This is a genomic window from Roseivivax sp. CAU 1761 (genome assembly GCF_054482755.1).
The window spans coordinates 1-55,617 of record NZ_JBTLRM010000013.1; the positions used below are offsets into that span (position 1 = coordinate 1).

Annotated in this window: 52 protein-coding genes; 30 read left to right on the plus strand and 22 right to left on the minus strand. The window is 70.7% G+C overall.

Features of this window, described 5'->3' with window-relative positions; translation table 11 throughout:
• The first annotated feature begins 135 nt into the window (after positions 1 to 135).
• From ACXYMW_RS09815 to ACXYMW_RS09835, 5 genes are all read left to right on the plus strand, one after another.
• Positions 136 to 759, plus strand: a complete 624-nt coding sequence (locus ACXYMW_RS09815; protein ID WP_459035137.1) for a helix-turn-helix domain-containing protein — start codon at positions 136 to 138, stop codon at positions 757 to 759.
• A 146-nt stretch (positions 760 to 905) separates the two neighbouring features.
• Entirely contained in the window at positions 906 to 1,700 is a 795-nt protein-coding gene (locus ACXYMW_RS09820) for a glycosyl transferase (RefSeq protein ID WP_459035138.1), read from the plus strand.
• A 122-nt stretch (positions 1,701 to 1,822) separates the two neighbouring features.
• Positions 1,823 to 3,082 (plus strand): beta-ketoacyl-ACP synthase II, encoded by a 1,260-nt coding sequence (gene fabF / locus ACXYMW_RS09825; RefSeq protein WP_459035139.1) that lies wholly within the window; start codon positions 1,823 to 1,825, stop codon positions 3,080 to 3,082.
• 4 nt (positions 3,083 to 3,086) lie between these two features.
• Positions 3,087 to 4,247 carry an endolytic transglycosylase MltG gene (gene mltG / locus ACXYMW_RS09830; protein WP_459035140.1) on the plus strand — a complete coding sequence of 387 codons (1,161 nt, stop codon included), beginning with the start codon at positions 3,087 to 3,089 and terminating at the stop codon, positions 4,245 to 4,247.
• A gap of 243 nt (positions 4,248 to 4,490) precedes the next feature.
• Positions 4,491 to 4,655 carry a DUF1328 domain-containing protein gene (locus ACXYMW_RS09835; protein ID WP_459035141.1) on the plus strand — a complete coding sequence of 55 codons (165 nt, stop codon included), beginning with the start codon at positions 4,491 to 4,493 and terminating at the stop codon, positions 4,653 to 4,655.
• A 180-nt stretch (positions 4,656 to 4,835) separates the two neighbouring features.
• Here ACXYMW_RS09835 and ACXYMW_RS09840 read toward each other — a convergent pair whose 3' ends face one another.
• Positions 4,836 to 5,633: a response regulator gene (locus tag ACXYMW_RS09840; protein ID WP_459035142.1), complete on the minus strand. Its 798-nt coding sequence runs from the start codon at positions 5,631 to 5,633 to the stop codon at positions 4,836 to 4,838.
• Positions 5,634 to 5,737: 104 nt separating this feature from the next.
• On the opposite strand from ACXYMW_RS09840, the gene ACXYMW_RS09845 reads away from it, so the two are divergent.
• The 10 genes from ACXYMW_RS09845 (at position 5,738) to arsJ (ending at position 15,223) form a co-directional block, all read left to right on the plus strand.
• Positions 5,738 to 5,905, plus strand: a complete 168-nt coding sequence (locus ACXYMW_RS09845; protein ID WP_459035143.1) for a NepR family anti-sigma factor — start codon at positions 5,738 to 5,740, stop codon at positions 5,903 to 5,905.
• Entirely contained in the window at positions 5,902 to 6,459 is a 558-nt protein-coding gene (locus ACXYMW_RS09850) for an RNA polymerase sigma factor (protein WP_459035144.1), read from the plus strand. The genes ACXYMW_RS09845 and ACXYMW_RS09850 overlap by 4 nt, the downstream gene beginning before the upstream one ends.
• A gap of 72 nt (positions 6,460 to 6,531) precedes the next feature.
• Positions 6,532 to 8,190: a sensor histidine kinase gene (locus ACXYMW_RS09855; protein ID WP_459035145.1), complete on the plus strand. Its 1,659-nt coding sequence runs from the start codon at positions 6,532 to 6,534 to the stop codon at positions 8,188 to 8,190.
• Between the two features lie 3 nt (positions 8,191 to 8,193).
• On the plus strand, positions 8,194 to 9,135 hold the full coding sequence (locus tag ACXYMW_RS09860) for an amidoligase family protein (RefSeq protein ID WP_459035146.1): 942 nt from the start codon (positions 8,194 to 8,196) through the stop codon (positions 9,133 to 9,135).
• On the plus strand, positions 9,132 to 9,851 hold the full coding sequence (locus tag ACXYMW_RS09865) for a gamma-glutamyl-gamma-aminobutyrate hydrolase family protein (protein WP_459035147.1): 720 nt from the start codon (positions 9,132 to 9,134) through the stop codon (positions 9,849 to 9,851). The genes ACXYMW_RS09860 and ACXYMW_RS09865 overlap by 4 nt, the downstream gene beginning before the upstream one ends.
• A 262-nt stretch (positions 9,852 to 10,113) precedes the next feature.
• The gene (locus tag ACXYMW_RS09870; protein ID WP_459035148.1) at positions 10,114 to 10,269 is read left to right on the plus strand and encodes a hypothetical protein; all 156 of its coding nucleotides are present in this window, start codon (positions 10,114 to 10,116) and stop codon (positions 10,267 to 10,269) included.
• A 137-nt stretch (positions 10,270 to 10,406) separates the two neighbouring features.
• Complete coding sequence (gene ade, locus ACXYMW_RS09875) at positions 10,407 to 12,101, plus strand: adenine deaminase (protein ID WP_459035149.1); 1,695 nt, start codon at positions 10,407 to 10,409, stop codon at positions 12,099 to 12,101.
• Positions 12,102 to 12,147: 46 nt separating this feature from the next.
• Positions 12,148 to 12,978 carry a metalloregulator ArsR/SmtB family transcription factor gene (locus tag ACXYMW_RS09880; RefSeq protein WP_459035150.1) on the plus strand — a complete coding sequence of 277 codons (831 nt, stop codon included), beginning with the start codon at positions 12,148 to 12,150 and terminating at the stop codon, positions 12,976 to 12,978.
• Positions 12,975 to 13,973 carry an ArsJ-associated glyceraldehyde-3-phosphate dehydrogenase gene (locus tag ACXYMW_RS09885; RefSeq protein WP_459035151.1) on the plus strand — a complete coding sequence of 333 codons (999 nt, stop codon included), beginning with the start codon at positions 12,975 to 12,977 and terminating at the stop codon, positions 13,971 to 13,973. Before ACXYMW_RS09880 ends, ACXYMW_RS09885 begins: the two co-directional genes overlap by 4 nt.
• On the plus strand, positions 13,916 to 15,223 hold the full coding sequence (arsJ, locus tag ACXYMW_RS09890; protein ID WP_459035152.1) for an organoarsenical effux MFS transporter ArsJ: 1,308 nt from the start codon (positions 13,916 to 13,918) through the stop codon (positions 15,221 to 15,223). The genes ACXYMW_RS09885 and arsJ overlap by 58 nt, the downstream gene beginning before the upstream one ends.
• Positions 15,224 to 15,247: 24 nt before the next feature.
• Here the strand turns inward: arsJ and ACXYMW_RS09895 are convergent, their stop codons facing one another.
• The 3 genes from ACXYMW_RS09895 to hpt form a co-directional block, all read right to left on the minus strand.
• Positions 15,248 to 15,499, minus strand: coding sequence for a hypothetical protein (locus ACXYMW_RS09895; protein WP_459035153.1), 252 nt, complete (start codon positions 15,497 to 15,499; stop codon positions 15,248 to 15,250).
• Positions 15,500 to 15,585: 86 nt separating this feature from the next.
• The gene (locus tag ACXYMW_RS09900; protein ID WP_459035154.1) at positions 15,586 to 15,771 is read right to left on the minus strand and encodes a hypothetical protein; all 186 of its coding nucleotides are present in this window, start codon (positions 15,769 to 15,771) and stop codon (positions 15,586 to 15,588) included.
• On the minus strand, positions 15,768 to 16,310 hold the full coding sequence (gene hpt, locus ACXYMW_RS09905; RefSeq protein ID WP_459035155.1) for a hypoxanthine phosphoribosyltransferase: 543 nt from the start codon (positions 16,308 to 16,310) through the stop codon (positions 15,768 to 15,770). The genes ACXYMW_RS09900 and hpt overlap by 4 nt, the downstream gene beginning before the upstream one ends.
• Positions 16,311 to 16,379: 69 nt before the next feature.
• Between hpt and ACXYMW_RS09910 the strand changes: the two genes are divergently transcribed.
• The 3 genes from ACXYMW_RS09910 (at position 16,380) to ACXYMW_RS09920 (ending at position 18,367) form a co-directional block, all read left to right on the plus strand.
• Entirely contained in the window at positions 16,380 to 16,823 is a 444-nt protein-coding gene (locus tag ACXYMW_RS09910; RefSeq protein ID WP_459035156.1) for a type II toxin-antitoxin system RatA family toxin, read from the plus strand.
• A 170-nt stretch (positions 16,824 to 16,993) separates the two neighbouring features.
• Positions 16,994 to 17,494 carry a hypothetical protein gene (locus tag ACXYMW_RS09915; protein ID WP_459035157.1) on the plus strand — a complete coding sequence of 167 codons (501 nt, stop codon included), beginning with the start codon at positions 16,994 to 16,996 and terminating at the stop codon, positions 17,492 to 17,494.
• Between the two features lie 243 nt (positions 17,495 to 17,737).
• The gene (locus tag ACXYMW_RS09920) at positions 17,738 to 18,367 is read left to right on the plus strand and encodes a hypothetical protein (protein WP_459035158.1); all 630 of its coding nucleotides are present in this window, start codon (positions 17,738 to 17,740) and stop codon (positions 18,365 to 18,367) included.
• 31 nt (positions 18,368 to 18,398) lie between these two features.
• Here the strand turns inward: ACXYMW_RS09920 and ACXYMW_RS09925 are convergent, their stop codons facing one another.
• The 4 genes from ACXYMW_RS09925 to ispD are packed head-to-tail and all read right to left on the minus strand — an operon-like array spanning position 18,399 to position 20,500.
• On the minus strand, positions 18,399 to 18,878 hold the full coding sequence (locus ACXYMW_RS09925) for a CinA family protein (protein WP_459035159.1): 480 nt from the start codon (positions 18,876 to 18,878) through the stop codon (positions 18,399 to 18,401).
• The gene (locus ACXYMW_RS09930; protein WP_459035160.1) at positions 18,875 to 19,363 is read right to left on the minus strand and encodes a phosphatidylglycerophosphatase A family protein; all 489 of its coding nucleotides are present in this window, start codon (positions 19,361 to 19,363) and stop codon (positions 18,875 to 18,877) included. Before ACXYMW_RS09930 ends, ACXYMW_RS09925 begins: the two co-directional genes overlap by 4 nt.
• Complete coding sequence (gene ispF / locus ACXYMW_RS09935) at positions 19,360 to 19,842, minus strand: 2-C-methyl-D-erythritol 2,4-cyclodiphosphate synthase (RefSeq protein ID WP_459035161.1); 483 nt, start codon at positions 19,840 to 19,842, stop codon at positions 19,360 to 19,362. Before ispF ends, ACXYMW_RS09930 begins: the two co-directional genes overlap by 4 nt.
• A gap of 1 nt (position 19,843) precedes the next feature.
• The gene (gene ispD / locus ACXYMW_RS09940; protein WP_459035162.1) at positions 19,844 to 20,500 is read right to left on the minus strand and encodes a 2-C-methyl-D-erythritol 4-phosphate cytidylyltransferase; all 657 of its coding nucleotides are present in this window, start codon (positions 20,498 to 20,500) and stop codon (positions 19,844 to 19,846) included.
• A 183-nt stretch (positions 20,501 to 20,683) separates the two neighbouring features.
• On the opposite strand from ispD, the gene dusB reads away from it, so the two are divergent.
• The 9 genes from dusB to hflX all read left to right on the plus strand — a co-directional run bounded on the left by dusB (position 20,684) and on the right by hflX (position 32,594).
• Entirely contained in the window at positions 20,684 to 21,673 is a 990-nt protein-coding gene (gene dusB, locus ACXYMW_RS09945) for a tRNA dihydrouridine synthase DusB (RefSeq protein ID WP_459035163.1), read from the plus strand.
• On the plus strand, positions 21,670 to 22,752 hold the full coding sequence (locus ACXYMW_RS09950) for a two-component system sensor histidine kinase NtrB (RefSeq protein WP_459035164.1): 1,083 nt from the start codon (positions 21,670 to 21,672) through the stop codon (positions 22,750 to 22,752). Before dusB ends, ACXYMW_RS09950 begins: the two co-directional genes overlap by 4 nt.
• On the plus strand, positions 22,752 to 24,122 hold the full coding sequence (locus ACXYMW_RS09955) for a response regulator (RefSeq protein ID WP_459035165.1): 1,371 nt from the start codon (positions 22,752 to 22,754) through the stop codon (positions 24,120 to 24,122). Before ACXYMW_RS09950 ends, ACXYMW_RS09955 begins: the two co-directional genes overlap by 1 nt.
• A gap of 111 nt (positions 24,123 to 24,233) precedes the next feature.
• On the plus strand, positions 24,234 to 26,498 hold the full coding sequence (locus ACXYMW_RS09960) for a sensor histidine kinase NtrY-like (protein ID WP_459035166.1): 2,265 nt from the start codon (positions 24,234 to 24,236) through the stop codon (positions 26,496 to 26,498).
• A gap of 12 nt (positions 26,499 to 26,510) precedes the next feature.
• Positions 26,511 to 27,956 carry a nitrogen assimilation response regulator NtrX gene (gene ntrX / locus ACXYMW_RS09965; RefSeq protein WP_459035167.1) on the plus strand — a complete coding sequence of 482 codons (1,446 nt, stop codon included), beginning with the start codon at positions 26,511 to 26,513 and terminating at the stop codon, positions 27,954 to 27,956.
• Positions 27,957 to 28,068: 112 nt separating this feature from the next.
• Positions 28,069 to 29,445 (plus strand): Trk system potassium transporter TrkA, encoded by a 1,377-nt coding sequence (gene trkA / locus ACXYMW_RS09970; RefSeq protein WP_459035168.1) that lies wholly within the window; start codon positions 28,069 to 28,071, stop codon positions 29,443 to 29,445.
• A gap of 4 nt (positions 29,446 to 29,449) precedes the next feature.
• Positions 29,450 to 30,964 carry a potassium transporter TrkG gene (locus ACXYMW_RS09975; RefSeq protein WP_459035169.1) on the plus strand — a complete coding sequence of 505 codons (1,515 nt, stop codon included), beginning with the start codon at positions 29,450 to 29,452 and terminating at the stop codon, positions 30,962 to 30,964.
• 119 nt (positions 30,965 to 31,083) lie between these two features.
• Entirely contained in the window at positions 31,084 to 31,323 is a 240-nt protein-coding gene (gene hfq / locus ACXYMW_RS09980) for an RNA chaperone Hfq (RefSeq protein WP_459035225.1), read from the plus strand.
• Positions 31,320 to 32,594 carry a GTPase HflX gene (gene hflX / locus ACXYMW_RS09985; RefSeq protein WP_459035170.1) on the plus strand — a complete coding sequence of 425 codons (1,275 nt, stop codon included), beginning with the start codon at positions 31,320 to 31,322 and terminating at the stop codon, positions 32,592 to 32,594. Before hfq ends, hflX begins: the two co-directional genes overlap by 4 nt.
• A gap of 230 nt (positions 32,595 to 32,824) precedes the next feature.
• Here the strand turns inward: hflX and ACXYMW_RS09990 are convergent, their stop codons facing one another.
• The 11 genes from ACXYMW_RS09990 to ACXYMW_RS10040 all read right to left on the minus strand — a co-directional run bounded on the left by ACXYMW_RS09990 (position 32,825) and on the right by ACXYMW_RS10040 (position 45,971).
• A complete protein-coding gene (locus tag ACXYMW_RS09990) occupies positions 32,825 to 33,277 on the minus strand; it encodes a protein tyrosine phosphatase family protein (RefSeq protein ID WP_459035171.1) in 453 nt (150 codons plus the stop codon).
• A 5-nt stretch (positions 33,278 to 33,282) separates the two neighbouring features.
• On the minus strand, positions 33,283 to 33,456 hold the full coding sequence (locus ACXYMW_RS09995) for a hypothetical protein (RefSeq protein ID WP_459035172.1): 174 nt from the start codon (positions 33,454 to 33,456) through the stop codon (positions 33,283 to 33,285).
• Positions 33,456 to 34,670 carry a formate dehydrogenase subunit gamma gene (locus tag ACXYMW_RS10000; protein WP_459035173.1) on the minus strand — a complete coding sequence of 405 codons (1,215 nt, stop codon included), beginning with the start codon at positions 34,668 to 34,670 and terminating at the stop codon, positions 33,456 to 33,458. Before ACXYMW_RS10000 ends, ACXYMW_RS09995 begins: the two co-directional genes overlap by 1 nt.
• Positions 34,667 to 35,263, minus strand: a complete 597-nt coding sequence (fdh3B, locus tag ACXYMW_RS10005; protein WP_459035174.1) for a formate dehydrogenase FDH3 subunit beta — start codon at positions 35,261 to 35,263, stop codon at positions 34,667 to 34,669. The genes ACXYMW_RS10000 and fdh3B overlap by 4 nt, the downstream gene beginning before the upstream one ends.
• 1 nt (position 35,264) lies before the next feature.
• Entirely contained in the window at positions 35,265 to 38,357 is a 3,093-nt protein-coding gene (locus ACXYMW_RS10010; protein ID WP_459035175.1) for a formate dehydrogenase subunit alpha, read from the minus strand.
• An 11-nt stretch (positions 38,358 to 38,368) separates the two neighbouring features.
• Entirely contained in the window at positions 38,369 to 38,557 is a 189-nt protein-coding gene (locus tag ACXYMW_RS10015; protein ID WP_459035176.1) for a hypothetical protein, read from the minus strand.
• A gap of 80 nt (positions 38,558 to 38,637) precedes the next feature.
• Positions 38,638 to 39,102 (minus strand): DUF1178 family protein, encoded by a 465-nt coding sequence (locus ACXYMW_RS10020; protein WP_459035177.1) that lies wholly within the window; start codon positions 39,100 to 39,102, stop codon positions 38,638 to 38,640.
• A gap of 51 nt (positions 39,103 to 39,153) precedes the next feature.
• On the minus strand, positions 39,154 to 40,479 hold the full coding sequence (locus tag ACXYMW_RS10025; protein ID WP_459035178.1) for a 3-deoxy-D-manno-octulosonic acid transferase: 1,326 nt from the start codon (positions 40,477 to 40,479) through the stop codon (positions 39,154 to 39,156).
• A 4-nt stretch (positions 40,480 to 40,483) separates the two neighbouring features.
• On the minus strand, positions 40,484 to 41,623 hold the full coding sequence (locus ACXYMW_RS10030; RefSeq protein WP_459035179.1) for a glycosyltransferase: 1,140 nt from the start codon (positions 41,621 to 41,623) through the stop codon (positions 40,484 to 40,486).
• 87 nt (positions 41,624 to 41,710) lie between these two features.
• Positions 41,711 to 43,363 (minus strand): BCCT family transporter, encoded by a 1,653-nt coding sequence (locus ACXYMW_RS10035; RefSeq protein WP_459035180.1) that lies wholly within the window; start codon positions 43,361 to 43,363, stop codon positions 41,711 to 41,713.
• A 145-nt stretch (positions 43,364 to 43,508) separates the two neighbouring features.
• Positions 43,509 to 45,971, minus strand: coding sequence for a penicillin acylase family protein (locus ACXYMW_RS10040; protein WP_459035181.1), 2,463 nt, complete (start codon positions 45,969 to 45,971; stop codon positions 43,509 to 43,511).
• Between the two features lie 137 nt (positions 45,972 to 46,108).
• Here ACXYMW_RS10040 and ACXYMW_RS10045 point away from each other — a divergent pair, with 137 nt between their 5' ends.
• On the plus strand, positions 46,109 to 46,981 hold the full coding sequence (locus tag ACXYMW_RS10045) for an NAD(P)-dependent oxidoreductase (protein ID WP_459035182.1): 873 nt from the start codon (positions 46,109 to 46,111) through the stop codon (positions 46,979 to 46,981).
• Positions 46,982 to 47,447: 466 nt separating this feature from the next.
• Entirely contained in the window at positions 47,448 to 50,258 is a 2,811-nt protein-coding gene (locus ACXYMW_RS10050) for an Rne/Rng family ribonuclease (RefSeq protein WP_459035183.1), read from the plus strand.
• Between the two features lie 253 nt (positions 50,259 to 50,511).
• Here the strand turns inward: ACXYMW_RS10050 and ACXYMW_RS10055 are convergent, their stop codons facing one another.
• Positions 50,512 to 50,745 carry a sulfurtransferase TusA family protein gene (locus tag ACXYMW_RS10055; protein WP_459035184.1) on the minus strand — a complete coding sequence of 78 codons (234 nt, stop codon included), beginning with the start codon at positions 50,743 to 50,745 and terminating at the stop codon, positions 50,512 to 50,514.
• A 93-nt stretch (positions 50,746 to 50,838) separates the two neighbouring features.
• Between ACXYMW_RS10055 and ACXYMW_RS10060 the strand changes: the two genes are divergently transcribed.
• The gene (locus ACXYMW_RS10060; RefSeq protein ID WP_459035185.1) at positions 50,839 to 51,591 is read left to right on the plus strand and encodes a cytochrome c biogenesis CcdA family protein; all 753 of its coding nucleotides are present in this window, start codon (positions 50,839 to 50,841) and stop codon (positions 51,589 to 51,591) included.
• A 24-nt stretch (positions 51,592 to 51,615) separates the two neighbouring features.
• Here the strand turns inward: ACXYMW_RS10060 and ACXYMW_RS10065 are convergent, their stop codons facing one another.
• Both ACXYMW_RS10065 and ACXYMW_RS10070 read right to left on the minus strand, forming a co-directional pair.
• Positions 51,616 to 54,417, minus strand: coding sequence for a [protein-PII] uridylyltransferase (locus ACXYMW_RS10065; protein WP_459035186.1), 2,802 nt, complete (start codon positions 54,415 to 54,417; stop codon positions 51,616 to 51,618).
• Positions 54,377 to 55,540 (minus strand): penicillin-binding protein activator, encoded by a 1,164-nt coding sequence (locus tag ACXYMW_RS10070; protein ID WP_459035187.1) that lies wholly within the window; start codon positions 55,538 to 55,540, stop codon positions 54,377 to 54,379. The genes ACXYMW_RS10065 and ACXYMW_RS10070 overlap by 41 nt, the downstream gene beginning before the upstream one ends.
• Positions 55,541 to 55,617: the final 77 nt, after the last annotated feature.

Sequence of the window (55,617 nt, forward strand, 5' to 3'; positions counted from 1 at the left end):
CGGGGCGCGCCCGGGGTCGGGCCGGGGGCGGGGCCGCCCCGCCGTGCCCCGACGCCGCACCGCCGCGGTTCGCCGCCCGCGCCGCGCCCTCCGGTGTCTTGCGCCGCGCGGGGGGCGGGTCTATGCACCTCTTCCATGTCCGGTCATGATCCCCAGAGCCTGATCCGTATCGCCCGCGACGCCGGCCCCGAGGAGGTCGGCGAGCCGCTCGACCTCGGCGCCCGGGTGCGCGAGCTGCGCAAGGCGCGGGACTGGACGCTGGAACAGGCGGCACGGCAGGCCGGGCTGGCGCGCTCGACGCTGTCGAAGATCGAGAACGGCCAGATGTCGCCGACCTATGACGCGCTGAAGAAGCTCGCCACGGGGCTCGAGATCTCGGTGCCGCAGCTCTTCACGCCGCCCAAGCGCGACAAGATCAACGGCCGCATGACGGTGACCCGCGAGGGCCAGGGCGTGGCCCAGGCCACCGCGACCTACGAGCACCAGCTCCTGGCCGAGACCCTGACCCGCAAGCAGATGCTGCCCTACCGCGCCCGCGTCCGGGCCCGCAGCCTCGACGAGTTCGACGGCTGGGTGCGCCATGACGGCGAGGAATTCCTCTACGTCCTCACCGGGGTGATCCGGCTCTATACCGAGTTCTACGAGCCGGTGGAGATGCGCCGCGGCGACAGCGCCTATTACGACGCCACGATGGGCCACAACGTGGTCTCGGTGAGCGAGGACGACGCCACCATCCTCTGGGTGACCTCGCTCGGCTGAGCCCTGCGGCCCGGCGCCCGGCCGCGCCGGTCCCGTGGCCCGATTTCGGCGGCCCTGTGCGGGGTCTCGCCGGTGCCCCGGGCGGGACCGGAACGGCCCGGCAGGAGCCGCTGGCGCCCCGTTTCGCGCGCTGCTATGGGCGGGGCATGGAACCCGCCAACATCGCCTGCATCAAATGGGGCACCGCCTTCGGCCCGGAATACGTCAACCGGCTCTATTCCGGGGTGCGCCGCAACCTGGCGCGGCCGATCCGGTTCTTCTGCATGACCGAGCATGCCGAGGGGCTGCACCCGGAGATCGAGGTGCTGGACCTGCCGCAGGAGCCGTTCCGCGCCGAGATGGACCGCGCCCTGGCGGTGGCCAACCGGCAGGGGGCCATGCGCAAGACCTCGCTGTTCCGGCCCGGGGTGATTCCCGCCGAAGGCCCGGTGCTGGGCTTCGACCTCGACGTGGTGATCACCGGCGCGCTCGACCCGCTCCTCGAGATGGCGCCGGGCCGCGTACTGATGCGCCACGACTGGACCGAGAAGCGCAAGGGCCGCCCGACCGGGCACGGCTCGGTGTTCCGCTTCGACCCCGAGCGCCACGGCTTTCTCTACCACGACCTCGCCGCGGCGCCCTACGCGGAGGTCGAGACGGCGCGCGGATCGGAGCAGCGCTACACCTCGCACAAGGCGATGGAGCGAGACGTTTTCGCCTACATTCCCGAGGATTGGGTGGTCAGCTTCAAGTATGATTGCAACCCGTTCCCGGGCAATTGGCTGACCCCGCCGACGCTGCCGGCGGGCGCCCGGGTGGTCTGCTTCCACGGCCGGCCGAAGATGCCCGAGGCGGTCGCGGGCTATCGCGGCTCGCTGATCCGCCGGGCGCGGCCGGCGCCCTGGCTGCGCGAGCACTGGATCACCCGGGCGCGGGCCGATCTCGGGCCCGACTGGGCCTGAGCCGCCCGGCCCCCGTCGGGCCCGCCCTCCGGGCGTGAGCGGAGGGTTGCGCGCCGCCCTTGCGGCTCGGGGCGCGCGCGGGGTAAGAGCGAACCGCAGAAGAACAAGGAAGGGCAGCATCCATGCGTCGTGTCGTGGTCACCGGACTGGGCCTGGTCACCCCTCTGGCCTCCGGCGTGGAGGAAAGCTGGAAGCGGATTCTCGATGGCAAGTCGGGGGCGGGCACGATCACCCGCTTCGATGCCTCGCACCTGGCCACCACCTATGCCTGCGAAGTGCCCTACGGCGACGGCTCGGACGGCAGCTTCAACCCCGACGACTGGATGGAGAAGAAGGAGCGCCGCAAGGTCGACGACTTCATCCTCTACGGCATGGCGGCGGCGGAGCAGGCGGTGCGCGACGCCGGCTGGACCCCCGAGGACGAGGAGGCCCGGGCCCGCACCGGGGTGATGATCGGCTCGGGCATCGGCGGCCTGAACTCGATCGCCGAGACCGCGCTGCTGATCCGCGACAAGGGTCCGCGCCGGGTCTCGCCGTTCTTCATCCCCGGCGCGCTGATCAACCTGATCTCGGGCAACGTCTCGATCCGTTACGGCTTCAAGGGGCCGAACCATTCGGTGGTCACCGCCTGCTCGACCGGCGCGCATGCCATCGGCGACGCGGCGCGGCTGATCGCCTACGACGATGCCGACGTCATGGTCGCGGGCGGCGCCGAGGCGGCGATCTCGGAGATCGGCATCGCCGGCTTCAACGCCTGCAAGGCGCTGTCGACCAAGCGCGGCAACGCGCCGGAGACCGCCAGCCGGCCCTATGACGCCGACCGCGACGGCTTCGTCATGGGCGAGGGCGCGGGGATCCTGGTGCTCGAGGAATACGAGCACGCCAAGGCCCGCGGCGCGACCATCTATGCCGAGGTCTGCGGCTACGGCCTGTCGGGCGATGCCTACCACATCACCGCGCCCTCCGAGACCGGCGACGGCGCCGAGCGCTCGATGCGCGCGGCGCTGCGCCATGCCGGGCTCGAGCCGGCGGCGATCGACTACATCAACGCCCATGGCACCTCGACCATGGCCGACACGATCGAGCTCGGCGCGGTGGAGCGGATGATGGGCGAGGCGGCCTCCAAGGTCACCATGTCCTCCACCAAGTCGATGACCGGGCACCTTCTGGGCGCCGCCGGCGCGATCGAGGCGATCTTCTCGATCCTGGCGATCCGCGACCAGGTGGCGCCGCCGACCATCAACCTCGACAACCCGGCGGTGGAGACCGCGATCGACCTCGCCCCGAACGCCAAGCGGGCGCGCGAGATCCGCTATGCCCTGTCGAACTCCTTCGGCTTCGGCGGCACCAATGCCAGCGTGATCTTCGGCCAGGTGGCCTGAGCCGATGTGGCGTCACATCGCCTCGAACGCGCTGACCTTCCTGGTCGTCGGGGTCTTCCTGTTCGGCGGCCTGCTGCTCTGGGCGCAATCCGAGTACAAGAACCCGGGCCCCCTGGCGCAGGCCATCTGCCTCGAGGTGCCGCGCGGCTCCAACATGGCGCGGATCTCCGAGCGCCTGGCCGAGCAGGGGGCGATCAGCTCCCCGGTGCTGTTCCGGGTGGGCGCCGATTACGGCGACAAGACCGGCCAGCTCAAGGCCGGGTCCTTCCTGGTCCCCGAAGGCGCCTCGATGGCCGAGATCGTCGACATCGTCACCCGCGGCGGGGCCTCGACCTGCGGCACCGAGGTGATCTTCCGCATCGGCGTCAACGCCGCCGAGGTCGAGGTGCGTGAGCTCGACCCGTCCACCGGCCGGTTCGCCGAGGTGGCGGAATTCGAGCCCGGCGCCGAGGAGCTGCCGGAGGCATACCTGAACGTGCGCGACGCCGCCGACACCCGCTTCCGCGTGGCGCTGGCCGAAGGCGTGACCTCCTTCCAGGTGGTCGAGGAGCTGGGCCTGATCGACGTCCTCGAAGGCGAGGTCGAGGTGCCCGCGGAGGGGTCGCTGGCGCCCGACAGCTACGAGGTCCAGCCCGGCGACGATCGCGCCGAGCTGATCGCCCGGATGCAGCGCGCGCAGGAGGCGATCCTGGCCGCGGCCTGGGAGAACCGCGCCGAGGATCTGCCCATCGAAAGCCCCGAAGAGGCGCTGATCCTGGCCTCGATCGTCGAGAAGGAAACCGGCGTGGCGGAAGAGCGGCCGCAGGTCGCCTCGGTCTTCGTCAACCGGCTGCGCCGCGGCATGCGCCTGCAGACCGACCCGACGGTGATCTACGGCGTGACCGAGGGCAAGGGCGTGCTGGGCCGCGGCCTGCGCCGCTCGGAGCTCGACCGCGAGACGCCCTACAACACCTATGTCATCGACGGGCTGCCGCCGACGCCGATCGCCAATCCCGGCCGGGCGGCGATCGAGGCGGCGCTCAACCCCGCCGAGACGGCCTATGTGTTCTTCGTTGCGGACGGCACCGGCGGCCACGCCTTCGCCGAGACCCTGGACGAGCACAACCGCAACGTGGCGCGCTGGCGCGAGATCGAGGCGGAGCGCGGCGAGGCCCAGAACAACTGAGCCGGACCGGGCGCGCCGGGGCACTGGGCCCCGGCAACCGCCCCGGACGCGCGGCCACCGCCGCCCCGGCGGCCGCGGGGCGGCCGGGAACCGCCGCCCCGCGGCTGCGTTATCCGCCCAGATAAGCTGAATATGAACGTCGTATTTGCGACGCCCCGGGCCTCTGGCGGCTCCCCCCATACGTCGCCAGCCCCGCGCCGCGCCGCAGGTCAGGCCGGCCGCGCCCGGCGGAAAGGAAACGTCATGCTGTCTTGGGCCCTCATCTTCCTGGTCATCGCCATCATCGCCGCGGTGTTCGGCTTCGGCGGGATCGCCTCGGCCTCGGCGGGGATCGCGCAGATCCTGTTCTTCATCTTCCTGGTGCTCTTCGTGATAGCCCTGGTGATGCGGTTCATCCGACGCACCTGATGCACGCGCCCTTGCCGGCACCGCATCCAGCGCCGGCCGAAGGATCTGCGAGCGGGAGCCGGACCGCCGGCTGCACGGCCCGCACCGGCGCAAGAAAACGGCCGGGCGTCTGCCAACGCCCGGCCGGATCGCGTGCGGGACAGCCGGGCGCCGTTCCGGGCCCGGCCACCTGGGGGCCGCTTACGCGCGCAGCGTCTCGGTGGAGGAGAAGAACATCGCCTGGCTGATCGCCGAGCGCACCTGGTCCTCGGAATAGGGCTTGGAGATCAGGAAGGCCGGCTCCGGCTTGTCGCCGGTCAGAAGCCGCTCGGGGAAGGCGGTGATGAAGATCACCGGGCGATCGCCCATCATCTTCAGCAGATCGTTGACCGCGTCGACGCCCGAGGAATTGTCGGCCAGCTGGATGTCGGCGAGGATCAGGTCCGGGGTCTCCTGCTCGCCGAGCTTCACCGCGCCGTCGCGGGTGCGTGCCACGCCGGTCACGCGGTGGCCGAGATCGGCCACGATGCTTTCGAGATCCATGGCGATGATCGCCTCGTCCTCGATGATCAGCACCCGGCCCGACAGGCCGTCGGCCATCTCCTGGCGCGCCGTCTCGATCAGGATGCGCGCCTCGTCCTCGCCGATCTGCATGATCTCGGCGACGTCCTCGATGGCGAATTCCTCGATCGTGTGCAGCAGAAGCGCCTCGCGGCTGTTGGCCGTCAGCCGGGCGAGATGGCGCTGCGCCGCCGCGCGGGGGCCCGCATCCTCATCCGTGATCGGCGACCCGGTGGTCACCCAGATGCCGTGAAATACCTTGAAGAGACCGATCTTCGGCGCGCTGGCCTGCTGCACCATCTGTCGATCTGCAAGGACCGCCTCGAGCGTGGCTGCCGCGTATTGGTCGCCGGTGCCCTGGGCCCCGGTGAGCGCGCGCGCATAGCGGCGCAGATATGGCAATGCGGCACCGATCTCGCTGCTCAGGTCCTGTGTCATGTTTCCCCATCCTTCAGAACTTTTTCGGGAACCAAACGCCCGGGCCCACTGTTGGTTCCCGGATGCGGTGGTATGTTGTGCAAAGACTGCGCGTAAGGACACCAATGGCTGAGAACCGGGACAAACCGAAGCAGGCGCAAGTGATTGATGATAATTTGAAGCGTGTCTACCAGGACATGCTGGACGAAAAGGTCCCTGACAGGTTCCTCGACCTTCTGTCGCAGTTGAAGGCCCAGGACGACAAGCAAGGGCAGAACGGGACCACGAAATGAGCGGGGATCCACGCGACGAGATCGTCGAGCACCTGCCGGCCCTGCGGGCCTTCGCGCTGTCGCTGACCCGCAATTCCGCGCTGGCCGACGACATGGTGCAGGACGCTCTGGTAAAGGCCTGGACCAAGATCCACACCTTCCAGCCCGGTACCAACATGCGCGCCTGGCTCTTCACCATCCTGCGCAACACCTATTATTCCAACCGCCGCAAGGCCGGGCGCGAAGTGTCCGATGCCGACGGCCTGATGACCGAGGGTCTGTCGGAAAAGCCGGCGCATGACGGCCGGCTGCAATTGTCCGATTTCCGCCGCGCCTTCGCGCAGCTCAACGACGAACAGCGCGAGGCGCTGATCCTGGTCGGCGCCTCGGGGTTCTCCTACGAGGAGGCCGCCGAGATGTGCGGCGTGGCGGTCGGCACGATCAAGAGCCGGACCAACCGCGCCCGGGCCCGCCTGGCCGACCTCATGGGCCTCACCGGTGACGAGGCATTGGAGATGACCGACAGCGCCACCATGGCGGTGGTGTCAGGCAACAAAGCGTCGGCCACGGGGTAAGTCATGATCGGGTTGCCCGGCCCACGGCCCGTCCCGAGCGGACTGGGGGCCCGCATCATCGGTTTCCTGACCGTGGCGCTGGTGCCCCTGGGGCTCGTGGCCTATCTCCAGACCACCGAGCTGGAGCGCGAGACGCGGGCGCGATCGCAGCTCAGCGTCACCGGCATCACCGAAACCGCCGCCTCGATCGAACGCGAGGTGATCCTGCGCGCACTCGGCGCGGCGCAGGCGATGGGGGCCACCAAGGGCGTGGTGGGGGCCGATCCGGAGGAATGCGGCGCCTACCTGTCGGATTTCCGCGAGGCCAGCCAGCGCTACAGCTATATCGGCGTCCTGCTGAAAAGCGGACGGGTGAAGTGCGGCTCCTCGCCCAAGGAGTTCGCGCTGCGCGACTACCCGGCGGTGCTCGAGGCGATCCAGGAGCCGGAACCGGCGGTCACGCGCCTCGACAACCCGGCGATCAGCCCGACGCCGGTGGTGGTGGTCTCCGAGCCCTTCGAGGTCAACGGCAAGGTCTACGGCCACGTGGCGATCTCGGTCCCGGTGGACCAGATGCGGCCCAAGGACGAGGCGCCGAAGCTGCGCCCCTTCATCGACCTGGTGACCTTCAACCGCAGCGGCCAGGTCCTGACCACCGGACGGGGCATCGAGCTGGCGCGCCGCCACCTGCCGGCGGAGATGGACCTGGCCTCGCTCGCCGGCACCGCCGAGCATTCCTTCCTCGCCCGCAGCGCCGACGGCGAGAACCGCATCTTCGTGCTGACCGAGGTGGTGCCGGAGCTGGTCTATGCGCTGAGCATCTGGCCCGAGGACAGCTCCGCCGCCTCGGCCATCGAGCCCGGCACCTTCGCGCGGCTGCTGCCGCTGGTGATGTGGGTCGCCAGCATCATCGTCACCTATCTGGCGGTGAACCGGCTGGTGATCCGGCACATCCGCACCCTGCGCCAGCAGATGCGCGCCTTCGCCCGCGACCGTCGGGTGCCCAATCAGAGCGCCTCGGCCGACATGGCCTTGGAACTCCGCGACATGGAAAATGATTTCCTGCACATGGCAGATTCGATCATGCAGGACGAGGCGCAGCTGGAGAACACCCTCCGGGAGAAGACCATTCTCCTGAAGGAGGTGCATCACCGCGTGAAGAACAACCTCCAGCTCATCTCCTCGATCATGAACATGCAGATCCGCCAGAGCCGGGAGCCGGAGACCCGGATGGTCCTGACCCGGCTGCAGGAGCGTATCCGCGGGCTCGCCACCATCCACCGAAACCTCTACCAGACCGGCGATCTCAGCCACGTCAACACCCGCGAACTGCTCACCGATCTGATCTCGCAGATGTCGATCCTGCCCGAGGACAGCGACATCCGCATCGAGATGACCCAGAGCATCGCCGATATCGAGGTCTATCCCGACCAGGCGGTGCCGTTGTCGCTGCTGACCGCCGAGGCACTGACCAATGCCGGCAAGTATCTCTCGACCGACGAGGACGGGATCGGCCGGGTCCATGTCGATCTCAAGCGCGAGGCCGACCGCCAGGTGCGGCTCGAGATCTCCAACAGCTGCGACGGGGAGGGCGACGGTGAGGCGGGCCGGCCTGGTCTCGGCAGCCGGCTCATCCAGGCCTTCGCCCTGCAGCTCGGCGGGGCGCTCGAACAGGGTCCGCGGGACGGGCGCTACCGCGTTCAGGTGCGCTTCCCGCTGTCCGATTTCAAACCCGAAGTCGTGGATTACTGAGCCGTGCCGCGGCTCGAGGATCTGCCTGAGGCCCATAAGGCGGACGGCACGCCGCGGCGCGTCGGCATCGAGATCGAGTTCGGCGGCCTGACCGAGGATCACACCGCCGAACTCGCCCGCACGCTTTTCGGCGGCGAGATCCGGCCGCGCGACGATCTCGGCCTGGTGCTGACGGACAGCCGCATCGGCGATGTCGAGATCTATCTCGACAGCCAGTATCTGCACGAACCCGAGGGCCGGATCGGACGCGGCGTGCTGTCGGTGGCGCGCCATGTCGTGCCGGTTGAGATCGTCACCGCCCCGGTGACCCCGGCGGAGATCGCCGAGATCGACACCCTGATCGAGGCGATGCGGCAGGAGGGCGCCACCGGCACCTCGGCCGGGCTGTTCCTGGGCTTCGGGGTGCATTTCAATCCCGAGGTCGTGGCGATGGAGCCGGCGGCGATCCTGCCGGTCTTCGAGACCTACGCCTTCTGCGAGGACGCCCTGCGCGAGGAGATGGAGATCGACCTCGCGCGTCGTGCCCTGCCGTTCGTCGATCCCTATCCGCGCAAGCTTCTGGACGGGCTGGCCGAAGCGCCGCCGGCGACGCTCGACGACCTGGCCGCGCTCTATCTGGAGCGCGCGCCGTCGCGCAATCACGGGCTCGACATGCTGTGCCTGCTGGCCCAGCACGATGCCGACCGGGTGGCGGCGCGGATCGGCTCGCCGCTGGTCACCTCCCGCCCGACCTTCCATTACCGGCTGCCGGATTGCCGCATCGACGAGCCCGACTGGTCGCTGACCCGGGAATGGAATCGCTGGGTGCGGCTGGAGCGTCTGGCGCAGGATGCCGGGCTGCGCGCGCATCTGCGCGACGCCTGGCGGGACCATCGCAGGTCGTTCACCGCGACGCGCCGGGACTGGGCGCGGGCGACCCGCGACATCGTCTCGGTCCATTCGTGAGCGGCGCGCCGCGCATCGGGGTGACCGTGTCGCGACGGTCGGGCTGGCGCATCTATCCGCTGATGTGGCTGAGCCTGCGCCTCGCCGGGGCGCGCTCGGTGCGCTGGAATGCCGGGCGCGAGGTCGATCTCGACACGGTCGACGGCGTGGTGATCGGCGGCGGCGACGACATCGCGCCCACGCTCTACGGTGGCGAACTGCGCCTCGGCGTGCGGCTCGACGAGGATCGCGACGCGCTCGAAGCCTCGGTGATCCGCGCCGCCATCGACCGCAACCTGCCGATCCTCGGCATCTGCCGCGGCGCGCAGATGCTGAACGTGGTCCTCGGCGGCACGCTGCACCAGGAGGCCTACAAGGTCTACACCTCGCGCTACGTCTACACGATCCTGCCGCGCAAGCGGGTGCGGGTGGTGCCCGACACGCTGCTGCACCGCGTCATCGGCACCGAATGCATCGACGTCAACGCGCTACACAGCCAGGCGGTGGACCGCAACGGCCGCGGGCTGCGGGTCGCCGGGCGCGACGAGGGCGGCATGGTCCAGGCGGTGGAGCGGGTGCGCGACCCCTTCGCGCTGGGCGTGCAGTGGCACCCGGAACACCTGTTCTACCGCCGCGCCCATCGCCGCATCTTCCGCGCTCTGGTCGAGGCGGCCCGCGCCCGGGCGGAGGCCGGCGCCCAGGTCGCGGCGGCCCGGGCGGAGGCCGAGCGGACGTGAGTCGCAGGAAAATCACCATCGCGTGAGACTCGGTGACGCGGCGCGGGGTGCCCGGCCGGCAGGGCACGGACCGCGGCGCCCGTTTCCGTGCAACCGCTTGCAAGGCAAACCTTTATTTACCTTTTGCCGGCAACCTGGGGAGGAAATCGCCGGGTCAAGGTGTCGCTCTGCCACCATAGCAGCGCCGGGCGACGCCGGGTCGTGTCGGAACAATCGCCGTCTGCCCGGGTTCGGATTCCAAGCGAGCAGAAGGACGAAGCAAATGTCACTCGACGTGTTTGCCATAGGGCTGGCGGCGCTCGTTCTGATCGCAGCGCTGATCGTGGCGGCGACCTCCCGCAGCCGCGAGACCCATGACGGACGTGAACGGCCCGAACGACGGACGTCCTCCCTGGCCCGGGACGGTCGTTTCAGGTAGCCAGCGTTGAAGGGGACGGACCGGCGGTCCGTCCCCTTCACATGTCCGCCCACGTCGCCCCGCCACCCGCCGCATCTGGCCACCGCGAAGAAAATCCTGTTCCCTCGCCGCAGGGCGCAACCGGCAGGGACCCACCGATGACAGACCTTGAAGACCGCATCGCGGCCGGGCGCGGCGACCGCCCCGCCGACATCGTGCTGCGCGGGGCGCGGGTGCTCGACCTGGTGACCGGCGACCTGCTGGAAGGCGACGTGGCGCTCTGCGGCGACCGCATCGTCGGCACCTGCGCCGAGTACGACGGCGCCGAGATCGTCGACCTCTCGGGCTGCGTCCTGGTGCCGGGCTTTATCGACACCCATCTGCACGTCGAATCCTCGCTGGTGACGCCGCAGGAATTCGACCGCTGCGTCACCCCGCGCGGCGTGACCACGGCGATCTGCGACCCGCACGAGATCGCCAACGTGATCGGCGCTGAGGGCATCCGCTGGTTCCAGCGCGCCGCCGAGACGACGCTGATGGATCTGCGCGTGCAATTGTCCTCCTGCGTGCCCTCGACCCACATGGAGACCGCCGGTGCGACGCTGGAGGCGGCCGACCTGGAGCCGCTCCGGGGCCATCCTTCCGGAATCGGCCTGGCGGAATTCATGAACTATCCCGGAGTGATACACCGCGATCCTCAGGCGATGGAGAAACTCCGTCTGTTCGCCGGCGGGCATGTGGACGGCCATTGCCCGCTGCTCTCGGGCCGGGATCTCAACGCCTATTGCGCCGCCGGCATCCGCACCGAGCACGAGGCGACGAGCGCCGCGGAGGCGCGCGAGAAGCTGCAAAAGGGCATGCGGGTGCTGATCCGCGAGGGGTCGGTCTCCAAGGACCTGCACGCGCTGCAGCCGCTCCTGAGCGAGCGCACGGCGCCCTATATGTGCCTCTGCACCGACGACCGGAACCCGCTCGACATCGCCGAGGAGGGTCACCTCGACCACATGATCCGCACCCTGATCGCCGCCGGAACGCCGCCGCTCGCGGCCTACCGGGCGGCCTCGCTGTCGGCGGCGGAGGCCTTCGGGCTGCGCGACCGCGGGCTCGTCGCGCCGGGCTACCGCGCCGACATCGTGGCCGTGGGCGCGCTCGAGGCCTGCGACGTCCGGGCGGTCTGGGCCGGCGGGCGCCGGGTTACCGGGGAGGCCTTCGCGGCGCGGCCGCCGCTGCCGCCGGTGGGCCGCCGCTCGGTGCATCTGCCGCCGGTCTCCGAGACCACGTTCCGCGCCGCCGGCAACCGGCGCGAGACCGACGTGATCGGCATCCGCGAGGGCCAGATCCTCACCGATCACCTGGTCGAGGACATCGCGCCGGAGAACGGCGACAAGCGGCCCGATCCGGCCCGCGACCTGGTCCGCATCGCGGTGATCGAACGCCACGGGCGCAACGGCAACGTCGCGACCGGCTTCGTGAAGGGCTTCGGGCTCCGCGCCGGCGCCATCGCCTCCACCGTGTGCCACGACCACCACAACCTCGCCGTGGTCGGCGTCGATTACGCCGACATGGCGCGCGCTGCGACCCGGCTGGGCGAGATCGAGGGCGGGTTCGTGGTGGTGCGGGACGGCGCGGTGCTAGCGGAGCTGGCGCTGCCGGTGGCCGGGCTGATGTCGCTCGACCCGTTCGAGGCGGTGGAAACCCGGCTCCGGGCGCTGCGCGAGGCGGCGCGCGGTCTGGGGGTGACGCTGGCCGAGCCGTTCCTGCAGCTGGCCTTCCTGGCGCTGCCGGTGATCCCGGCGCTGAAGATCACCGATCGCGGCATGGTCGACGTCACCCGGTTCGAGATCATCGGATAGCGCGGAGCGTCATTGCGCTGTCACATATTTCGGGTATTCCCGAAATATGGAAATCGATCCCGTTCTCCGATTCGCCGCGCTGGCCCACCCGCAGCGGCTCGCCGCCTTCCGGCTGCTGGTGCGGCGCGCGCCCGATGCCGTGCCGGCGGGCGAGATCGCCCGCGCGCTGGCGCTGCCCGGCTCCACCCTGTCGCCGCATCTGGCGCAGCTGCGCCAGGCGGGGCTGGTCTCGGAAAGCCGGCAGGGCGCGTCGCGGCGCTACCGCGCCGATCTCGCCGGGGCCGGGGCGCTGGCGCGTTACCTGCTGGGCGAATGCTGCCGCGGCCGGGTCTCGGATTGCCTGCCCGAGCTGTTCCCGGCGCCGCCCGTCACAGCGGAGCGGCGGCCTGCGGTGCTGTTTCTCTGCAGCGGCAATTCGGCGCGTTCGATCTTCGCCGAGGCGATCCTGCGCCGGCATGCCGGCGACCGCTTCCTGGCGCTCTCGGCCGGGACCCGGCCGAACGCTGCCATCAACCCGATCGCGCGCGAGATGCTGCGCGACAAGGGGCACGACCTGGCCCCGCTGCGCGCCAAGCACGTCTCCGAGTTCCAGGGCCCGGACGCGCCGCGAATCGACTTCGTCTTCACCGTCTGCGACCGCGCCGCCAACGAGGAGTGCCCGGCCTGGCCGGGCCAGCCGGTGACCGCGCATTGGGGCCAGCCCGACCCGGCGCAGGCCGAGGGGAGCGAGGCCGAGCGGCGGCTCGCCTTCCAGCGCGTCTACGGCGCGCTTCACAACCGCATCGCGCTCTTCGCGGCGCTGCCCCTTGCCACCCTCGACCGCGCCGCGCTGCAGGCCCGGCTCGACGAAATCGCACAGAAAGAGATTGCCGAATGACCACCTACGCGCTGAACGGACTGGGCCGCATGGGCAAGCTGGCGCTGCGGCCGATGCTCGAGGCCGGGCTCGACATCGCCTGGATCAACGACGCCGCGGGCGATCCGGAGATGCACGCGCATTTGCTGCAATTCGACACCGTGCACGGCCGCTGGGACGCCGAATTCAGCCATGATGCGGAGAGCATCACCATCGACGGCACCCGGATCCCGGTGTTGCGCGAACGCGACCCGGCGCGGCTGCCGCTTGCGGCGGCCGATGTCGTGATCGAGGCCACCGGCGCCCACAAGACCGCCGCGCGGCTGGCCCCCTATTTCGCCGCCGGGGTGCAGAAGGTGGTGGTCTCGGCCCCGGTCAAGGAGGACGAGGCCGCCAACATCGTCTACGGCGTCAACCACGATCGCTACGACCCCGAGCGCCACCGCATCGTCACCGCGGCGAGCTGCACCACCAATTGCCTCGCCCCGGTGGTCAAGGTGGTGCACGAGGCGATCGGCATCCGCCACGGCTCGATCACCACGATCCACGACGTCACCAACACCCAAACCATCGTCGACCGGCCGGCCAAGGACCTGCGGCGCGCGCGCTCGGCGCTGAACGCGCTGATCCCCACCACCACCGGCAGCGCGACGGCGATCACCCTGATCTATCCCGAACTCAAGGGCCGGCTGAACGGCCACGCGGTGCGGGTGCCGCTGCTCAACGCCTCGCTGACCGATTGCGTCTTCGAGCTCGAGCGCGCCACCGATGCAGCGGAGCTCAACGCGCTGTTCCGCGCCGCCGCCGAGGGGCCGCTGCAGGGCATTCTGGGCTACGAGGAGCGGCCGCTGGTCTCCACCGATTTCGTCAACGACCCGCGCTCGGCGATCGTCGACGCGCCCTCGACCATGGTGGTCAACGGCACCCAGGCCAAGATCTACGCTTGGTACGACAACGAATGGGGCTACGCGCACCGCCTGGTCGACGTGGCGCGGATGGTGGGGCAGGGGCTGTGAGCCGGCCCGCGGGGCTGGCCGCCTATGTCGCGGTGACCGCGGCCTACTGGGCCTTCATGCTGACCGACGGCGCGCTCAGGATGCTGGTCCTGCTGCATTTCCACACGCTGGGCTTTTCGCCGGTGCAGCTGGCCTGGCTGTTCCTGCTCTACGAACTGGCCGGCATCGTCACCAATCTCTGCGCCGGCTGGATCGCCGCGCGCTTCGGGCTGAACGCCACGCTCTATGCCGGGCTCGGCCTGCAGGTCGCGGCGCTGCTGGCGCTGACGCAACTCGACCCGGGCTGGTCGGTCGCCGCCTCGGTGGGCTTCGTGATGACGGTGCAGGGCGCCTCGGGGGTGGCCAAGGATCTGTCGAAGATGTCGGCCAAGTCGGCGGTGAAGCTGCTGGCGCCGGAGGCGCGCGGCGCGCTCTTCCGCTGGGTCGCGCGGCTCACCGGATCGAAGAACGCGGTGAAGGGGCTGGGCTTCCTGCTGGGCGCGGCGCTGCTGGGCTGGGCCGGGTTCGTGCCGTCGCTGCTCTTCATGGCGGCGCTGCTGGCGGTGATCCTCGCCGCGCTGATGCTGCGCATGCCGCCCGGCCTGCCATCCGGGGTCAAGGGCACGAAGTTCCGCGAGGTCTTCTCGACCCGGTCCGAGGTCAACCGCCTGTCGCTGGCGCGGGTCTTCCTGTTCGGCGCCCGCGACGTGTGGTTCGTGGTCGGCATCCCGGTCTATTTCTACGCCGTGCTCTCGGACGGCAGCCCGGCCGGGGACCGCGCGGCCTTCTTCCTGATCGGCACCTTCATGGCGGTGTGGACGATCCTCTACGGTGCCGTGCAGGCGGTGGCGCCGCGTCTTCTGCGCGGCCGCGAGCGCAGCACCGGCGAGCTGGCCGCCGCGGCGCGCGGCTGGGCACTGGGCCTCGCGGCGGTGCCGGCGGCGCTGGCGCTGCTGGTGGGCGGGCTGCCTGCCGGGCCGGGCGTGACGGCGGGCCTCGTCGCGGGGCTGCTGCTCTTCGGCGCCGCCTTCGCGGTGAACTCGGCGCTCCATTCCTACCTGATCCTCGCCTTCACCAGCGGCGCGCGGGTCACCATGGATGTGGGGTTCTATTACATGGCCAATGCCGCGGGCCGGCTGCTCGGCACGCTGCTTTCGGGGCTGAGTTACCAATGGGGCGGGGTGAGTCTGTGCCTCGCCGTGGCGGCGGCGATGCTGCTGCTCAGCGGGGCGGCCGCTGCGCGGCTCGCCGCGCGGCAAAGCGCGGCCTGAGCGCCGGCCGGCGGGCCCGCAGCCTCAATCGTCGTTCAGCTGGGCCATGTCGGCCATGTCGGCGCGGATCGCGCGGGCCGGGGCGGTGCTGAGAAACGGGCTGTGGCGCGGCGCCGCGGTGGTGGCGCGCAGGCGCGACAGGATGGCGGGCTGCGGTCCGGTCTCGCCGAACGTGTCGTCGCCCTGGGCGGCGTCGCTCGGGATCGGATCGCGCCAGATCGAGAGCCGGGGAAACCGCGCGATGCCCCTGCGCAGGGGGTAGGGAATTCGGTCCATGTCGCGCCCTCCCGTGCCGCTCCGGTGCCTCCCATGCCACCAGCATGTATCAACTTCATGACTCGTGCAAAGTTCCGTGCTGCGACCTAGCGCAGCACCCGGCCCGGCGCGCCTTCAGGCGCCAGCGCCAGCCACTCGGGCAGCCAGCCCGCGCGCTCCGCGCCGTAGAGCGCCAGGAGCGCCGCCAGCAGCACGAGCAGCAGCGCCACGTTACGCGGGCGCGGCGGCGATTGCGCCCAGCGCCGCATGCGCAGCAGCCAGAGCGGGTTCACGCCTCGGGGAACCGCACCTTGCCGATATGCGGCAGGTTGCGGTTGGCCTGGGCGTAGTCGATGCCGTAGCCCACCACGAACTCGTCGGGGATCTCGAAGCCGGTCCAGTCGGCGCGGATGTCGGTCTCGCGCCGCGACGGCTTGTCGAGCAGGGCGATGGAGCGCAGCTTGCGCGGCTCGCGCGCCTCGAGCATGCGCAGCACCCGGTGGAGCGTGTGCCCGGTATCGACGATGTCCTCCACCACCAGCACGTCGCGGCCGCCGATGGCGGCGCGCAGATCCTTCAGCACCCGGACCTCGCGCGAGGATTCCATGGCGTTGCCGTAGGAGGAGACCTCGAGGAAATCGACCTCCACCGGCAAGTCGAGCTCGCGCACGAGGTCGGCGATGAAGATGAAGGAGCCGCGCAGCAGCCCGACCACGACGAGCTGCTCGGTATCGGAAAATTCGCGGGCGATCTCGCGCGAGAGCGCCTCGATGCGGGCGGCGATGGCCTTGGCCGAGATCATCTCGTCGATGACGTAAGCGCGGTCTGGCATGGTCTTTCCTTGATTTCGCGGCGCGACCATACGACATCCAGCGTCACTGTCACGACGAAACCGGGACCCATGCCGACGCATTCCGAGACCAAGATCCTCCCCTACACGGCGCAACAGATGTACGACCTGGTGGCCGATGTGGGATCCTATCCGAAATTCCTGCCCTGGTGCGCCGCGGCGCGCATCCGTTCGGTGGAGGATCGCGGCGAGAGCAGGGTGATGCTCGCGGACCTGGTGATCAGCTTCAAGGTCTTCCGCGAGACCTTCGGCAGCCGCGTGACGCTCTGGCCCGAGGCCAAGAAGATCGACACCGAATATCTCGACGGCCCGTTCCGCCACATGGAATCGAACTGGTCGTTCCGCGACGTGGAGCGCGGCTGCGAGGTCTCGTTCTACGTCGATTTCGAGTTCCGCAACGCCATGCTGCGCTCGATCATCGGGGTCGTCTTCAACGATGCGATGCAGCGCGTGGTGCGCGCCTTCGAGCGTCGGGCGGCGGAACTCTACGGCTGAGGCCCGGCCCGAGCGATTCGCATGCTCGGGGGCCGGGGCAGGGCGCACTCGCGCCTAGATTGAAGCCTGCCACGTATGGGAAACATCCGGTTTCCGCCGCAATCCAGTCCGGTTTGGCGCCCAATCGACGGGTAATTCTGTCAAAAGGATGACAAACAGAGGACGAACTCATGTTGATCTCTACAACTTCAAGTGTAGTTACCTCGCTCCTGCAATCCCCCCCGCCGGCGCCGGTGGAGGAGATCGAGGATGATGCCGAAGAGGGCGAGTTCCCGCAGGCCTCGCTGAGCGAGGACGACGAAGCGCTGCTGGGCGTGACCGGGACCGGGACCGCCACCGCGCCAGGCGAGGGTACGGCCTCCGGCGCGGTCTCGGCCTCGGACGCCGCCGCCAAGACCTCGGCATCCGGCGCGCTGCGCGTGGCGGCCGCCGACGTGGCGAAGGCGTCGGACACCGACGTCGAGGCCTCCCGGCGCGCGGCCATCGCGCTGCAATCCGAGATGAAGATGAGCTCGGTGATGTCGTCGATCGGCGGAACCACCAGCGTGGCGCTGTCGCAGCTCGGCCTCGACCCGGTGACCCGGACGGGCGGAACCAAGTCCGGTGCCACTCCGGCGGCCTATGGCCTGCTCTCGACCCGCAGCTCCCTGGGCCCGGATGCCCGTGTCTGAGTCATCTCCCCGGCCGGCCGGTCCCGCAACCGGCCGCCGGCCCATGCCGGGACCGGCCGGGGATCGTGGCCGAATTGCGGCGACGCCCCCTCCATCCGGTCCCCGGTGCCGCACCGCAGTATGTGGCATTTGAATACATCAAAGATCCCCGATCCCGCCTAGGTTGCGCCGCTTTGCCCCGGCGAAATGAGCCCACCAAAGGCAAATGGGGATAAAAAAATGAACATCTCTGCACTCTCCAGCATGTTCGCGGCCTACTTCGACCGCGCACGGGAGCAACGCGGCGCCGCGAGCGACGGCGAATCCGCCTCGGCCGCCAAGAGCGGCCCCGCCGCAAAGGCCGCCGCCGAACCCGCCGCCGCGCCGAAGCCGGCCCCGGAGGCCGCGGCCGCGCCGCAGGCCGTGACGCCGCAGGCCGCGCCGGTCGAGACCGCGGTTGCGGTGACTCAGGCGAGCGCCGCCGCGACCGTGGCCGAGACCGCGGCACCCGCCGGACAGGCCGCCAGCGCCGCGGCGCAGGCCGCCGCTGCCGCTGCGCCCGCCGCCGCCGCGGCGGATGCGCCGGGGCAACAGGTGGCCGCGGCCAAGAAGATCGACTCCGCCCTCGTCGATCCCGTTCGCACCGCCGTCCACAAGGCGCTGGATCTGGATTCGGGCCCCGCGGCGCCCGAGGCCGCCGACGATGTCGCGGCATCCCGTCAGCAGGCGCTGGCCATGGCCGAGCGCGCCCGCGCCGAATCGCTGGTGGACCGGATCTCCGGCGCCGGTTCCTCGGCCGCGGGGCTGGTGGCGGCGCGCACCGCCTACGGGGCGGCCGGCACTGACGGCGCGGCCTCCGAAGCCGCGACGTCGCGCCTCTCCGTGGCGGCCTGACCGGCGATCCGGGGCGCGCCGGCGGGGCGCCTCAGCGATCGCCGAGCGCTGCGGCGACCAGGCCGAGGGCGTGCAGCGTCGCCGCCTCGCGGACCCGGGCCCGGCCCAGCGCTCCGAAATCCACCGTTTCGGCCCGGCATTCATGGGGATGGGCCAGGCCGAAACAGACCCGCCCCTCGGGCTTGTGCTCCGAGCCGCCGGGGCCGGCGATGCCGCTGACCGCCACCGCGATGTCGGCGCCCGAGACCCGCCGCGCGCCCAGGGCCATCTCGCGCGCCACCTCCTCGGAGACAGCGCCGCAGCGCTCCAGCGTGGCGGGATCGACGCCGAGAAGCCGGACCTTCGCCGCGTTGGCATAGGTCACGAAGCCGAATTCGAACACCGCCGAGGAGCCCGGCAGATCGGTCAGCGCCGCGGCGATCATGCCGCCGGTGCAGCTTTCCGCCGTGGCGATCCGGAGCCCCGCGGCGCGGGCCGCGTCGAGCACCCGGCGCGCCGCCTCCGGGCTCACAGCATCACCGCGTGCCAGGCCGCCCCCAGCGCGAAGGTGGTGAGCGCCGCGAAGACCCCGGCCACCACGTCGTCGAGCATCACCCCCATGGCCCCGCCCATGCGGTCGGCACGGCCGACCAGCCAGGGCTTGCGGATGTCGTAGATCCGGAAGAACACGAAGGCGGCGATCCAGCCGGGCCAGAGCGCCAGCACGTCGACGCCGGCGAAGCTGGCGCCGTAGGAGACCGGCAGCAGCGCGATCCACTGGCCCACCACCTCGTCGATGACGATCTCGCCCGGGTCCTTCTCGGCCCGGCCGGCGGTGGCGCGGGTCACCGCCCAATGGCCGAGAGCGAAGACCGCCGCGGTGGCCGCCAGGGTCAACGCGATGCCGCCCGCTACGTGCAGCGCCCAGAACAGCGGCAGCGCCGCCGCCGAGCCCCAGGTGCCGGGGCCGGGGCGCAGCAGGCCCACCCCGAAAAGCGTGGCGATGGCCCGGCTCATGCCTGCACCAGCGCGGCGGTGGCGATCGCCGCGATGCCTTCCTCGCGGCCGGTGAAGCCCAGCCGCTCCGAGGTGGTGGCCTTGACCGAGACGCGGTCGAACCCGATGCCGAGCAGCCCGGCCATGACCTTGCGCATGCGCGCGGCATGCGGGCCGACCTTCGGCGCCTCGCAGATCAGCGTGACGTCGAGATTGGCGATGGCGAAGCCGCGCGCCCGCGCCCGCTCGGCGGCATGGCGCAGGAAGATGCCGCTTTCGGCGCCCTTCCATTGCGGGTCCGAGGGCGGGAAGTGCTGGCCGATATCGCCCTCGGCCAGGGCGCCGTAGATGGCGTCGGCGGCGGCGTGCAGGCCGACATCGGCGTCGGAATGGCCGTCGAGCGCGCGGTCATGCGGCACCTGCACGCCGCAGAGCATGACGCCGCTGCCGGTCGCCGCGAAGCGGTGCACGTCGAAGCCGTTGCCCAGCCGTATGTCCATGTCAGGCCTCCAGAATGCGCGCCGCGCGACGGAAATCGGCGGGGCTGGTGATCTTCAGGTTGTCTTCCGAACCCGCGGTGATGACAACCTCGATGCCGGCGCCGCGCGCCACCGCGACATCGTCGGCCGGGCGGGCCTCGGCGGGCAGCGCCCGGTGCGCGGCGAGAATGGCGTCGAAGCGGAAGCCCTGCGGGGTCTGGGCGCGCCACAGCCCCTCGCGGTCGAGCGCGCCGGTGACGCGGCCGGCTTCGGCGGTCCAGAGCGCGTCGGTGACCGGCAGGGCCGGGGCGGCGGCCTCGGCGCCCGCCAGCGCCGCGATCACCGCATCGACGACCTCCGGCGGCAGGCAGGGCCGCGCCACATCGTGGATCAGCACCGCCTCGGGCGGGTCGTCGGCCAGCGCCTCGAGCCCGGCGCGCACCGAGGCGGCGCGGGTGGCGCCGCCCTCGACCAGCCGCACGGCGCGCCGCCCGAGGCAGAGCTCGGCGGCCCGCGCGGCATCGTCGGGATGGATCACCAGGCAGGTCTCGAAAGCGGCGAAGCAATCGAGCGTCCAGGCCGCCACGGTGCGCCCGGCGATCTCCTGCCACTGTTTGGGCAGCGGTCCCCCGGCGCGGGTGCCGCGGCCGGCGGCGACGATCAGGACGGCGAGGCGCATGGCGGTCTCCGGGGCGGTGGCGTCGGCGCCTTCCTAGGCCGCACGCCGCGGTTGCGCAATCGGCGGGCGCTCACTGCCTAAAAAACAGGCATTTGTCCATTCGCTGCGCCGCGGGCGGCGGGCAAAGATTGAACGCCGCCGGTCCGGCCGTTAGCTGGAAGCAACTGCACAAGGAATAGGCGCTTGAGCTTCACCCTCGGAGACCGATTGATCCGTCGCCCGGTCCTGCTGGCCCCGCTGGCCGGCATCACCGACCTGCCGTTCCGCGACCTCGTGAGCCGGTTCGGCGCGGCGCAGGTGGTGTCGGAAATGGTCGCCAGCCAGGAGATGGTGCAGGGCAAGCCCGGGGTGCGCGAGAAGGCCGAGCTGGGCCTCGGCCTCGCCAACACCTCGGTCCAGCTCGCCGGACGCGACCCGCACTGGATGGCCGAGGCGGCGCGCATGGCCGAGGCCGGCGGCGCCCGGGTGATCGACATCAACATGGGCTGCCCGGCCAAGAAGGTGACCGGGGGCTATTCCGGCTCGGCGCTGATGCGCGACCCCGACCACGCCCTGCGCCTGATCGAGGCGGTGGCCGAGGCGGTAGCGGTGCCGGTGACCCTAAAGACCCGGCTGGGCTGGGATTCGGACTGCCTGAATGCGCCCGATCTGGCGCGCCGCGCCGAGGGCGCCGGGGTGGCGATGGTGGTGATCCACGGCCGCACCCGCTGCCAGTTCTACAAGGGCCGGGCCGATTGGGCGGCGATCGCCGAAGTGAAGCGCGCCCTGGGCATTCCGGTGATCGCCAACGGCGACATCACCGATGCCGCCAGCGCCCGCGCCGCGCTCGCCGCCTCGGGCGCCGACGGCGTCATGGTGGGCCGCGGCGCGCAGGGCCGGCCCTGGCTGCTGGCCGCCATCGCGGCCGAACTCTGGGGCGGGCCGGCGCCGCGCGTGCCGGAGGGCGACGCCTTCCTCGACATGGTGGCCGAGCATTACCGCGCCATGCTCGACTTCTACGGCCCGCAGCTCGGCCTGCGCGTCGCGCGCAAGCATCTCGGCTGGTACATGGACGGGGCCGGGACCGCCCCGGATCTGCGCCGCGCCATCCTCACCGCCGCCGCGCCCGGAGAGGTGCTGGCGCGGCTGCCCGAGGCGCTGGGCGCCGCGGAACCGCGGCGGGACGCGGCATGAGCGCGCTGGCCGAGACGGCGATCTGGACCTCGATCCCGGTGCCGGCGCTGATCATCGACGAGGCCGACCGCATCGCCGATCTGAACCCCGCCGGCGAGCTCTTCCTGAACAATTCCGCCAAATGGCTGGTGGGCCAGCCGGTCTGGGACCGGCTCGCCGTCGACGCGCCGCTCGAGGAGAGCCTGCTCCGGGCCCGCGACCACGGCACGCCGCTCTTCGTCAACGATGTCGACATCGGCACCGGCAGCCGCGCCCCGGTGGTCTGCTCGCTGCACATCGCGCCGGTGGCCGGGCGGCCGGGCTGGATGATGCTGCTGATCTCGCCGCGCGAGCTGGCCGGGCGCATGACCCAGAGCCATTCGGTCAAGTCGGCCGCCAAGAGCGCCATCGGCATGGCCGAGATGCTGGCCCACGAGATCAAGAACCCGCTCGCCGGCATCACCGGCGCGGCGCAGCTGCTGTCGATGAATCTCGCCGCCGAGGATCTGGAGCTGACCGACCTGATCGTCGCCGAGACCCGGCGCATCGTGAAGCTGCTCGAACAGGTCGAGCAGTTCGGCAACCTCTCGCCGCCGGAGCGCCGCGCCGTCAACCTGCACGACGTGCTCGACCGGGCGCGGCGCTCGGCGCTGCTGGGCTTCGGCGCGCATATGCGCATCGTCGAGGATTACGACCCGTCGCTGCCGCTGGCGCTGGGCGATCCCGACCAGCTGCTCCAGGTCGTGCTGAACCTCGTCAAGAACGCCTCCGAGGCGGCCGGCACCGAGGGCGGCACGATCCGCCTGCGGACCTTCTACGAGCACAGCTTCCGCCTGCGCCGCGCCGATGGCAGCGGCCAGTCGCTGCCGCTCCAGGTCGAGGTGATCGACGACGGTCCGGGCCTGCCCGAGGACATCAAGGGCGACATCTTCGACCCCTTCGTGTCGGGCCGCGAGAACGGCACCGGGCTGGGGCTCGCCCTGGTTTCCAAGATCATGTCCGACCATGACGGCTGGATTTCCGTGGAAAGCGTCCCCGGCCGGACGCGCTTCCGCCTGTCGCTGCCGCGCGCGCCGCGCGATGCCAAGGAGAAAGACTGATGGATGGCACGGTTCTGGTCGCCGATGACGACCGCACGATCCGCACGGTTCTGACCCAGGCGCTGACCCGGGCGGGCTGCAAGGTCCATGCCACCTCGTCGCTGACCACGCTGATGCGCTGGGTCGGCGAGGGCAAGGGCGACGTGGTGATCTCGGACGTCGTCATGCCGGACGGCAACGGGCTCGAGATGCTGCCCAAGATCCACCACGACCGGCCCGACCTGCCGGTCATCGTGATCTCGGCGCAGAACACCATCATGACGGCGATCCAGGCCGCCGAGGCCGAGGCCTACGACTACCTGCCCAAGCCCTTCGACCTGCCGGACCTGATGAAGCGCACCGCCAAGGCGCTGGAGAACCGCAACCGCGCGCCGGCGCGCGAGGCGCCGGCGATGGGCGCCGACGCCCCCGAGGACCTGCCGCTGGTCGGTAAGACCCCGGCCATGCAGGCGCTCTACCGGCTGGTGGCCAAGGTCATGAACACCGACCTGCCGGTGCTGATCTCGGGCGAGAGCGGCACCGGCAAGTCGCTGATCGCCAAGGCGATCCACGACTTTTCCGACCGCCGCACGCTGCCCTTCGTCACCGTCACCGCCGCCGACCTGTCCGATCTCGAGGGCCCGAGCCGGGTGCTCGCCCGGGTCAAGGGCGGCACCCTGCTGATCGACGAGATCGGCGACATCGAGGCCGAGGTGCAGGCCCGCATCGTGCGCATGATGGACCATTCCGGCGACCACGTGCCGCGCTTCATGGCGACCTCGCAGACCGATCTCGCCACCGGCATGGAGGAGGGCCGCATCCGCCGCGACCTCTATTACCGGCTCTCGGGCGCCACCGTGGCGGTGCCGAGCCTGCGCGAGCGGGTCGAGGACATCGCGCTCCTGACCGAGCATTTCCTCGCCCGGGTGGAGCGCGAGGGCGGGCCCAAGCGCTGGCTCTCGGAGGACGCGGCGGAGCTGTTCCGGGCCTATTCCTGGCCCGGCAACGTGCGGCAGCTGGAAAACGCAGTGCGCCGCCTGTCGCTGACCAGCCGCGCCGAGGAGATCACCCGCTCGGAGGTCGAACTGGTGCTCGGCAACCAGCCCGAGACCGGGCCGATCCTGCGCGGCGGCGAGAGCGAGAAGCTCGGCACCTCGGTGGCGCGCCACCTGCGGCGCTATTTCGACCTGCACGGCGCGCTGCTGCCGCCGCCGGGGCTCTATGGCCGCATCCTCAAAGAGGTCGAGGCGCCGCTGATCGAGATCGCGCTGGAGGCCACCGGCGGCAACCAGGCGAAATGCGCCGACCTGCTGGGGATCAACCGGAACACCCTGAGAAAGAAGATCACCGACCTCGATATTCGCGTGACACGCCGCCGGAAGTTGATGTAAAACCGCAACATAACCGTGGCCCTGCTGCGTCGCCTCCGGGCGGATCGGCGGAGAGACCACAAAGAATGGCGGTTGGCTGCCGCGAGCAGTCCATCAGAACGAGGGGTGGTCGTGGCCACTCGGGCACGAAGTTTTCACTGGAGCCGGCTGGCGCGCCTGCGCCGCCAGCGCCGGGTTCAGAATGCGGCGGCGCTGGGTCTGGTCCTGTTGGGGCCGGTCCTGGCCGGGCTGACCTATTTCGTCCTCGGTCCGTCGGGCGGCGGCGGCAACGCGCTGGCGCTGCGCCTGGTGCTGCTGGCCGACCTCGTCTACGTGCTCTTCCTCGCCGCGCTGGTGCTGAGCCGCGTCGCCGCGCTGATCGCGGCGCGGCGCCGGCAATCGGCGGGCTCGCGGCTGCATCTGCGGCTCACCGGGGTCTTCGCGCTGATGGCGTTGCTGCCCACGGTGACGGTGGCAATCTTCGCCGTGCTGACCATCAATGTCGGGCTCGAAACCTGGTTCTCGACCCGGGTGCAGAACGTCGTCGGGGCCTCGCTGGAGGCGGCCGAGGCCTACGAGGCCGAGCACCGCGCGGCTTTGGGCGAGGATGCCCGGGCGCTGGCCAATTTCCTCGCGGCCAACCGGCGCGCGGCGCCGCTGATGGATGACGGCGAGCTGCGCCAGCTGCTCTCGGCCGGGCAGGCGCAGATCCAGCGCGGCCTGCGCGAGGCCTACGTGATCGACGGCGCGGGCGAGATCCGCGCCCGCGGCGAACGCTCCTACCTGTTCGACTACGAACGCCCCGACGCCGCCACGCTGTCGCGCGCCCGCACCGAGGGGCTGGTCTTCATCGCCGACTGGGACACCGACGAGCTGCGCGCGCTGGTGCCGCTCGAGGCCTTCGCCGACCGCTATCTCTACGTCACCCGGGAGGTCGATGGCGGCATCCTGACTCTGCTCGACGAGACCCAGGAGACGGCGCGCTTCTACCAGCAGCAGGAAAGCGAGCGCGGCCGCAGGCTGTTCGATTTCGCGGTGCTCTATCTCGGCTTCGCGGTGCTTTTGATCCTCGCCGCGGTCTGGCTCGGCCTGTGGTTCGCCGAACGCCTGTCGCGGCCCGTGGGCCGGCTCACCGGGGCGGCGCAGCAGGTCGGCGCCGGCGATCTCGACGTGCAGGTGGCCGAGGATGCGGGCGACGACGAGATCGCCATGCTCGGGCGCTACTTCAACCAGATGACGCGCCAGCTGAAGGGCCAGCGCGACCGTCTGCTGGAAAACACCCGGCAGATCGAGCGGCGCCAGCGGCTCTTCGATTCCGTGCTGACCTCGGTGACCTCCGGGGTGGCCGGGCTCGACGCGGCGGGCCGGGTGACCTTCGCCAACCGCTCGGCCGAGCGGCTGCTCGACTGGGGCGAGGACCGCGCCAGCCTGCCCATCCACGTCGCGGTGCCGGAATTCGGCACCCTGTTCGACCGCCTGCGCGACACCGGCGCCGAGGTCGTGCAGGAGGAGGTCAAGGTCAGCCGCGACGGCCGCCTCGAACACCTGCTGGTGCGGATGTCGACGCGGCGCCGCGAGGATGGCGGGCTCGAGGGCTACGTGGTGGCCTTCGACGACGTCACCGACCTCGTCAGCGCGCAGCGCATGGCGGCCTGGGGCGACGTGGCGCGGCGCATCGCGCACGAGATCAAGAACCCGCTGACGCCGATCCAGCTCTCCGCCGAGCGCATCAAGCGCAAGTTCCGCCGCGCCCTCGACGCCGAGGATGCCGAGCGGCTGGACCAGATGACCGAGGTCATCGTGCGCCAGACCGGCGACCTGCGCCGCATCGTCGACGAGTTCTCCAAGTTCGCCCGCATGCCGGAACCGCAGCGCAAGCCCGAGGACCTGTCGGAGCTGCTGCGCGGCGCGGTGCTGCTGCAGGAGACCGGCCAGCCCGGGGTGCATTTCGAGACCGAGATCGCCGCCGGCCCGGTGCGCGCCGAGCTCGACGCCACGATGATCAGCCAGGCGCTCACCAACCTGATCAAGAATGCCGGCGAGGCCATCGAGACGCTGCGCGAGGAGGGCGCGCCCGAGGGCCACCGCCCGACCATCCGGGTCGAGCTCGAGGCCGAGGAGGGCGGCGCGGTGATCCGCATCATGGACAACGGCATCGGCCTGCCCGAGGACCGCGCGCGGCTCTTCGAGCCCTACGTGACGACCCGCGACAGCGGCACCGGGCTCGGCCTGCCGATCGTCAAGAAGATCATCGAGGAACATGGCGGCACCCTGGTCCTGGAGGACGCGCCCCGCTTCGGCGGTGCGGCGCATCCCGGGGCCGCGGCGGTGATCCGCCTGCCGCTGGCCGGGCCCGACCCGGCGGCACGCGACATCAAACAGGTAGAAACGGTTTGAGGAGGTAGAGATATGGGCGACATCCTGATCGTGGACGACGAGCGCGACATCCGCGAACTGATCGGCGACATCCTGGAGGACGAGGGCTACGCCACCCGGCTGGCCGGCAATTCCAGCGAGGCCATGGCCGCGATCAACGCCGAGCCGCCGGCGCTGCTGATCCTCGACATCTGGCTGAAGGACAGCAAGATGGACGGGATCGACATCCTCAAGACCGTCAAGCGCGACAATCCCGACATCCCGGTGGTCATCATCTCCGGCCACGGCAACATCGAGATCGCCGTGGCGGCGATCAAGCAGGGCGCCTACGACTTCATCGAGAAGCCGTTCAACATCGACCAGCTGCTGGTGGTGATCCGCCGCGCCATGGAGACCTCGCGGCTGCGGCGCGAGAACCTGACGCTGAAGCGGCGCGAGACCCAGGCAGCCGAGATGATCGGCGAAAGCCACGCCTTCCGCGGCCTGCTGAGCCAGCTCGACAAGGTCACCAAGTCGAACGGCCGGGTCATGCTGACCGGCCCGGCGGGCTCCGGCAAGGAGGTGGCGGCGCGCTACATCCACGCCCATTCGGCGCGCGCCCAGGGGCCCTTCGTCACCGTCGCCGCGGCCTCGGTCCGGCCCGACACCATGGAGGAGGTGCTGTTCGGCCGCGAGACGCCCGAGCGCGGGGTCGAGCCGGGCCTGCTGGAGCAGGCGCATGGCGGCGTGATCTATTTCGACGAGGTCGCCGACATGCCGCTCGGCACCCAGTCGAAGATGCTGCGGGTGCTGGTCGACCAGTCCTTCCAGCGCGTCGGCGGCGCCGACAAGGTGCGGGTCGACCTGCGGGTGATCTCCTCGACCACCCGCGATCTGGAGACCGAGATCGCCGCCGGGCGGTTCCGCCAGGAGCTGTTCCACCGGCTCAACGTGGTGCCGATCCGGGTGCCCAGCCTCGAGGACCGGCGCGAGGACATCCCGCGCCTGGCGCAGCACTTCATCGAGGCCTGCAACCAGAGCCAGGGCCTGCCGCTGCGCGAGCTCTCCGAGGATGCGGTGGCGCTGCTGCAGACGATGGTCTGGCCGGGCAACGTGCGCCAGCTCAAGAACCTGATCGAGCGGGTGCTGATCCTGGGCGAATCCACCGGTGCCATCGAGGCGCGCGAATTGCCGCGCGACGGCGCCGGCGGCGGCGGCGAGGAGGACCGGGTGATCCTCTCCGGCACGCTGGCCACGCTGCCGCTGCGCGAAGCCCGCGAGGCCTTCGAGCGGGAATATCTCCTGACCCAGATCAACCGCTTCGGCGGCAATATCAGCCGCACCGCGAGCTTCGTCGGCATGGAGCGCTCGGCGCTGCACCGCAAGCTCAAGAGCCTCGGCGTGGTCACCACCTCGAAGGGCGGGGCGCGGGTCGCCACGCTCGAGGAGGAGGGCGGCGCCGAGGACGGCCAGCCGGAAGCGCAGCGGCGCGCCTCCTGAGCGCGCCGCGGCGCCGGGGCCGCAGCCGGCCCGGCGCCGCTGCGGCCCAGATTGACCGCCGCGCCGGGGCGTGCCAGATCCGGAACCCGGGTCCACCGCGAAAAGGCGTGCCATGAAGGTCATTATCTGCGGCGCCGGCCAGGTGGGCTGGCAGATCGCGCGGCATCTTTCGGGCGAGCGCAACGACGTCACCGTGGTCGACAGCAATGCCGACCTGGTGCGCCGCGCCACCGACACGCTCGACGTGCAGGGCATCGCCGGCTTCGCCTCCTATCCCGACGTGCTCGACCGGGCCGGAGCGGAGGATGCCGACATGATCATCGCCGCGACCTATTCCGACGAGGTCAACATGGTCACCTGCCAGGTGGCCCATTCGGTGTTCTCGATCCCGCGCAAGATCGCCCGGCTGCGCGCCAAGTCCTACCTGACGGCGATCTATTCCGACCTCTACCGCCGCGACCACATGCCGATCGACGTGGTGATCAGCCCCGAGCGCGAGGTCGCCGACGCCGCCCTGCAGCGGCTGGCCCTGCCGGCCGCCTTCGACACCGAGAGCTTCCTCGACGGGCGGGCGCAGCTCCTGGGCGTCACCATCGACGACGGCTGCCCGATCGTGAACACGCCGCTGCGCCAGCTCACCGATCTGTTCTCGACCCTGCGCGCGGTGGTGGTCGGGGTGATCCGCGAGGAGCGGCTCTTCGCACCCGAGCCGCGCGACCAGCTCTTCGCCGGCGACAGCGCCTATTTCATGTGCCACCGCGACGACATCCCGCGGCTTCTGGAGATCCTCGGCAAGCCTCATCGCCGGCAGGAGCGGATCGTGCTGATCGGCGGCGGCAATGTCGGCCTGATGGTGGCGCGCGAGCTGGAAACCCGCGAGGAGCGCATCCGCGCCAAGGTCATCGAGAGCGACCGCCGGGTCGCCGAGCGCGCCGCCGAGACGCTGGAGAAGACCATCGTGCTGCACGGCGACGGGCTCGATGCCGGGCTGCTGGCCGAGGCCAGCATCGACCGCGCCGACGCGGTGCTCTGCATCACCGACGACGACAAGACCAACATGCTGGCCGCTGTGCGCGCCAAGGCCGCCGGCTGCCGCATGGCGATCGCGCTGATCAACGATCCCACGCTGGCCTCGCTGATGGAGCCGCTGGGCATCGACGCCTTCATCAATCCCCGCTCCACCACCGTGAGCTCGATCCTGCGCCACATCCGCCACGGCCGGGTGCGCGCGGTCTATTCCATCGGCGATGGCGAGGCCGAGGTCATCGAGGCCGAGGTGCTGTCGACCTCGCCGATCTCGGGCCAGCGGGTGCGCGACATCGCCTTCCCCGAAGGCGTGCTGATCGGCGCCGTGGCGCGCGGCGACGAGGTCGTCAAGATCACCGGATCGTTGAGGATCGAGGAGGGCGACCTGATCGTGCTCTTCGCGATGGCCAAGGACGTGCCGGAGGTCGAACGGCTCCTGCAGGTCTCGATCGACTTCTTCTGAGCCGATGCGCCGCTTCGCCGACCAGCCGCTGCTGATCGTCCTGACCGCCACCGCCTCGCTGGCGATGGTGCTGCCGGCGGCGCTGGCGCTGTCGCATGGCGAACACCACGACGCCCGCAGTTTCTTCTATGCCGGGGTGTCGGGGCTGATCGTCTCGACGCTGGTCGGCATCGCGGTCTCGGGCCGGCCGCACAACCGCAACCCGGTGCGCCAGCTGGTGGCGTTGCTGGCGGCCTTCCTGCTCCTGCCGGTGATGCTGGCGATCCCGTTCCACGAGGCGGTGCGCACCACCTCGTTCCTCAACGCCTACGTGGAGATGGTCTCCAGCCTGACCACCACCGGCGCCACGCTCTTCGCGCCCGAGCGGCTGTCGGAGGCGGAGCATCTCTGGCGCTCGCTGGTGGGCTGGCTCGGCGGGCTGCTGATCTGGATCGCCGCGGCGGCGATCCTGGCGCCGCTGACGCTGGGCGGCTTCGAGGTCACCGCGGTCTCGGAGCCCGGGCAGACCCCGGCGCCGGGGGCCGCGCGGCGCGACGCCGCCGACCCGGCGCAGCGGCTGACCCGGGCGATCTCGGCCCTCACGCCGATCTATGCCGGGCTGACGCTGGCGCTCTTCCTGCTGCTGGCGGTCGCGGGCGACCGGCCCTTCGTGGCCGCGACCCACGCCATGGCGACGATGGCGACGTCGGGCATCTCGCCGGTGGGCGGCATCGCCGGGTCGCAGGGCGGGCTTCTGGGCGAGGCGATGATCTTCGTCTTCCTGGGCTTCGCGCTGTCGCGGCTGACCTTCTCCAACGACACCAGCGCGGCGCGCCGCACCGGGCTCTGGAACGATCCCGAATTCCGCATGGGCGCCGCCATCACGCTGCTGGTGCCGGTGGTGCTGCTGGCGCGGCACTGGCTGGCCTCCTTCGACATCGGCGAGGAGGAGAACCTCGTCGCCGGCCTGCGCAGCTTCTGGGGCGCGGTCTTCACCACGCTGTCCTTCCTCACCACCACCGGCTTCGAGAGCGCGCATTGGGACGTCGCGCAAAGCTGGTCGGGCCTGCAGACGCCGGGGCTGATCCTGATGGGCCTGGCCATCGTCGGCGGCGGCGTCGCCACCACCGCCGGCGGGGTGAAGCTGCTCCGCGTCTTCATCCTCTACCTCAACGGCTCGCGCGAACTCGACCGGCTGACCCATCCGCATTCGGTCGGCCGGCCCGGCCTGCTGAGCCGCCGCACCCGGCGCGAGGGCGCCTTCATTGCCTGGGTGTTCTTCATGATGTTCGCGCTGACCCTGACCGCGGTGGTGCTGGCCTTCGCCTTTGCCGGCGTGCGCTTCGAGCAGTCCTTCGTGATGGGCATCTCGGCCCTGACCAATACCGGCCCGCTGATGGTCTTCGCCTCCGAGACGCCGGTCGAGCTGGCGCGGCTCTCGGCCAGCGCCAAGCTGATCTACAGCACCGCCATGGTGCTGGGCCGGCTCGAGGTGCTGGCGATGGTGGTGATGCTGACGCCGGAGCTCTGGCGTTACTGAACCGCCGCAGTGCGGCGTTTCTCTTGATTTCCGCTGGAAGTCCGGACTGGGGCGCGACATACTCGCCTGAAACGGGGCGACACCGCATCCGCGGTGTGGACAAGAAAAAAGGCATTTCAATGGCTTCGGACAAGCAGAACCTCCAGGACGCATTCCTCAATCACGTCCGCAAGACGAAGGTTCCGGTGACCGTATTCCTGATCAACGGCGTCAAATTACAGGGCGTGATCACCTGGTTCGACAATTTCTGCGTGCTGCTGCGCCGCGACGGCCAGTCGCAGCTGGTGTACAAGCACGCGATCTCGACGATCATGCCGTCGCAGCCGATCAACCTCTATGACGGCGACGGCCAGGCTTGAGCACCGAGACCGAGACGCCGGACACCCGCGCCTGGGTTCTGCATCCCGACATCCGCAGCGACCGCAACCGCCGCGACGCCCGCTTCGCCCTTGACGAGGCGGTGGCGCTGGCCGAGGCGCTGCCGGGTCTCGTGGTGGTGGGATCGGGAATCGTGCCGCTGCCGCAGCCGCATCCGAACGCCCTGTTCGGCACCGGCAAGATCGCCGAACTGAAGGAGCTGCTGGCCGAGAACGAGGTCGGGCTGGTGCTGGTCGACGGCCCGGTGACGCCGGTGCAGCAGCGCAACCTGGAAAAGGCCTGGGGGGTGAAGCTGCTCGACCGGACCGGGCTGATCCTCGAAATCTTCTCGGACCGCGCGGCGACCCGCGAGGGCGTGCTGCAGGTCGAGATGGCGGCGCTGAGCTACCAGCGCACCCGGCTGGTCCGGGCCTGGACCCACCTGGAGCGCCAGCGCGGCGGGCTGGGCTTCGTCGGCGGCCCCGGCGAGACCCAGATCGAGGCCGACCGCCGCGCCATCGACGAACAGATCGTGCGGCTGCGCCGGCAGCTCGACAAGGTGGTCAAGACCCGCGCCCTGCACCGCAAGGCGCGCGCCAAGGTGCCGTATCCGATCGTCGCGCTGGTGGGCTACACCAACGCTGGCAAGTCGACGCTGTTCAACCGCATCACCGGCGCCGAGGTGATGGCCAAGGACATGCTCTTCGCCACCCTCGATCCGACGATGCGGGCGGTGCGGCTGGCCTCGGGGCCCGAGGTCATCCTGTCGGACACGGTGGGCTTCATCTCCGACCTGCCGACCGAGCTGGTCGCGGCCTTCCGCGCCACGCTGGAGGAGGTGCTGGAGGCCGACCTGATCCTGCACGTGCGCGACATCTCGCACCCCAATACCGAGGAGCAGGCCGACGACGTGCACGCCATCCTGGCCTCGCTCGGGGTGACCGACACGCCGCAGCTCGAGATCTGGAACAAGGTCGACCTGCTCGACGCCGAGGCGCGCGACGCCGCGGAGGGTCGGGCCGGCCGGTCGGACGTGATCCACACCGTCTCGGCGCTCACCGGGGAGGGGCTCGGGGCGTTGCTCGACGTGGTGGCGCAGACCCTCGAGGGCGAGATCCACGAGGTCGAGCTGACCCTCGGCTTCGATGCCGGACGGCAGCGCGCCTGGCTGTTCGAGCGCGGCCTCGTTGAGGACGAGCGCCAGAGCGAGGCGGGCTACGTGCTGAAGGTGCGCTGGACCGCGAAACAGGCCGCCCAGTTCGAGACCTTGTGAGAGGCGGGCCGGCCCGGCGGCAAACTCAGCCGCCGGTCCGGTCGTCGACGTAGAGGTCGCGCTGACCCTCGGCTTCGATGCCGGACGGCAGCGCGCTTGGTTGTTCGAGCGCGGCCTTATCGAGAACGAGCGCCAGAGCGAAGCGGGCTACGTGCTGAAGGTGCGCTGGACCGCCAAGCAGGCCGCCCGGTTCGAGACGGTGCGAGCGGCGGGCCGGCTCGGCAGCGGACTCAGCCGCCGGTCCGGTCGTCGACGTAGCGTGCCACGAACTCCGCCACGTTCGTCCCGTCGAGGTCGAAGCCGCGCGCCGCGCCCTGGGCGATCGTGTCGGCGCCGCTCCAGCCCTGCTCGACGCCGAGCGCCATCAGGACCAGCGCCGCGGCGCGCTTGCCGCCGTGGCAATGGACCAGCACCGGGGCCGGCAGCCCGCCGAGCGCGCTGCGGAAGGCATCGACCTCCGCCGCGTCGAGCGCCTTGGAGGTCGTGGGATGGTGCAGGTAGAGCAGCCCCGCCTCCTTGGCGAGCGCGGCCTCCTCGTCCGGCGCGATCTCCGGCCGTTCCGCCGCGGTGCGCAGGTTGACGAGGGCGCGGAAGCCCTCTTCGGCGGCCGCGCGCAAAGCCGCGCGGTCCGGCGAGAACCGCGCGACGGTGTAGCGGGAATCGAGGCAGACGCAGTTCTCCATGGGCCTCAGTGATCGCCCCTGCGGAACTGGTCGTAGACCGGGTATTCGACCTCGTGCGGCAGATGCACCTCGGCGCCGTCGAAACGGTCGCCCGAGGGCACCGCGAAGGTCTCGTAGGTGGCCCAGGCGCCGGCCGACATCGCGACCGCCACGCCCACGCCGATCAGGAAACCGCCCATCACTTGGCCCTCCGTTCTGCGTTCTCGATCTCGGCCAGCCAGATCTTGTGGTGCTCCTCGGCCCAGTTGTAGTCGACCTTGCCGTCCCACATGGCCCAGAACGCGCCCTGCATGCCGACCGTGCCGATATAGATGTGGCCGATGAAGATGGCGATCAGCAGCAGGCCGAAGATGGCGTGGATCAGCATCGCCCAGGACATGCCGGCGAGGCCCAGCCAGAAGAACGGGAACATCAGCGTGACGCCCGAGGCCACCATGAAGCCGCCGCCCAGGATCGCCGACCAGAAGATCAGCTTCTGTCCTGCGTTGAACTTGCGCGCCGGCGGCGCGTCGTCGGCATCGCTGAAGAAGCCGCCGGCCTTCTTCAGCCAGGTCAGGTCGCGCTTTTCCGGCAGGTTGCGGCCGATCCACATGACCAGCATGATCACGAGGCCGAGCGCGAAGGGCGGCGCGAACATCATGTGCCCCCAGGTCGAGAGCCAGCCGGTCTGGCCCAGCGTCGCCTCGCCGAAGGGCAGGATCAGCGTGTCGCCATAGGCGATGACGATGCCGGTCAAGGCCAGCATGATGAACGACACCGAAGTCATCCAGTGCGTCGCGCGTTCCAGGAGGCCGAAGCGTTTGACCTTGCGGCCCGACTTCCCATGCACGATCGGCACCCGGCCGCGGATCGCCAGGATCAGCGCCAGCAGCAGCGAGAAGCCGAGGATCGCCAGCGCCCCGAGATGGGTGGCGAAATCCGCCACGCCGAGCCGCCAGTCGCGGGCGAAGGGCCGCTCGAACAGGTCGGCATTGGGGTAGGGCAGGGAGGACAGGCCGATGCGGCGGTCGGCCAGCGCCAGGATATTCTGCGCGTCCTCGCCGGCATCGGCCCAGTTGCGCACCAGCTGGTCGTATTCCCGCGGCTCGGGGATCTGGCTGTTGGTCAGGAAGATCTCGTCGCCGATGGCCAGCGGCGGCGCCTCGGCCTCGGGCGACGGCCCGGTGGCAAAGCGCTCACCCTGCAGCAGCGTGCGCTGCGTCAGCACCTGGGAGGTCTCGGCATGGGCTGCCGGGTTGGCGGCCTCCCACCGCACCTCGGGTACGGTCATGGCGTCGCCGTCGAACATCTCCCAGACCTGGATCAGCAGCGCCACGCTGAGCAGTACCGCGGCGATCGCGCCGCCGATCCGGTAGCCGGTGAAATCCTTGCCTCGCACGCGCGTCTCGCTCATCCGTCTGCCTCCGGGTAATAGGCGGTCTTCCATCCCCAGGCGCCGGCGCCGTAGCCCCGGTGGATCACCCGTTCGCGGAAGATCTCGCCGATGGTCTCCCCGTCGCCGGCCAGCAGCGCCCGGGTCGAGCAGACCTCGGCGCAGATCGGCAGCTTGCCCTCGGCGATGCGGTTGCGGCCGTATTTGCGGAACTCCTCCTCGGAGCCGTTCTCCTCGGGGCCGCCGGCGCAATAGGTGCACTTGTCCATCACCCCGCGGGTGCCGAACAGCGTCTCGCGCGGGTATTGCGGCGCCCCGAAGGGACAGGCGTAGAAGCAGTAGCCGCAGCCGATGCAGGTGTCCTTGTCGTGCAGCACGATGCCGATATCGGTCTGATAGAGGGTCGAGACCGGGCAGACCGCGACGCAGGGCGCATCCGTGCAATGCATGCAGGAGATCGCCACCGAGCTTTCGTCCTGGGTGCCGTCGTTGAAGGTCACCACCCGGCGTCGGACCATGCCCCAGGGCACCTCGTGCTCGTTCTTGCAGCTGGTGGCACAGGCGTTGCATTCGATGCAGCGGTCAGTGTCACAGAGAAACTTGACGCGTGTCATCTCAGGCCCTCTCGATCCGGCAGAGCGTGCATTTGGTCTCCTGCATCTGGGTGACGATGTCGTAGCCGTAGGTCTGCACCGTATTGACCGCCTCGCCGGTCACGTAGGGCACGGTGCCGGCCGGGTATCGGTCGGTCAGATCCTCGCCCATCCAGAAGCCGGCGAAGTGGAAGGGCAGGAACACCGTGCCCGGACCCACCCGCGGCGTGACCAGCGCCTTGACGCGGATGCGGCCCTCGGGCGTGGCGACCCAGACCCAGCTGCCGGTCTCCACGCCGAAGCCTTCGGCGTCCTCGCCGTTGATCTCGACGAACATCTGCTGCTGGAACTCGGCCAGCCACTTGTTCGACCGGGTCTCGTCGCCGCCGCCCTCGTATTCGACGAGCCGCCCGGAGGTCAGGATCATCGGAAACTCGGAGGCGTAGTCGATGTCCTGGATCGACTTGTAGAGCACCGGCAGGCGCCACTTCCGCTGGTCCTCGTAGGTGGCGTATTCCGGCAGCAGGTCGCGGCGCGGCGTGTAGAGCGGCTCGCGGTGCTTGGGCACGGCGTCGGGGAAATTCCAGACGTTCACCCGCGCCTTGCCGTTGCCGTAGGGCGCCAGGCCGTGCTTGATCATCACCCGCTGGATGCCGCCCGACAGGTCGGTCTTCCAGTTCACCTGGCGGATGCCGCCGGCCAGGTCGTTGCCGCCGCCTTCGCCGCCCTTGGATTGCGGGTTGTTGGCGAGATAGGCGGCGATCGCGGTCAGGGCCATGCCCTGGTAACCCGGATATTCGCTGCTGACGTCCTCGATTTGGGCATCGGGCAGGCCGGCGAGGTCGCCCGCCATGGTGTCGAGCTCGGCCCGCGCCTCCTCCTCGGTCATCTCGAAATAGCGCCATTCGAACCGGTCGGCGCCCACCGCGGCGATCATCAGCTTCTCGCGGGCGGTGAACTCGTTGACCCAGCCGAAGGCTTCCATCATGCCGAGCGTGCCTTCCGGGTAGCCGTCCTCGATTTCCGAGCCCTTGGGCCAGCTGTCCTCGGCCAGCAGGGTGTCGCCCTCGTGCTCCACCCCCCAGCGGGCGCGGAAGGGCAGGCCGCCCTCGGCGACGGTCTCCTCCTGGTCGTAGAGGAGGGGCGTGCCCGGGTGGCGCATCTCGGGGGCGCCCCAGGCCGGCCAGGGCAGGCAGAAATACTCGCCCTCGACCTCGCCCGACTTGCCCTGCAGCGTCACCGAGTCGAACTTCTCCTGGTTCGCCATGTGCAGCTTCAGCCGCTCCGGCGACTGGCCCGTGTAGCCGATCGTCCAGGTGCCGCGGTTGATCTCGCGCAGGATGTCCTCGGCGACCGGCACGTTGTCCTGCACGCCGATATGCTTGAACATCTCCTTCTCGAAGCCCAGCGCCTTGGCCAGCAGGTAGGTGATCTCGTAATCGGTCTTGCTCTCGAAGAGCGGGTCGAAGACCTTGTCGCGCCACTGCACCGAGCGCGAGGAATTGGTCACCGAGCCGTGCATCTCGGCGGTGGTGGCGGCCGGCAGCAGATACACGTTGTCCTGCTTCTCGGTCATGATCGCGACCTGCGTCGGGTGCGGGTCGATGACGCAGAGCAGGTCGACGCTTTCCAGCGCCTTGAGCTGGTCCGGCCCGCGGGTGATCGAGTTCGCGGCATGGCCCCAGAACATCATCGCCTTGACGGCGTTGGGCTGGTCGAGGTTTTCCGGATCCTCGATGATCGCGTCCATGTAGCGCGACAGCGGCATGCCCTCGCGCTCCATCAGCTCCTTGGAGCCGAAGCGCGCCTGCATGTCGTCATAAGGCACGTCCCAGACCCGGCACCAGTGCTTCCAGGCGCCCTCGGTGAGGCCGTAATAGGCCGGCAGGGAATCGCAGACCACGCCGAGATCGGTGGCGCCCTGCACGTTGTCGTGGCCGCGGAAGATGTTGGTGCCGCCGCCCTTCTTGCCGATATTGCCGAGCACCAGCTGCAGGATCGACGCCGCGCGGGTCATCGAGGAACCGATCGTGTGCTGGGTCAGGCCCATGCACCAGATCAGCGTGCCGGGCCGGTTCTCGGCCAGCATCCGGGCGATCCGCTGGGTCTGCTCGGGGACGATGCCGGAGACGCGCTCGACCTCCTCGAGGGTGTATTTCTCGGCCTCGGCGCGCATCGCGTCGACGCCGTAGACGCGCTGCGCGAGGTAGTCGGCATCCTCCCAGCCATTGGCGAAGATCTCGCGCACCAGCCCCATCAGGAAGGCGACGTCGGCGCCCGGGCGGATGCGGGCATATTCGTCGGCGTGGCGGGCGGTGCGGGTGAAGCGCGGATCGACGACGATCAGCTTGGCGCCGTTCTCCTTGCCGTTCAGCACGTGCAGCATCGAGACCGGGTGCGCCTCGGCCGGGTTGCCGCCGACGATGAAGATCGATTTCGAGCGGCGGATGTCGTTGAAGGTGTTGGTCATGGCGCCGTAGCCGAAGGTGTTGGCGACGCCGGCGACGGTGGTGGAATGGCAGATCCGGGCCTGGTGATCGACGTTGTTGGTGCCCCAGAAGGCCGCGAACTTGCGGAACAGGTAGGACATCTCGTTGGAATACTTGGCCGAGCCCAGCCAGTAGGCGCTGTCGGGGCCGTATTCCTCGCGGATCTGCAGCAGCTTCGCGGAGACCTCGTCGATGGCCTGCTCCCAGGAGATGCGGACCCATTCGCCGCCCTCCTTCTTCATCGGGTATTTCAGCCGGCGCTCGCCGATGGCGATCTCCCGCATCGCGGCGCCCTTGGCGCAATGCGTGCCCTGGTTGATCGGGCTCTCGAACGCCGGCTCCTGGCCGACCCAGACGCCGTTCTCGGTCTCGGCCCACATCGAGCAGCCGACCGAGCAGAACTGGCAGATGGTCTTCACGCGGCGGTAGTTCTGGATCGATTGCGGCTCGGTGTCCTGGGTCTGGGCGACGACGCTGCCGCCGGCGCCGCTGAGGCCGGCGAGGCCGAGCCCGGCCAGGCCGGAATTGCGGAGGAAGTCCCTGCGCGAGGGGCCGCGATCAGAATCCGCTTGGACGGGGTGATGCGGTCGGGCGGAGCGGGGCGCGGAGCCCTTGCGCTTGAGCATATGGCGGCTCCTCAGCTGCGGGCGAGATGGTAGAAGGTGCGGACATGCGCGCTGTCGTGGAGCCGGACCTGCCGGGGATCCTCGGGCTCGGCGGGGTGCTCGCGCTCGGGCTCGGGCGCGGCGGCGACGGCGCTCGCGGCCATGCCGACCGGCGCCGCGGTCAGCAGGGCGCGGCGCAGGGCGTCTGGGCGATCTGTCATGGGGAAACCTCCGGCTCTTTTGCACGAAACGCGAGAGCCGTGGGCGGGTTCCCACCAATCGGGCCGCGTGGGCCCGGGGGTCAGTTGACCTTGCGCTTGGGTCCGAAGGGCAGCGGCGCCACCGGCACGCCGTCTTCGAGGAGCTGGCGCGCCTCGTCGGGCTTGGCCTCGCCCCAGATCGCGCGTTCCGGCATCTCGCCCAGATGCATGGCGCGGGCCTCGCGGGCGAATTCCGGCCCGACATAGTCCGACGTCGCCTCGACATGCGCCCGCAGCCGGGCCAGGGCGCGCTCGGCGGGGCTCGCGGGGCCGCGCAGCGTGCCGGCGGAGGGGCCGCCCGCGCCGTCGCGCGGCGCCGGGGCGGGCGCGGCGGTTCGGCGTCCGGAGCTCACCCGCGGCGCCATCAGATCCTTCTCGACCTCGCTCGACCCGCAGATCGCGCAGGTCACGTGTCCGTTGGCCTGCAGCGTGTCGAAGGCGGCGGCAGACTGGAACCAGCTGTCGAAGCCGTGACCGTCCGAACATCTGAGCGAGTACTGAATCATCGGGTTTTTCCGTGGAACGTCCTGTTCTTAATATAGGACACCCGAGGGCGATCAAGAAGCCGGCTGTTCCGCGCCGGGGCCGGGCGGCGCCGGCGCCACATCCTTGAGCGCCGCCAGAACCGGCTGCACGAGCTCGTCGAGCTCCGCGGCGGGCTGCAGGGCGGCGGCGGCGCGGGCCGCCTCCGCGTCGCGGCGCGCCGGGTCCGCCAGCGCCGTCAGCGCCGCGGCCAGCTCCCCGGAATCGCGGATGCAGCGCGCCGCGCGGGCCCGGGCCAGCGTCTCGAACGGGGCGCGGAAATTGCGCGTGTCGGGGCCGTGGATCAGCGCCGCGCCGAAGCGCGCGGGCTCGTAGGGCGTGTGCCCGCCGCGGTCGCTCAGCGTGCCGCCGATGAAGACCCGTCCGGCGCGGCCGTACCAGATCGGCATCTCGCCCAGCGTGTCGGCCAGCAGCACTTCCGCCCCGGGCGGGTCATTGCGGGACCGGCGCGCCACCGACAGGCCCTCCGCCCGCAGCCGGGCTTCCAGCGCGTCGCCCCTGTCCGGGTGGCGCGGCGCGAGGATCAGCCGCAGCCCGGGCTCGGCGGCGCGCGCGGCGAGATGCGCGGCGATCACCACTTCGTCCTCGCCGGGATGCAGCGAGGCGGCGAGCCAGGTGGCGTCGCGCGGATAGGCGGCCTCGAGCGCGGGATCGGCGGGCGGCGCGGGCGGCGCGGCGTAGAACGCCTTGAGATCGGCCACCGGGCCGCACGCCGCGTGGCGCAGCCCCAGCGCCAGCAGCCGGTCGCGCGAGCCCGCATCCTGCGCCGAGAGGAAGGCGATGCGGCCGAGCGTGGCGCGGGCCAGCGCCGGCAGCCGCGCCCAGCCGCGCGCCGTGCCCGCCGACATGCGCGCGCCGAGGACCAGCACCGGGCCGCTCAGGCGGGCCAGCCGCACGGGCCAGATCTCGGCCTCCATGGCAATATGCGCCGCCACCTGCCAGCGCGCCGCGAAGCGGTCGGTGGCGCCGGCGAGGTCGAGCGGCGCGAGACGCGCCGGCAGACCCTGCGCTCGCGCCCGCGCCACGCCGGTGGCGGTGTTGCAGGTCACGACGATGGGCAGGTCGGGCCGCGCCGCCTCAAGCGCCAGGATCACCGGCCGGGCCGAGTTCAGCTCGCCCACCGAGGCGGCGTGCAGCCACAGATGCGGGCCGTCTTGTTCGGGGCCGGGGCCGCGCCCCAGCCGCGCGGCGATCCCCGCCCGGTCGCGCCGCAGCGCCAGCCGCGAGAGCACCGCCGCCGCCGCCAGCGCCATCGCGCCGCGATAGAGCGTCCGCTCGACCCGCAGGCGGACCGGGCGGGGCTCGGGGTCGGCCCCGGCCCGGGGCGCCGCGCCCGCCACCGCGTCAGCCCCCGTCGAGCGTGGTGCGGATGGTCTCCTCGAGCCGGGCCAGTAGGCGGTCGTTGTCGAACCGGTCGCAGGCGACCTGGCGGGCGCGCTCGGCCATCGCGCCGGGCGCGTCCAGCGCGAAGGCCGTGGCGATGGCCCGGGCGAAGCCCGCGCCGTCATGCTCGTCGACGAGATAGCCGGTGCGGCCCTCGTCGATCGCCTCGGGGATGCCGGCATGGCGGGTCGCCACGGTGATGCAGCCCGCCGCCATGGCCTCCTGGATGGCGGTCGGCAGGCCCTCGGTATTGCCGTCCGAGGCGGTCACCGAATGCTGCAGGAAGAACTGCGTCCGGGCGAGCCGGGCGCGCACTGCCTCGTGCGGCTGGGCGCCGTGGAAGGTCACCTTTTCGGCCACGCCGAGCTCCAGGGCCAGCTGCCGCGTCGGCGCCAGCAGCGGGCCGTCGCCGATGTAGTCCAGGCGCGCGCCGGGATGGGCGCGGGCGGCCTCGGCAAAGGCGCGCAGCGTGGTCATCGGCGCCTTCTTTTCGACAAAGCGGCCGACGGCGAGGCAGGACAGCGGCTGCTTGTCGCCGGGCACGAAGCGGCGGATGTCGACGCCCGAGGGGACGACATGGGCGTTGGAATGCCGCACGCCGACCGATGCGAGGTTGTCGAGCAGGAATTGCGAGACCGAAAAGACCCCGGCGAGGCGCGGCATCATCAGCCGGTAGGCGCGGTGCATGCGCCGGGTGCGCAGCGCCTTCGAGGCATCGGTGCCGCGGAAATACGTGAAGATCGGGATGCCCAGCTCGTTGGCCAGCGGCGCCAGCGCCAGCGCCTGGGTGCCGAACTCGGCGAGGATGACCTCGACGCGCTGCTCGGTCAGGAATGCCGCCAGCCGGCGCCGGCCGCTGCCGAAGGGCAGGCGGGTGGTGGCGTGCCGGGTGCGGTTCCAGGCGGCGGCCAGCGGCCAGTGCGCGAGATCGACGAGGCCGGGCCGGGCGCGGCGCACGAAGACCGGACGGTCATAGGGGTTGTCGCCGTTGGCGCGGCCGCAGACCACCACCGTGTCGCCGCCGAAGAGATGCGCGATGTGACGGTTGATGAAGGTTTCGCCGGGGACGTGGTAGTCGCTGGTGCCAATCGCTGCGCGCATGGGATCTCCGCTCCGGTTGCCGTGCGGGATAGCAAGCGGAATGCGGGCTCACAAGCCGGCCGCGCCGGGGCGCGGCCGGCTGCGCCGTCACTCGGCCGGGGCCGGTTCGCCACGCGGCGGCGGGCCAGCGGGATCCGAGCCGTAGAGCTCGCCCGGGAGTTCCGGCGGCATGGCGTGGTCGGCTTCCTCGTCGCTGCGGTATTTCTGATTGTGCCGGTAGACCATCAGCGGATCCCAGTTCAGCGCCTTGACGAGGCCGACGAGGATCAGCAGCACCACCAGCGCGAAGGGGAAGCCCGCGATCACCGCCGCCGCCTGCAGCGCGTTCAGGCCGCCCGCCAGCAGCAGCACCGAGGCCACCGCGCCCTCGGAGATCGCCCAGAAGACGCGCTGCACCTTGGGCGGGTTGGGGTCGCCCCCGGCGGTCAGCATGTCGATCACGAAGGAGCCCGAATCCGACGAGGTGACGAACCACAGCACGATCAGGATGATCGCGAAGCCCGACATCAGATCCGAGGCCGGGAAGTAGTCGAGCAGCGCGAACATCGCCTGGCCGTAGCTTTCCTGCGTGGCCTCGACCAGCGAGCGGTCGCCTGAGAGCGAGATCTTCAGCGCGGTGCCGCCGAAGGCCGAGAACCAGAAGAACATGATCGAGGTCGGCAGCAGCATCACGCCGAGCAGGAATTCGCGGATCGTGCGGCCGCGGCTGATGCGGGCGATGAAGACGCCGACGAAGGGCGACCAGCTGACCCACCAGGCCCAGTAAAAGATGGTCCAGGAATTCTGCCAGGTGCCTTCGCTCTTCCAGGCCTCGGCCCAGGTGCCCCAGGCCATCAGGTCGGCGAGGTAGTTGCCATAATTCTCCACGAAGCCGTCGAAGATGAACAGCGTCGGGCCGACCAGCAGCAGGAAGATCAGGAACAGGATGCTGAGGCCGATATTGATGTTCGACAGCCGCTTGATCCCGGCATCGAGACCGGCCACCACCGAGATCGTCGCCATCGCGGTGATCGCGGCGATGATCAGGATCTGCACCACCACCGACTCGCCGATGCCGAAGACCTCGCCCAGGCCGGAATTGATCTGCATGGCGCCGAGGCCCAGCGAGGTGACGATGCCGAACATCGTGCCGAACACCGCGAGAATGTCGACGGCGTCGCCCCAGCGGCCGAAGATGCGGTCGCCCAGAAGCGGATAGAGCGCCGAGCGCACGGTCAGCGGCAGGCCCTTGCGGAAATGGAAATAGGCCAGGCTCAGCGCCACGATGGCGTAGACCGCCCAGCCGTGGAAGCCCCAGTGCAGGAACGAAATGACCATCGCCTGCTTGGCGGCGGCCTCGGTCTCGGCCTCGCCCAGAGGCGGCGCGAAATAGTGGTAGAGCGGCTCCGCCACGCCCCAGTAGATCAGCCCGATGCCGATGCCGGCGGAGAACAGCATCGCGGTCCAGGAAAACAGGTCGTAGGCCGGCTCTTCGTTCATCCGCCCGAGCCGGATGTCGCCGAAGCGCCCGAAGGCCAGCCAGATCACCGCGACGACGAGGATGTTGACCTCGAGGATCAGGGCCCAGCCGAGATTGCCGGCGAGCCAGGCCTGGGCGCCGGAGAAGATCGTGCCGGCGGTCTCGTCGAAAAACGCCCCGAACAGGATGAAGCCGACGATCAGGATGGCCGAAACCGAAAAGACCCGTCGGTTCACCGCCGGGAAGAACAGCAATCGCTTCTGCGGCATCCGGTCGTGCATCGTGCTCACCCTTGCAGTTTTATTGTCGTTTGCCGTCGCGAGGGTCCGCAGGCGAACGCCGATGCGACGACGGGGAGCGTAGGACGCAACGGCGCCGTTTCAATGTTCGCGCCCCGGTCGGGCCCAGCCGCGGCCGGGCCGGGACTCACTCCGGACGCAGCCGCGTGACCCCCACCGCGGCGGCGCGGGCGAGTTCGGGATCGAGCGACATCGGCACGTATTCGCCGCGCCGCCAGAGCTGGCCGAGATCGTCGTAATGGCGCGACAGGAAGTGGCCGGACTGACCGGTGGCGGTGACGAAGACCGAGGAATCGGGGTCGGCGAAATCGTAGACGCCGCGATACCCCGCGCCGTGCACATTCAGGAAGGGCCGCGGGCCGCTGCCCCGGCTGACGCCGCGCATCAGGGTGAAATCGCCGCCCGAGGTCGATTGGCGGATGTTCACGAAGTAGCGCAGCACCGGCACCTCGCCCAGCACCGGGTGGTCGTGGGTGGCCTCGTGGGCGTCGCCCCAGCGCAGCGATTCGAGCGCCCTTCCGTGGTTCTCCTCGATCCAGATCAGCGCCTGGTCGAGCGCCATGCGGGCGATGTCGGTGCAGGTCTCCTCGGGCGCCGACCGCTTGATGTCGCACCACGCCGCGGCGCCGTCGATGTCGCGGAAGACGCGCTCCAGGAAGAGCGGCTCGATATGGTCGAAGTCATCGGCGAGCGGGCCCAGGTCGTCGCGGATCAGGCGGTCCTGCAGGGCCCGCATCCAGGCCGCGTAGATCAGCGGCTCGGGCATGTGCTCGTTCATCTCGCCGTTCCAGTTCGCCAGGAGGTCGAGGGCGCGCTGGCGCTGGCGTTCCGGGGTGCCGTCGGGCGCCGGTTCGCCGGTGAACCACAGATCGGCGCCGACCAGCGGCAGCAGGGTGCGGGCGGCCGGCGACACGGTGTCGAGCTGGGCCTCGATGAAGCTGTCGCGGGTATGGACCTCGCGGCCCTGCATCATCGCCTGCCAGCGGGTGACGCGCTGGCTGTCGCCCCATTCGAAGCTCATGTGGTTGGGGAAGGGGCGGTCGATGACCTTGTTGTTGGTGTTGCCGACGACCCCGCCCGGGGGCGCCACGAAGGCCGGGTTCTCGGCCTCGGGCAGGATGCCCTGCCAGCGGTTGGCCTCGATCCAGCCGGGGCTGGGCAGCCGGCCGCGGCTCTGATGCGCCGGGTCGCGCGCCGGGAAGGCGCCCACCGACTTCATCGCGATGCGCTTGCCGTCGATCAGGGTGAGGTTCTGCGACGGCGCCACGAAGAGCCGCGAGGCCTCGAGCGCGGCGTCGATGTCGGGCGCCCGCATCAGGGCGATGGCGGCGCTCATCGAGGTGTCGGCGGCCGAGAGCGCGGTCCAGGACAGCGACATGACGTGGCCGCGCGGGGTGATGGCGCCGAGGTCGAAGGCCGAGGGCGGCAGCACCGGCCCGTTCTCGGTCCAGCGCAGCGTCAGGGTGACCGGCGCGCCGCCCTTCACGTCGACGATGGAGCGCCGCGAGCGGAACGATTTCCAGCCCCCGGGGGTGCGGTAGCGCTCGGCATTGTCGGGATCGACCTGTTCGAGATGCAGGTCCTGGTCGTCGAGATAGGACGAGGTCACCGCCCAGCCGAGCCGTTCCGAGCGCCCGACCAGGATGGCCGGGATGCCGGGGATGGTGCCGCCGATGACGCCGCCGGTCTCGAGCTGCAGGCGGGCGAGGTACCAGATCGTGGGGGCGGTGAAGCCGAGATGCGGATCGCCGGCCAGCAGCGTGCCGCCATTGGCCGAACGCCCCGGCGCCGCGGCCCAGGCGTTCGAGGCGCCGGCCAGGCCGCGTTCGGGCACCGGCCAGAGGAAGGCCGCGCGCCGCTCGGGCCCGGCGATCCCCGAGGCGCCGGGCGCCAGCGCGGCGTAATCGGGCAGGGCGGCGGTGCCGTCGCCGGGGATGTCGGGCAGGATGTCGGCCAGCCGGCCGGCATCCTCGAGCGCCAGCGAGGTGCGGGCGCGCAGCACCTCCTCGTTCAGGTGGCCGGAGAGCTGCAGCGCCATCAGCTTGACGATGGCGATCGAATCCGCCGGCCGCCACGGCGCCAGCGCCGCCTCGAAGACGAAGAATTCCGGCGCGCCGCGGCCCAGGCTCTCGCGGTTGATCTCGGCGATGCGGGCGTTGACGCCGGCGGCATAGGCCTCGAGCGCGGCCAGGGTGGTGTCGTCCTGCGCCTCCACCGAGGCCCGGGCCAGGGTGTAGAGGTCGAGCCGGCGCAGCAGCGTGTCGGTCTCCAGCGTGCGCCGCCCGAAGAGTTCCGACAGCCGGCCCTGCACGGTGCGGCGCAGCAGCATCATCTGCCACAGCCGGTCCTGGGCATGGGCGTAGCCCAAGCCGAAGAAGGCGTCGGGATCGGAGCCCGCGAAGATGTGCGGCACGTTGGAATTGTCGCGCACGATCTCGAGCTCGGCGCCGAGCCCCTCCGCCACCGGCACGTCGCGGCTGTAATCGGGCAGCGAATGCGAGGCGAGGTAGTAGACCAGCCCGACGCCCGCCACCGCCAGCAGGATGGCCAGGGAGGCGAGCCGCACCAGCCAGCGGAAGAGTGTGCGCATGTCGGTCTCCCGGCTCGCGCGCCGGTCTGGCGCGGGTTTTGTCCGTGCCGGCGGGGTTACTCCCAAAGACCGCCCCTTGCCAAGGGCGCGCCCCGGGGGCGACATGGGCCCGAACACGAATGTGAGGAGCGAAGGTCATGGCAAAGGTCGCATTTCTGGGTCTGGGCGTGATGGGCTACCCGATGGCGGGGCACCTGGCGAAGGCGGGCCACGAGGTCACCGTCTACAACCGCACCGCCGCCAAGGCCCGCGCCTGGGCCGAGCAGCATGGCGGCGGCCATGCGCCGACCCCGCGCGAGGCCGCCCGGGACGCCGAGTTCGTCATGGCCTGCGTCGGCAACGATGACGACCTGCGCGCGGTCTGCCTGGGCGAGGACGGGGCGCTCGCCGGCATGGCGGAGGGCGCCGTCTTCGTCGATCACACCACCGTCTCGGCGCTGGTGACCGCGGAGCTTTACGCCGCCTTTCGCGCGGCCGGCTGCGGCTTCGTCGACGCGCCGATCTCGGGCGGGCAGGCGGGGGCCGAAAACGGCCAGCTGTCGATCATGTGCGGCGGCGACCAGGCGCAGTTCGACGCCGCCCTGCCGGTGATGGAGGTCTATGCCAAGCTCTGCCGCCGCATCGGCGAGAGCGGCGCCGGGCAGAAGACCAAGATGGCCAACCAGATCGCCATTGCCGGGCTGGTCCAGGGCCTGTCCGAGGCGCTGCACTTCGCCGAGAAGGCCGGGCTCGACGGCCGCGCCGTGGTCGAGGTGATCTCCCAGGGGGCGGCGGGGTCGTGGCAGATGCAGAACCGCTACGAGACCATGCTCGACGACCGCTGGGAGCACGGCTTCGCGGTGGACTGGATGCGCAAGGATCTGGGCATCTGCCTGATGGCCGCCGACGAGGTCGGCGCCTCGCTGCCGGTGACCGCGCTGGTCGACCAGTTCTACAAGGACGTCCAGAAGATGGGCGGCGGACGCTGGGACACATCGAGCCTGTTCAAGAGGTTGCGCGCGCTGGGCTGACCGGCGTGGCGCCGCTATGCGGGGCCGCGGAGCGCGGAGAATGCGCCGCGTATTGGGCATTGTATTTGCACAACCCTTCAGCGTAGGATGACCGTCAGGTCCCCCGGGCGCCGCGCGCCCCGGTCCGGACCAAGGAGTTTTTCCGTCAGACCGAGCTGTCCTCCGGATGCGAGCGGGGCGCGGCCTGACGGACCGACCGGGCCGCAAGGCCCCGAGAGTTCGCCCCTGACCCGCAACCGCGCGCCCGGGGCAGTCAATGGGCGCGGAAGGCCCGACCGGACGACCGTCCCGGACCCACCCCGCGCTGGAGAAGAACCGCGATGGTGCACGTGACGTGCTTGATGCAGGAAGCGACCGGTCGTCCGGCGCGCGCTGCCGCATGTCCGCCCATCGCCCTGACAAGACACCGCGAAACCGCCGCCGCCCCGCCCGGGGCGGCGGCGGCGTTCGCGTGCAGACGGACAACATGGCAAAGAAAATGCTCATCGACGCCACCCACGCGGAAGAGACCCGCGTCGTGGTGGTGGACGGCAACAAGGTCGAGGAATTCGACTTCGAATCCGAGAACAAGCGGCAGCTCGCCGGCAACATCTACCTCGCCAAGGTAACCCGGGTCGAACCCTCGCTGCAGGCGGCCTTCGTCGATTACGGCGGCAACCGGCACGGCTTCCTGGCCTTCTCGGAAATCCATCCCGATTACTACCAGATCCCCGTCGCCGACCGGCAGGCGCTGATGGAGGAGGAAGAGGCCCAGGCCCGCGCCGAGGAGGAAGAGGACAAGCCCCGCGCCGCCCGCGGGCGGACCCGGCGCCGCGGCGGCAAGGCCGCGCAGGCCGCCTACGACGACAAGGTGACGAGCACCGAGCCCGAGGCGATCGCGGGCATGGAGACCATCGACCTCGAGGGCCAGGAGACCGGCGGCGAGGCGGCCGGCGAGGGCCTGTCGCCGATGGAAACGGTGCGCGAGACCCCGGTGGAGACGCCGGAGAGCGACCTCGACCCCGAGAGCGGCGAGGACGAGGACGGCGCCGTGGAGGCGGTCGAGGACAGCGAATCCGACGCCATCGAATCCGTCGCCGACGACGACACCGCCGAGGACATCCGCCCGCCGCGCAAGCCGCGGCCGCGCAAGTACAAGATCCAGGAGGTCATCAAGGTCCGCCAGATCCTGCTGGTGCAGGTCGTCAAGGAGGAGCGCGGCAACAAGGGAGCGGCGCTGACAACCTATCTGAGCCTGGCCGGGCGCTACTGCGTGCTGATGCCCAACACCGCCCGGGGCGGCGGCATCTCGCGCAAGATCACCAATGCCGCCGACCGCTCCAAGCTCAAGGCCATCGCCTCCGAGATCGACGTGCCGCGCGGCGCCGGGCTGATCATCCGCACCGCCGGGGCCAAGCGCACCAAGACCGAGATCAAGCGCGATTACGAATACCTGCAGCGGCTCTGGGAGCAGATCCGCGAGCTGACGCTGCAATCGATCGCGCCGGCCAAGATCTACGAGGAAGGCGACCTGATCAAGCGGTCGATCCGCGACATCTACAACCGCGACATCGACGAGGTCTTCGTGGAGGGCGACCGCGGCTACCGCATCGCCAAGGACTTCATGAAGATGATCATGCCGTCGCATGCCAAGAACGTGAAGCACTACACCGACTCGATGCCGCTCTATGCGCGCTATCAGGTCGAGTCGTATCTCAGCTCGATGTTCAACCCGACGGTGCAGCTCAAGTCCGGCGGCTACATCGTCATCGGCGTGACCGAGGCGCTGGTCGCCATCGACGTCAACTCCGGCCGTGCCACCAAGGAAGGCTCGATCGAGGAGACGGCGCTCAAGACCAACCTCGAGGCCGCCGAGGAGGTGGCCCGCCAGCTCCGCCTGCGCGACCTCGCCGGCCTGATCGTCATCGACTTCATCGACATGGACGAGCGCAAGAACAACGCCGCCGTCGAGAAGAAGCTGAAGGACAAGCTGAAGACCGACCGCGCCCGCATCCAGGTCGGTCGGATCTCCGGCTTCGGCCTTTTGGAGATGTCGCGCCAGCGCCTGCGCCCGGGCATGATCGAGGCCACCACCCAGGCCTGCCCGGCCTGCCACGGCACCGGCCTGATCCGTTCGGACGACAACATGGCGCTGCAGGTGCTGCGCCAGATCGAGGAGGAGGGCACCCGCGGCCGCTCGCCCGAGGTGCTGGTGCGCTGCCCGGTCGGCATCGCCAACTTCCTGATCAACCAGAAGCGCGAGCACATCGCCCAGATCGAGCTGCGCTACGGCATGGCGGTGCGCGTCGAGGGCGATCCGTCGCTGGTCAGCCCGGACTTCCACATGGAGAAGTTCAAGACCGCGACCCGGCGGGTGCCCGAGGCGGTGCTGCCGGTGGTCTCGGCCAATGCCGAGCTGATGGATGCCATCGATGCCCGCGCGGCCGAGGAGGAAGCCGAGGAAGAGGCGGCGCTCGAGGCTCAGGAGGCCGCGGAAGCCGAGGCCGAGGCCGAGGAGGCCCGCAAGGCCGAGGCGGAGACCGACGGCGAGGGCGACGGCAAGCCGAAGAAGCGCCGCCGCCGCCGCCGCCGCAAGTCGAAGAACGGCGAGGACGTGGCCGAAACGGCGGCCGAGGCGGCCCCGGCCGAGGCGGCCTCCGACGGCGAGCCGGACGAGACGGCACCGGCCGAGGCCGCGGAGCCTGCCGGCGCGCCCGACGCGGCGCCGGCCGAGGCGGGCGCCGAGGGCGAGGAGAAGCCGCGCAAGCGCCGCAGCCGCAGCCGTTCGCGCCGCAAGTCGGCCGAAACCGCCGAGGCCCAGGAGGCGGCCGCGCCGGCCGAGGAGGCCGCGCCCGAGGCGCAACCGGAGCCCGCGGCGACGCGCCCCGAGACCGGCGACGCGCCGGCCGCCATCCCGGCGGCACCGGCAGAGCCGGAACCGGCGATGAGCGCCGCGGCGGCCGCCCAGGCGCCCGCCCAAGCGCCCGAGGCGGCGCCGCAGCCGGCGCCTGCCGAGCCGGCCCGCGCCGAGGCCCCGTCCCCGGAGGCCGCAGCCGCGGCGCCGGCGGCCGAAGCGCCTGAAGCGCCGGTGGCGACGCCCGAGGAGGCCGCCTCGGAGGCGCCCCAGGAGGCGCGGCAGGACGCGCCCCGGCCCGCCGCGCGCAACGGCGATGCCCAGCCCGCCGCCGCGCCCGAGCCGGCGGAAGAGCCGGCGGAGGACGAATCCACCGAGGACGAGGGGCAGGGCGAGACCGCGCCCAAGCCCAAGCGCCGCGGCTGGTGGTCGCTCGGCCTCTGAGGCGCACCTGACGTGACATGCGAAACGGGCCCGGCAGCGCTGCCGGGCCCGTTTTCCGTGTCGGGGATGGGGGGGGGCGCCGCGCCGCCGGGAGGAAAACACCGCCAGCCTGGCGCGGGAGGTTTGCCGGGCGGCGCGGAGACCTTCGTGCGCTTGGCCGAGCGGCAGGCGGGCCGGGCGATCCGCGTGCGGGCCCGCGCGGCGGCGGCTCCCGCGGCGCTGGCCGCGCTCCAGGGCCCCGGACCGGCCGCGCTCAGTATTTGCGGATCAGCCAGATCGTGACGGCACCCTCGGCGTCCTGGGCCTCCAGGACGTGGCCGGCCTCCTGGCAGAAATGCGGCACGTCGATCACCGCGGCGGGATCGTCGGTGCGCACCCGCAGCCGCCCGCCGGGGGCGAGCGCCGAGAGGCGCTTGCGGGCCTTCAGGACCGGCAGCGGGCAGAGCAGTCCGGTGGCGTCGAGCTCGTGGATGTCGTCATGCGTCATGCCCGCGCTCTAGGGCGATTATGTCAGCCTGTCCACGGTCTTGTGACGGATCGTCCCGGTGACGGCGGGGGCGCGATCCCCTAGGCATGGAGCATGTTCGGAATCGAAATCATCGATGCGGCCTTGCTGCCCGCCATGCTGGTCGCGCTGAGCGCGGGGCTGATCTCCTTCCTGTCGCCCTGCGTGCTGCCGATCGTGCCGCCCTACTTGGCCTTCATGTCCGGGGTCAGCCTCGGCGAGGTCGAGGCCGGCGGCGCGGCGCGGCGGAAGGCGGTGACCGCGGCGGGGTTCTTCGTGCTCGGCCTGTCCACGGTGTTCCTGCTTCTGGGCTTCACCGCCTCGGCCTTCGGGGCCTTCTTCCTGCAGAACCAGGTGCTGCTGGCCCGCGCCGCGGGAGTGGTGGTGATGGTCTTCGGGCTGCACTTCCTCGGCGTGTTCCGGATCCCGTTCCTCGACCGCGAGGCGCGGATCGAGGCCGGCGACCAGGGCGGCTCGGCCTTCGGCGCCTACATCCTCGGGCTGGCCTTCGCCTTCGGCTGGACACCCTGCATCGGCCCGCAGCTCGGCGCCATCCTGTCGCTGGCGGCGTCGGAGGCCAATGTGGCCCGCGGCACCGTGCTGCTCGGGGTCTATGCCGCGGGGCTGGGCATCCCGTTCCTGCTGGCGGCGCTGTTCCTGACCCGCGCGATGAAGCTGATGAACCGGCTGAAGCGGCACATGAAGCTGATCGAGCGCAGCATGGGCGTGCTGCTTGTGGGCGTCGGGCTGGCGCTGGTGACCGGCGCCTTCTCGGCCTTCTCGTTCTGGCTCCTCGAGACCTTCCCGGCGCTGTCGCTGCTCGGCTGAACCGGCGGCGGGGCGGCGCGGGGCTCAGGCCCCGGCCCGCGCCGCGCCCTCGCTGATTGCCTCGCGCAGCTTGCGCTCCAGCGCCCGCTGCTTGGCCGGGGAATAGAGCTTCAGCCCGAACATGTCCTTGACGTAGAAGCTGTCGACCACCTGTTCGCCGTAGGTCGCGATCACCGCCGAGGCGATGTAGATGTTCTGCGCCGCCAGCGTCCGCGTCAGGTCGTAGAGCAGGCCGGGCCGGTCGCGGGTATCGACCTCGATGATCGTGTAGATTTCCGATCCGTCATTGTCGAAGGTGATCGAGGTCGGCACGGTGAAGGCGCGTTCGCGCTTCTTCAGCTTGTCGCGCGACTTGATCGCGTCGCGCGCCACCACCTCGCCCATCAGGGTCTTGCGGATCATCTCGCGCAGCCGCGGCAGGCGGTCGGCCTCGAAGGGATGACCGTCGCCGTCCTGGATCCAGAACACCGCCGTCGCGAAGCCGTCCTTGGAGGTGTAGGTGCGGGCATCGACCACGTCGGCGCCGACCAGCGCCAGCGCCCCGGCGAGGCGCGAGAAGATGCCGGGATGGTCCTGCAGGGCGAAGCAGACGCGGGTGGCGTCGCGGTCGTCGTCGGGATGCAGGTCGATGCGGATCTCGTCGGTGCCGATATCCTTCAGCAGCTTGGCGAAAATGACATGCGCCGAAACATGCAGCCCCTGCCAGTAGGGCGGATAATGGCGCTGCGTCTCGGTGCGCACGTCGCGGCCGTCCCAGGCCGACAGCGCGGCGCGCAGCTTGCGCTTGGCCTCGGTGCCGCGGTTCTCCCGGCTCAGATCCTCGAGTCCCGATTCCAGCGCCCGCCGGGTCTGGCGGTAGAGCGCGCGCAGCAACGTGGCCTTCCAGTTGTTCCAGGTGCCGGGCCCGACGCCGCGGATGTCGCAGACGGTGAGCAGCAGCAACAGGTCGAGCCGTTCGCGCGTCGCCACCGCCTTGGCGAAGTCGCGCACCGTGCGGGGATCGGCGATGTCGCGCTTCTGCGCCATGTCGGACATCAGCAGGTGGTGGCGCACCAGCCATTCCACCGTGGCGCTGTCAGCCTTCGACAGGCCGAGCCGCGGCGCCACCCGGCGGGCGATCTGCGCGCCGAGCACCGAATGGTCCTCGTCCCGGCCCTTGCCGATGTCGTGCAGCAGCAGCGCCACGTAGAGCACCTTGCGGTTGATGCCCTCCTCGAGGATGCGGGTGGCGACCGGCAGCTCCTCGACCACCCGGTGCTCCTCGATCTGGCTGAGATGCCAGATGCACTGGATGATGTGTTCGTCCACCGTGTAATGGTGGTACATGTTGAACTGCATCATCGCCACGATGGGTTCGAATTCGGGGATGAAGGCCGAGAGCACGCCGAGCTCGTTCATCCGCCGCAGCGCCCGGTCCGGGTTGCCGTGCTTCAGCAGCAGGTCGAGGAAGATGCGCCGGGCCTCGCGCGACTGCCGCATCTCGTCGTCGATCAGGTGCAGGTTGGCCTGGATCAGCCGCATCGCCTCCGGGTGGATCAGCAGCCCGGTGCGCAGCGCCTCTTGATAGATGCGCAGCAGGTTGAGCTTGTCGGACAGGAAGGCGTCGGGATCGGCGCACATCAGCCGGCCATGGACCACCCGGTAGCCGGCCTTGACCCGCGGGCTGCGCTTGAAGACCCGCATCAGCAGCGGCGGCGCCTTGGTGTGGGTGGCTTCGAGCGAGGTCAGGAAGATCCGCGTCAGGTCGCCCACCGCGGTGGCGTGGCGGAAATAGGTCTGCATGAAGATCTCGACCGCCGGGCGGCCGCCGCGGGGCGCGAAGCCCATCGCCGCGGCGACCTCAAGCTGCATGTCGAAGGTCAGCTGCTCGACCGCGCGGCCGGCGATCAGGTGCAGATGGCAGCGCACCGCCCAGAGAAAGGCCTCGGCCTTGGCGAAGAGCGCGTGCTCCTCGGGTCGGAAGATGCCGAGCTCCACCAGCCGCGCCGTGTCGTCGGTGCGGTAGACGTATTGGGTGATCCAGAACAGCGATTGCAGGTCGCGCAGCCCGCCCTTGCCCTCCTTGACGTTGGGCTCGACCATGTAGCGCTGGCCGCCCTGCTTGTCGTGGCGGGTCTCGCGCTCGGCCAGCTTGGCCTCGATGAACTCGATCTCGGTGCCGTCGAACAGCTCGTCGCGCAGGCGCCGCCGCAGTTCCTCCGCCAGCGGTTCGTGGCCGATCAGGAAGCGGTGCTCCAGCATCGCCGTGCGGATGGTGAAATCCTCGGCGCCGAGGCGCAGGCAATCCTTCACCGTGCGCGAGGCGTGGCCGACCTTCAGCTTCAGGTCCCAGAGCACGTAGAGCATCGATTCGATGACGCTCTCGGCCCAGGCGGTGATCTTGTAGGGGTTGAGAAACAGCAGGTCGACGTCGGAATAGGGCGCCATCTCGCCGCGGCCGTAGCCGCCGACCGCGATCACCGCGATGCGTTCGCCCTCGGTCGGGGTGGGGCGGCGGTGCAGCTTCTCGGTGGCAAGCTCCCAGGCCAGCGCCACCAGCCCGTCGGTGATCCAGGTGTAGGAGCGGACGGCCTCGGGCGCGGCCAGCGGGGCGTCGCGGAGCGCCCGGGCGATGCGGGCGCGGCCGGCGTCGCGGGCCTCGCCCAGGATCTGCACGGCGGCGCGGCGGGTCTCGCCCTCGTCGCCGGTGTCGCTGACCGCCTCCCAGAGCCGGGCGCGGACCGCGTCGAGGTCGAAGATTTCCGCCCGGTCCGCGATCAGACCGGGCGGGGGCGCGGGGGCCGGATCAGAAGCCGGCGCGGCCGAAGCCTGCGGGTGCAGGGTCAAGGATCACCACCTGTCGATTCCGAATGGTCGCCACCGCCAGGCTGCGCTGGTTGGTGCCGTTGGGCAGGAAACGGAATACACCGCCGGCCCCGCGGAAACCAGAGCCCTGGATCAGGGCGCGCGCGGTCAGGGCGTCCGACCGGCTCTGCGCCAGCGCGCCGATCGCCGCGACGCCGTCGAAGCCGAGGCTGGCGAGCGGGTGCGGCGCGGCGCCGTAGGCGGCGCGGTAGCGGCTTTCGAAGCCCTGCAGGGTGGCGCGGTCGGGCAGGGCGAAATAGGCGCCCTCGATGCCCGGCAGGGAGAAGCCGTCGGGCCGGGTGTCCCAGCGCGTCAGGCCGGCATATTGCACCGCCGAAGGCGTCAGGCCGCGCTCCGGACCCATCTGCAGCACCACCGAAAGGCCGCCCTCCCAGGTGTCGGTCAAAAACAGCCCGTCGGCCGCGCCGCTCTCAACCACGCGGGCGACCCGGTCGAGCGCCGAGGTCAGGCTGGCGGTGTTGAGCTGGTAGCCCTCGGCCGCCACCACCCGGGCGCCGCTGCGGGCCGCGGCGGACTGGATGGCGTTGCGGCCGATCTGGCCGCCGATGTCCTGGGTGTAGAGCACGGCGAGGTCGTCGGTGCCCTGGTCGGCGGCATAGGAGACCAGCCGGTTGGCGGTGTTCTCGAAGGTCGGCCCGAGCACGAAGAGGTTGCCGCCGGCAATGGTCGAGTTGTTGGAGAAGCTGAGGACGTTGACGCCCTCGTCGGCCACCGCGATGGCGGCGGCATTGGCGGCCTCGGCGAAGAGCGGCCCGAGGATGATGCCGGCGCCCTCGTCGACGGCGCGCTGCGCCACCCGGGCGGCGGTGGCCGGCTGGCCGCCGGTGTCGTAGACGCGCAGGTCGACCTCGACGCCGTCGAGCTCGGCCAGCGCCAGGCGGGCGGCGTTCTCGAGGCTGCGGGCGACCGGCGCGGCGCCGGCATCCGATTGCGGCAGCAGCAGCGCCACCGGCACCGGGCCGCGGGCGGCCAGGCCGGGTCCGGCGGGCGCGAGGGCGGCGTCGCAGGCGGCCACGGTGAGGAGGGCGGCGGCCGCGACGGCGCGGACGGCCGCCTTGCGGCGGCGGAGGATACGGGCCAACATCTGGGTCTGGGCTCCCTTTGTTCCGGGAATGGGCGGGGATCCGGAAGGCCGCGCGGCCCTCCGGTCGGCAGCGCCGC

What these genes read in the sequence shown, in the direction of transcription:
- ACXYMW_RS09815 (WP_459035137.1), top strand. Translation starts at nt 136, where the DNA reads ATGTCCGGTCATGATCCCCAGAGCCTGATCCGTATCGCCCGCGACGCC.
- ACXYMW_RS09820 (WP_459035138.1), top strand. Translation starts at nt 906, where the DNA reads ATGGAACCCGCCAACATCGCCTGCATCAAATGGGGCACCGCCTTCGGC.
- fabF (WP_459035139.1), top strand. Translation starts at nt 1,823, where the DNA reads ATGCGTCGTGTCGTGGTCACCGGACTGGGCCTGGTCACCCCTCTGGCC.
- mltG (WP_459035140.1), top strand. Translation starts at nt 3,087, where the DNA reads ATGTGGCGTCACATCGCCTCGAACGCGCTGACCTTCCTGGTCGTCGGG.
- ACXYMW_RS09835 (WP_459035141.1), top strand. Translation starts at nt 4,491, where the DNA reads ATGCTGTCTTGGGCCCTCATCTTCCTGGTCATCGCCATCATCGCCGCG.
- ACXYMW_RS09840 (WP_459035142.1), bottom strand. Translation starts at nt 5,633, where the DNA reads ATGACACAGGACCTGAGCAGCGAGATCGGTGCCGCATTGCCATATCTG.
- ACXYMW_RS09845 (WP_459035143.1), top strand. Translation starts at nt 5,738, where the DNA reads ATGGCTGAGAACCGGGACAAACCGAAGCAGGCGCAAGTGATTGATGAT.
- ACXYMW_RS09850 (WP_459035144.1), top strand. Translation starts at nt 5,902, where the DNA reads ATGAGCGGGGATCCACGCGACGAGATCGTCGAGCACCTGCCGGCCCTG.
- ACXYMW_RS09870 (WP_459035148.1), top strand. Translation starts at nt 10,114, where the DNA reads ATGTCACTCGACGTGTTTGCCATAGGGCTGGCGGCGCTCGTTCTGATC.
- ade (WP_459035149.1), top strand. Translation starts at nt 10,407, where the DNA reads ATGACAGACCTTGAAGACCGCATCGCGGCCGGGCGCGGCGACCGCCCC.
- ACXYMW_RS09880 (WP_459035150.1), top strand. Translation starts at nt 12,148, where the DNA reads ATGGAAATCGATCCCGTTCTCCGATTCGCCGCGCTGGCCCACCCGCAG.
- ACXYMW_RS09885 (WP_459035151.1), top strand. Translation starts at nt 12,975, where the DNA reads ATGACCACCTACGCGCTGAACGGACTGGGCCGCATGGGCAAGCTGGCG.
- arsJ (WP_459035152.1), top strand. Translation starts at nt 13,916, where the DNA reads ATGGGGCTACGCGCACCGCCTGGTCGACGTGGCGCGGATGGTGGGGCA.
- ACXYMW_RS09895 (WP_459035153.1), bottom strand. Translation starts at nt 15,499, where the DNA reads ATGGACCGAATTCCCTACCCCCTGCGCAGGGGCATCGCGCGGTTTCCC.
- hpt (WP_459035155.1), bottom strand. Translation starts at nt 16,310, where the DNA reads ATGCCAGACCGCGCTTACGTCATCGACGAGATGATCTCGGCCAAGGCC.
- ACXYMW_RS09910 (WP_459035156.1), top strand. Translation starts at nt 16,380, where the DNA reads ATGCCGACGCATTCCGAGACCAAGATCCTCCCCTACACGGCGCAACAG.
- ACXYMW_RS09915 (WP_459035157.1), top strand. Translation starts at nt 16,994, where the DNA reads ATGTTGATCTCTACAACTTCAAGTGTAGTTACCTCGCTCCTGCAATCC.
- ACXYMW_RS09920 (WP_459035158.1), top strand. Translation starts at nt 17,738, where the DNA reads ATGTTCGCGGCCTACTTCGACCGCGCACGGGAGCAACGCGGCGCCGCG.
- ACXYMW_RS09930 (WP_459035160.1), bottom strand. Translation starts at nt 19,363, where the DNA reads ATGAGCCGGGCCATCGCCACGCTTTTCGGGGTGGGCCTGCTGCGCCCC.
- ispF (WP_459035161.1), bottom strand. Translation starts at nt 19,842, where the DNA reads ATGGACATACGGCTGGGCAACGGCTTCGACGTGCACCGCTTCGCGGCG.
- ispD (WP_459035162.1), bottom strand. Translation starts at nt 20,500, where the DNA reads ATGCGCCTCGCCGTCCTGATCGTCGCCGCCGGCCGCGGCACCCGCGCC.
- ACXYMW_RS09950 (WP_459035164.1), top strand. Translation starts at nt 21,670, where the DNA reads ATGAGCGCGCTGGCCGAGACGGCGATCTGGACCTCGATCCCGGTGCCG.
- ACXYMW_RS09955 (WP_459035165.1), top strand. Translation starts at nt 22,752, where the DNA reads ATGGATGGCACGGTTCTGGTCGCCGATGACGACCGCACGATCCGCACG.
- ntrX (WP_459035167.1), top strand. Translation starts at nt 26,511, where the DNA reads ATGGGCGACATCCTGATCGTGGACGACGAGCGCGACATCCGCGAACTG.
- trkA (WP_459035168.1), top strand. Translation starts at nt 28,069, where the DNA reads ATGAAGGTCATTATCTGCGGCGCCGGCCAGGTGGGCTGGCAGATCGCG.
- ACXYMW_RS09975 (WP_459035169.1), top strand. Translation starts at nt 29,450, where the DNA reads ATGCGCCGCTTCGCCGACCAGCCGCTGCTGATCGTCCTGACCGCCACC.
- hfq (WP_459035225.1), top strand. Translation starts at nt 31,084, where the DNA reads ATGGCTTCGGACAAGCAGAACCTCCAGGACGCATTCCTCAATCACGTC.
- ACXYMW_RS09990 (WP_459035171.1), bottom strand. Translation starts at nt 33,277, where the DNA reads ATGGAGAACTGCGTCTGCCTCGATTCCCGCTACACCGTCGCGCGGTTC.
- ACXYMW_RS09995 (WP_459035172.1), bottom strand. Translation starts at nt 33,456, where the DNA reads ATGGGCGGTTTCCTGATCGGCGTGGGCGTGGCGGTCGCGATGTCGGCC.
- ACXYMW_RS10000 (WP_459035173.1), bottom strand. Translation starts at nt 34,670, where the DNA reads ATGAGCGAGACGCGCGTGCGAGGCAAGGATTTCACCGGCTACCGGATC.
- fdh3B (WP_459035174.1), bottom strand. Translation starts at nt 35,263, where the DNA reads ATGACACGCGTCAAGTTTCTCTGTGACACTGACCGCTGCATCGAATGC.
- ACXYMW_RS10010 (WP_459035175.1), bottom strand. Translation starts at nt 38,357, where the DNA reads ATGCTCAAGCGCAAGGGCTCCGCGCCCCGCTCCGCCCGACCGCATCAC.
- ACXYMW_RS10015 (WP_459035176.1), bottom strand. Translation starts at nt 38,557, where the DNA reads ATGACAGATCGCCCAGACGCCCTGCGCCGCGCCCTGCTGACCGCGGCG.
- ACXYMW_RS10020 (WP_459035177.1), bottom strand. Translation starts at nt 39,102, where the DNA reads ATGATTCAGTACTCGCTCAGATGTTCGGACGGTCACGGCTTCGACAGC.
- ACXYMW_RS10030 (WP_459035179.1), bottom strand. Translation starts at nt 41,623, where the DNA reads ATGCGCGCAGCGATTGGCACCAGCGACTACCACGTCCCCGGCGAAACC.
- ACXYMW_RS10035 (WP_459035180.1), bottom strand. Translation starts at nt 43,363, where the DNA reads ATGCACGACCGGATGCCGCAGAAGCGATTGCTGTTCTTCCCGGCGGTG.
- ACXYMW_RS10040 (WP_459035181.1), bottom strand. Translation starts at nt 45,971, where the DNA reads ATGCGCACACTCTTCCGCTGGCTGGTGCGGCTCGCCTCCCTGGCCATC.
- ACXYMW_RS10045 (WP_459035182.1), top strand. Translation starts at nt 46,109, where the DNA reads ATGGCAAAGGTCGCATTTCTGGGTCTGGGCGTGATGGGCTACCCGATG.
- ACXYMW_RS10050 (WP_459035183.1), top strand. Translation starts at nt 47,448, where the DNA reads ATGGCAAAGAAAATGCTCATCGACGCCACCCACGCGGAAGAGACCCGC.
- ACXYMW_RS10055 (WP_459035184.1), bottom strand. Translation starts at nt 50,745, where the DNA reads ATGACGCATGACGACATCCACGAGCTCGACGCCACCGGACTGCTCTGC.
- ACXYMW_RS10060 (WP_459035185.1), top strand. Translation starts at nt 50,839, where the DNA reads ATGTTCGGAATCGAAATCATCGATGCGGCCTTGCTGCCCGCCATGCTG.
- ACXYMW_RS10070 (WP_459035187.1), bottom strand. Translation starts at nt 55,540, where the DNA reads ATGTTGGCCCGTATCCTCCGCCGCCGCAAGGCGGCCGTCCGCGCCGTC.